This is a genomic window from Pseudomonas sp. N2-3-1-14, assembly GCF_041228395.1.
Lineage (GTDB): Bacteria > Pseudomonadota > Gammaproteobacteria > Pseudomonadales > Pseudomonadaceae > Aquipseudomonas.
Genome location: NZ_CP166199.1, coordinates 5,335,001 through 5,392,671 on the forward strand (window position 1 = coordinate 5,335,001; position 57,671 = coordinate 5,392,671).

General features: G+C 59.1%; 50 protein-coding genes and 2 tRNA genes (1 of these 52 cut by a window edge). 19 read left to right on the top strand and 33 right to left on the bottom strand.

The annotated features are described in order from the left end of the window. Positions 1-30: 30 nt before the first annotated feature. The 9 genes from msrQ to mrcB all read right to left on the bottom strand — a co-directional run bounded on the left by msrQ (position 31) and on the right by mrcB (position 9,848). A complete protein-coding gene (gene msrQ, locus AB5I78_RS24720; RefSeq protein ID WP_369302509.1) occupies positions 31-651 on the bottom strand; it encodes a protein-methionine-sulfoxide reductase heme-binding subunit MsrQ in 621 nt (206 codons plus the stop codon). Further along, positions 651-1,664 (bottom strand): protein-methionine-sulfoxide reductase catalytic subunit MsrP, encoded by a 1,014-nt coding sequence (gene msrP / locus AB5I78_RS24725; RefSeq protein ID WP_262208909.1) that lies wholly within the window; start codon positions 1,662-1,664, stop codon positions 651-653. Before msrP ends, msrQ begins: the two co-directional genes overlap by 1 nt. Before the next feature lie 63 nt (positions 1,665-1,727). Next, positions 1,728-2,585 (bottom strand): CDP-diacylglycerol--serine O-phosphatidyltransferase, encoded by an 858-nt coding sequence (gene pssA / locus AB5I78_RS24730; protein WP_145162066.1) that lies wholly within the window; start codon positions 2,583-2,585, stop codon positions 1,728-1,730. Between the two features lie 144 nt (positions 2,586-2,729). Next, a complete protein-coding gene (gene ilvC / locus AB5I78_RS24735; RefSeq protein ID WP_003194132.1) occupies positions 2,730-3,746 on the bottom strand; it encodes a ketol-acid reductoisomerase in 1,017 nt (338 codons plus the stop codon). A gap of 47 nt (positions 3,747-3,793) precedes the next feature. Further along, entirely contained in the window at positions 3,794-4,285 is a 492-nt protein-coding gene (gene ilvN / locus AB5I78_RS24740) for an acetolactate synthase small subunit (RefSeq protein ID WP_003176102.1), read from the bottom strand. A gap of 2 nt (positions 4,286-4,287) precedes the next feature. Further along, positions 4,288-6,012, bottom strand: coding sequence for an acetolactate synthase 3 large subunit (locus AB5I78_RS24745; RefSeq protein WP_106579404.1), 1,725 nt, complete (start codon positions 6,010-6,012; stop codon positions 4,288-4,290). A gap of 431 nt (positions 6,013-6,443) precedes the next feature. Continuing rightward, positions 6,444-6,773, bottom strand: a complete 330-nt coding sequence (locus AB5I78_RS24750) for a YqcC family protein (protein WP_369302508.1) — start codon at positions 6,771-6,773, stop codon at positions 6,444-6,446. Continuing rightward, positions 6,773-7,507: a M48 family metallopeptidase gene (locus AB5I78_RS24755; protein ID WP_145162072.1), complete on the bottom strand. Its 735-nt coding sequence runs from the start codon at positions 7,505-7,507 to the stop codon at positions 6,773-6,775. Before AB5I78_RS24755 ends, AB5I78_RS24750 begins: the two co-directional genes overlap by 1 nt. 16 nt (positions 7,508-7,523) lie before the next feature. Continuing rightward, entirely contained in the window at positions 7,524-9,848 is a 2,325-nt protein-coding gene (gene mrcB, locus AB5I78_RS24760) for a penicillin-binding protein 1B (protein ID WP_145162075.1), read from the bottom strand. Between the two features lie 118 nt (positions 9,849-9,966). Between mrcB and AB5I78_RS24765 the strand changes: the two genes are divergently transcribed. The 3 genes from AB5I78_RS24765 to AB5I78_RS24775 all read left to right on the top strand — a co-directional run bounded on the left by AB5I78_RS24765 (position 9,967) and on the right by AB5I78_RS24775 (position 12,437). Continuing rightward, positions 9,967-11,523: a bifunctional aminoglycoside phosphotransferase/ATP-binding protein gene (locus AB5I78_RS24765; RefSeq protein WP_145162078.1), complete on the top strand. Its 1,557-nt coding sequence runs from the start codon at positions 9,967-9,969 to the stop codon at positions 11,521-11,523. Positions 11,524-11,616: 93 nt separating this feature from the next. Next, complete coding sequence (locus tag AB5I78_RS24770; protein WP_106579232.1) at positions 11,617-11,961, top strand: pentapeptide repeat-containing protein; 345 nt, start codon at positions 11,617-11,619, stop codon at positions 11,959-11,961. Positions 11,962-12,164: 203 nt separating this feature from the next. Further along, positions 12,165-12,437: a TfoX/Sxy family protein gene (locus tag AB5I78_RS24775; RefSeq protein ID WP_010562703.1), complete on the top strand. Its 273-nt coding sequence runs from the start codon at positions 12,165-12,167 to the stop codon at positions 12,435-12,437. A 255-nt stretch (positions 12,438-12,692) separates the two neighbouring features. Here the strand turns inward: AB5I78_RS24775 and AB5I78_RS24780 are convergent, their stop codons facing one another. From AB5I78_RS24780 to AB5I78_RS24790, 3 genes are read right to left on the bottom strand one after another with little or no spacing between them, the layout of a single operon-like run. After that, complete coding sequence (locus AB5I78_RS24780) at positions 12,693-13,460, bottom strand: heme ABC transporter ATP-binding protein (protein ID WP_369302507.1); 768 nt, start codon at positions 13,458-13,460, stop codon at positions 12,693-12,695. Continuing rightward, positions 13,460-14,497, bottom strand: a complete 1,038-nt coding sequence (locus tag AB5I78_RS24785) for a FecCD family ABC transporter permease (RefSeq protein ID WP_369302506.1) — start codon at positions 14,495-14,497, stop codon at positions 13,460-13,462. The genes AB5I78_RS24780 and AB5I78_RS24785 overlap by 1 nt, the downstream gene beginning before the upstream one ends. After that, a complete protein-coding gene (locus AB5I78_RS24790; RefSeq protein ID WP_369302505.1) occupies positions 14,494-15,372 on the bottom strand; it encodes a hemin ABC transporter substrate-binding protein in 879 nt (292 codons plus the stop codon). The genes AB5I78_RS24785 and AB5I78_RS24790 overlap by 4 nt, the downstream gene beginning before the upstream one ends. Positions 15,373-15,455: 83 nt before the next feature. Here AB5I78_RS24790 and AB5I78_RS24795 point away from each other — a divergent pair, with 83 nt between their 5' ends. Beyond that, entirely contained in the window at positions 15,456-15,773 is a 318-nt protein-coding gene (locus AB5I78_RS24795) for a Rieske 2Fe-2S domain-containing protein (RefSeq protein WP_145162090.1), read from the top strand. Here the strand turns inward: AB5I78_RS24795 and sfsA are convergent. Next, positions 15,770-16,483, bottom strand: coding sequence for a DNA/RNA nuclease SfsA (gene sfsA, locus AB5I78_RS24800; protein ID WP_369302504.1), 714 nt, complete (start codon positions 16,481-16,483; stop codon positions 15,770-15,772). The genes AB5I78_RS24795 and sfsA overlap by 4 nt on opposite strands. Further along, positions 16,483-17,655 carry a pyridoxal phosphate-dependent aminotransferase gene (locus tag AB5I78_RS24805; RefSeq protein ID WP_369302503.1) on the bottom strand — a complete coding sequence of 391 codons (1,173 nt, stop codon included), beginning with the start codon at positions 17,653-17,655 and terminating at the stop codon, positions 16,483-16,485. Before AB5I78_RS24805 ends, sfsA begins: the two co-directional genes overlap by 1 nt. A gap of 320 nt (positions 17,656-17,975) precedes the next feature. On the opposite strand from AB5I78_RS24805, the gene dksA reads away from it, so the two are divergent. The 14 genes from dksA (at position 17,976) to AB5I78_RS24875 (ending at position 37,505) form a co-directional block, all read left to right on the top strand. Beyond that, positions 17,976-18,416: an RNA polymerase-binding protein DksA gene (dksA, locus tag AB5I78_RS24810; RefSeq protein WP_034100675.1), complete on the top strand. Its 441-nt coding sequence runs from the start codon at positions 17,976-17,978 to the stop codon at positions 18,414-18,416. 83 nt (positions 18,417-18,499) lie between these two features. Next, complete coding sequence (gluQRS, locus tag AB5I78_RS24815) at positions 18,500-19,387, top strand: tRNA glutamyl-Q(34) synthetase GluQRS (RefSeq protein WP_145162096.1); 888 nt, start codon at positions 18,500-18,502, stop codon at positions 19,385-19,387. Between the two features lie 62 nt (positions 19,388-19,449). Next, positions 19,450-19,626: a hypothetical protein gene (locus AB5I78_RS24820; protein ID WP_003176118.1), complete on the top strand. Its 177-nt coding sequence runs from the start codon at positions 19,450-19,452 to the stop codon at positions 19,624-19,626. After that, positions 19,610-22,564: a sensor histidine kinase gene (locus AB5I78_RS24825; protein WP_162530298.1), complete on the top strand. Its 2,955-nt coding sequence runs from the start codon at positions 19,610-19,612 to the stop codon at positions 22,562-22,564. Before AB5I78_RS24820 ends, AB5I78_RS24825 begins: the two co-directional genes overlap by 17 nt. Before the next feature lie 22 nt (positions 22,565-22,586). Continuing rightward, the gene (locus AB5I78_RS24830; RefSeq protein ID WP_145162098.1) at positions 22,587-24,026 is read left to right on the top strand and encodes a sigma-54 dependent transcriptional regulator; all 1,440 of its coding nucleotides are present in this window, start codon (positions 22,587-22,589) and stop codon (positions 24,024-24,026) included. A gap of 708 nt (positions 24,027-24,734) precedes the next feature. Next, positions 24,735-26,138 (top strand): polynucleotide adenylyltransferase PcnB, encoded by a 1,404-nt coding sequence (locus AB5I78_RS24835; protein WP_145162099.1) that lies wholly within the window; start codon positions 24,735-24,737, stop codon positions 26,136-26,138. A gap of 2 nt (positions 26,139-26,140) precedes the next feature. Then, on the top strand, positions 26,141-26,626 hold the full coding sequence (folK, locus tag AB5I78_RS24840; protein WP_262208926.1) for a 2-amino-4-hydroxy-6-hydroxymethyldihydropteridine diphosphokinase: 486 nt from the start codon (positions 26,141-26,143) through the stop codon (positions 26,624-26,626). A gap of 307 nt (positions 26,627-26,933) precedes the next feature. Further along, on the top strand, positions 26,934-27,734 hold the full coding sequence (panB, locus tag AB5I78_RS24845) for a 3-methyl-2-oxobutanoate hydroxymethyltransferase (RefSeq protein WP_369302502.1): 801 nt from the start codon (positions 26,934-26,936) through the stop codon (positions 27,732-27,734). After that, positions 27,731-28,582: a pantoate--beta-alanine ligase gene (gene panC, locus AB5I78_RS24850; RefSeq protein ID WP_242200423.1), complete on the top strand. Its 852-nt coding sequence runs from the start codon at positions 27,731-27,733 to the stop codon at positions 28,580-28,582. Before panB ends, panC begins: the two co-directional genes overlap by 4 nt. 237 nt (positions 28,583-28,819) lie before the next feature. After that, a complete protein-coding gene (pgi, locus tag AB5I78_RS24855; protein ID WP_369302501.1) occupies positions 28,820-30,484 on the top strand; it encodes a glucose-6-phosphate isomerase in 1,665 nt (554 codons plus the stop codon). Between the two features lie 105 nt (positions 30,485-30,589). Next, the gene (gene acs, locus AB5I78_RS24860) at positions 30,590-32,527 is read left to right on the top strand and encodes an acetate--CoA ligase (protein ID WP_369302500.1); all 1,938 of its coding nucleotides are present in this window, start codon (positions 30,590-30,592) and stop codon (positions 32,525-32,527) included. Between the two features lie 16 nt (positions 32,528-32,543). After that, positions 32,544-33,413: an oxygenase MpaB family protein gene (locus AB5I78_RS24865; protein ID WP_369302499.1), complete on the top strand. Its 870-nt coding sequence runs from the start codon at positions 32,544-32,546 to the stop codon at positions 33,411-33,413. Positions 33,414-33,467: 54 nt separating this feature from the next. Then, entirely contained in the window at positions 33,468-34,484 is a 1,017-nt protein-coding gene (locus AB5I78_RS24870) for a class I SAM-dependent rRNA methyltransferase (protein ID WP_369302498.1), read from the top strand. 87 nt (positions 34,485-34,571) lie between these two features. After that, positions 34,572-37,505, top strand: coding sequence for a DUF748 domain-containing protein (locus AB5I78_RS24875; protein ID WP_369302497.1), 2,934 nt, complete (start codon positions 34,572-34,574; stop codon positions 37,503-37,505). A gap of 288 nt (positions 37,506-37,793) precedes the next feature. Here the strand turns inward: AB5I78_RS24875 and AB5I78_RS24880 are convergent, their stop codons facing one another. The 16 genes from AB5I78_RS24880 to rlmE form a co-directional block, all read right to left on the bottom strand. Further along, positions 37,794-38,414 carry a BON domain-containing protein gene (locus tag AB5I78_RS24880; RefSeq protein WP_119741050.1) on the bottom strand — a complete coding sequence of 207 codons (621 nt, stop codon included), beginning with the start codon at positions 38,412-38,414 and terminating at the stop codon, positions 37,794-37,796. 294 nt (positions 38,415-38,708) lie between these two features. Further along, entirely contained in the window at positions 38,709-40,814 is a 2,106-nt protein-coding gene (gene pnp / locus AB5I78_RS24885; protein WP_119741048.1) for a polyribonucleotide nucleotidyltransferase, read from the bottom strand. A gap of 194 nt (positions 40,815-41,008) precedes the next feature. Continuing rightward, on the bottom strand, positions 41,009-41,278 hold the full coding sequence (gene rpsO / locus AB5I78_RS24890; protein WP_003176135.1) for a 30S ribosomal protein S15: 270 nt from the start codon (positions 41,276-41,278) through the stop codon (positions 41,009-41,011). A gap of 115 nt (positions 41,279-41,393) precedes the next feature. After that, complete coding sequence (gene truB, locus AB5I78_RS24895; RefSeq protein ID WP_106579253.1) at positions 41,394-42,311, bottom strand: tRNA pseudouridine(55) synthase TruB; 918 nt, start codon at positions 42,309-42,311, stop codon at positions 41,394-41,396. A 3-nt stretch (positions 42,312-42,314) separates the two neighbouring features. Then, on the bottom strand, positions 42,315-42,710 hold the full coding sequence (gene rbfA / locus AB5I78_RS24900; protein ID WP_057725021.1) for a 30S ribosome-binding factor RbfA: 396 nt from the start codon (positions 42,708-42,710) through the stop codon (positions 42,315-42,317). A gap of 159 nt (positions 42,711-42,869) precedes the next feature. Next, positions 42,870-45,395: a translation initiation factor IF-2 gene (gene infB, locus AB5I78_RS24905; protein ID WP_145162144.1), complete on the bottom strand. Its 2,526-nt coding sequence runs from the start codon at positions 45,393-45,395 to the stop codon at positions 42,870-42,872. Between the two features lie 27 nt (positions 45,396-45,422). After that, complete coding sequence (nusA, locus tag AB5I78_RS24910; RefSeq protein WP_008057419.1) at positions 45,423-46,904, bottom strand: transcription termination factor NusA; 1,482 nt, start codon at positions 46,902-46,904, stop codon at positions 45,423-45,425. Positions 46,905-46,951: 47 nt separating this feature from the next. Further along, positions 46,952-47,410 carry a ribosome maturation factor RimP gene (gene rimP / locus AB5I78_RS24915; RefSeq protein WP_003235029.1) on the bottom strand — a complete coding sequence of 153 codons (459 nt, stop codon included), beginning with the start codon at positions 47,408-47,410 and terminating at the stop codon, positions 46,952-46,954. 140 nt (positions 47,411-47,550) lie between these two features. Continuing rightward, positions 47,551-47,627 (bottom strand) — tRNA-Met (locus AB5I78_RS24920). A 96-nt stretch (positions 47,628-47,723) separates the two neighbouring features. Then, positions 47,724-47,809 (bottom strand) — tRNA-Leu (locus AB5I78_RS24925). 22 nt (positions 47,810-47,831) lie between these two features. Continuing rightward, positions 47,832-48,215 carry a preprotein translocase subunit SecG gene (gene secG, locus AB5I78_RS24930; RefSeq protein ID WP_010206600.1) on the bottom strand — a complete coding sequence of 128 codons (384 nt, stop codon included), beginning with the start codon at positions 48,213-48,215 and terminating at the stop codon, positions 47,832-47,834. A gap of 4 nt (positions 48,216-48,219) precedes the next feature. Continuing rightward, on the bottom strand, positions 48,220-48,975 hold the full coding sequence (gene tpiA / locus AB5I78_RS24935; protein ID WP_003194193.1) for a triose-phosphate isomerase: 756 nt from the start codon (positions 48,973-48,975) through the stop codon (positions 48,220-48,222). 66 nt (positions 48,976-49,041) lie between these two features. Next, positions 49,042-50,379 carry a phosphoglucosamine mutase gene (gene glmM / locus AB5I78_RS24940; RefSeq protein WP_145162150.1) on the bottom strand — a complete coding sequence of 446 codons (1,338 nt, stop codon included), beginning with the start codon at positions 50,377-50,379 and terminating at the stop codon, positions 49,042-49,044. Positions 50,380-50,395: 16 nt separating this feature from the next. Next, positions 50,396-51,247, bottom strand: a complete 852-nt coding sequence (folP, locus tag AB5I78_RS24945) for a dihydropteroate synthase (protein ID WP_369302496.1) — start codon at positions 51,245-51,247, stop codon at positions 50,396-50,398. A gap of 8 nt (positions 51,248-51,255) precedes the next feature. Further along, entirely contained in the window at positions 51,256-53,166 is a 1,911-nt protein-coding gene (gene ftsH / locus AB5I78_RS24950; protein WP_106579257.1) for an ATP-dependent zinc metalloprotease FtsH, read from the bottom strand. 200 nt (positions 53,167-53,366) lie between these two features. Continuing rightward, on the bottom strand, positions 53,367-54,017 hold the full coding sequence (gene rlmE, locus AB5I78_RS24955) for a 23S rRNA (uridine(2552)-2'-O)-methyltransferase RlmE (protein WP_065892263.1): 651 nt from the start codon (positions 54,015-54,017) through the stop codon (positions 53,367-53,369). Between the two features lie 106 nt (positions 54,018-54,123). Here rlmE and AB5I78_RS24960 point away from each other — a divergent pair, with 106 nt between their 5' ends. Further along, on the top strand, positions 54,124-54,432 hold the full coding sequence (locus AB5I78_RS24960) for a YhbY family RNA-binding protein (RefSeq protein ID WP_106579258.1): 309 nt from the start codon (positions 54,124-54,126) through the stop codon (positions 54,430-54,432). Positions 54,433-54,440: 8 nt separating this feature from the next. Here the strand turns inward: AB5I78_RS24960 and AB5I78_RS24965 are convergent, their stop codons facing one another. The 3 genes in view from AB5I78_RS24965 to carB are tightly spaced (at most 28 nt apart) and all read right to left on the bottom strand, a layout consistent with a single transcriptional unit that may run on beyond the window. Then, entirely contained in the window at positions 54,441-54,845 is a 405-nt protein-coding gene (locus AB5I78_RS24965) for an MFS transporter (protein ID WP_106579259.1), read from the bottom strand. 28 nt (positions 54,846-54,873) lie between these two features. Continuing rightward, on the bottom strand, positions 54,874-55,350 hold the full coding sequence (gene greA, locus AB5I78_RS24970) for a transcription elongation factor GreA (protein ID WP_083356716.1): 477 nt from the start codon (positions 55,348-55,350) through the stop codon (positions 54,874-54,876). Continuing rightward, positions 55,347-57,671, bottom strand: partial view of a carbamoyl-phosphate synthase large subunit gene (gene carB / locus AB5I78_RS24975; protein ID WP_145162157.1) — the 3' portion only. It continues 897 nt past the right edge of the window; the window shows 2,325 of its 3,222 coding nt (coding positions 898-3,222); its start codon lies off the right edge, out of view; it ends in the stop codon at positions 55,347-55,349. The genes greA and carB overlap by 4 nt, the downstream gene beginning before the upstream one ends.

Below are 57,671 nucleotides of genomic sequence, written 5' to 3' on the forward strand. Positions count from 1 at the left end.
AGACTTCCAGAATCTGCCGTCAAGCACTAATTACGCTTTTGGTGCAGAAACTGGTTTTTTCGCGATAAGGCGGGGAATCCGGCGCATGACAGGCGGAATACGCAGGGCCAAAAGCAGCGCACCTATAGATGCATATACTGCCCACTCCTTCAGATCGGCCCGCACAATCCACAACATATGCAGCAAACCAAGCACAAGGATCACATACACCAAGCGATGCAGCTTCTTCCAACGACTGCCAAGTCGACGCTGGCTATAGCGATTGGAGGTCACTGCCAGCACCAATAAGCAGAGGAAACCCAACGCGCCCACAATAATGTAGGGCCGCTTACGCAGCTCCACCCCGAATTGCGACCAATCGAGTCCCAGGATAAAGACGCAGTAAGCCGCCAGGTGCAAAACCACATACGCAAAACACCAGAGACCCAGCTGTCGGCGGACAGCAATCCACCCCGCCCACCCGCTGAGCTTCTGCAATGGCGTCATGCCCAGCGTGATCAGCAACAGAATCAAGGTCCCAAGCCCCAACCGATCCATCAGCACTTTGCCTGGATCAGGCCCGAGCACAGAACTCCATGCCTCGTACAACCAGAAAAATGGCCATATCGCCGCGGCTATAAAGACGCCTATGCGCCAGATCGGATAACGCATCAGTAATTCTTCCGCAGATCGAGGTCCGTATAAAGAGAAGCGACCTCATCCGAGTAGCCATTGAACATTTGCGTCTCACGCACGTTCGGGCTGAACAAGCCGCTGGGCAGGCGACGTTCTCGCGCCTGAGTCCAACGAGGATGGTCGACCGTAGGATTCACGTTCGCGTAGAACCCATACTCATCGGCCGCGATGCTCTGCCAGGTCGTCTTGGGTTGTTCGCTTACAAGACTGATCCGCACAATCGACTTCACACTCTTGAAGCCATACTTCCACGGCACCACCAGACGCAGTGGCGCGCCGTTCTGGTTAGGCAGTTCACGCCCGTACATGCCAACGGCAAGGATGGCCAATGGGTTCATGGCCTCGTCCAGGCGCAACCCTTCTACATATGGCCAGTCGATCAAGCCGAAGCTTGAGCGCTGCCCCGGCATGCTTTTGGGGTCCTGGAGCGTTTCAAAACGGATGTACTTGGCTTTGGAGGTCGGCTCCACCTGCTTGAGCAAGGCGGAAAGGGGGAAACCCATCCACGGAATCACCATCGACCACGCCTCGACGCAGCGCAAACGGTAGATGCGCTCTTCCAACTGATAAGGCTTCATAAAGTCTTCCAAGGCATAACGCCCCGGCTTGCCGACCTCTCCATCAATCACCACACTCCAGGGCTCGGTCTTGAGTGAACCCGCGTTCTTCGCCGGGTCCCCCTTGTCAGTACCGAATTCATAGAAGTTGTTGTAGTGGGTTGCGTCCTTGAACGGCGTGATGGCTTCGTCCTTTACCGTAACAGCCTGCCACTGGGTGCCTGGCAGCTTCTGGGCAAACCAACTCGGGGCATTGCCCGGCTCGACGTCGGCGTAACGCGCTGCATCGTCAGCACTGGCCCAGCGCGGCAAAGTACTGGCAGCGACGCCAGCAAGCGCACCACCGAGCAAGCTGCGGCGAGATAAATAGAAGGATTCAGGCGTGACATCCGATTCGTGACAATCGGACGCTTTGGGGATCTTGATTAACATGGCAACTCCGCAGCATTGGAGGACTGATGCACCAATAGACTGCGGAGTATGGCGGACATTACATTAAGACAATGTTTTGTCGCGGCGCAGATGCAGCAAGTACTGAATCGGCCCCGAAGCGGCGTAGACCAGGAACGCCAGCAGCAGGATACGCGGCGGGTCGCTGAACACTACAGCGAACACCAACACCACCACCAGGATCGCCACGAAAGGCACGCGCCCCTTGAGGTCGAACTCCTTGAAGCTGTTGTACTTGATATTGCTGACCATCAGCATGCCGGCCGCAGCCACCATCAAGGCCACCAGGAACGACATTTTCGAGCCCTGGATTCCATAGTCACTGAATGCCCAGACAATACCCGCCACCACGCCCGCCGCCGCCGGGCTGGCAAGGCCGATGAAGTAACGCTTGTCAGCGGTACCCACCTGGGTATTGAAGCGCGCCAGACGCAAAGCGGCGCCGGCGACATAGATGAAGGCGACCATCCAGCCGACCTTGCCCATATCCCCCAGCGCCCAGGCAAACGCCAGCAGCGCCGGTGCGACCCCGAAAGCGACCATGTCCGACAGCGAGTCGTACTCGGCGCCAAAGGCACTTTGCGTGTTGGTCATGCGCGCCACACGGCCATCAAGGCCATCAAGCACCATGGCCACGAAGATTGCGATGGCGGCAAAACCGAAATACTTGCTGGCACTCACCGCATCACCCGCCGCCAGCGCACTTTGGGCGCTCATGGAGTTGATGATGGAATAGAAGCCGGCAAACAGGTTCGCGGTGGTGAACAGGTTAGGCAGAAGATAGATGCCACGATGCCGGACCTTGCGACCTTCCGCGTCATGCCCTTCTTCGACATGCTCATCGATCGGCAGCAGGCTTTCGGCGTCAGAGGCCTGGTGTGGCTCTTCGGGACGTTCGCTCATGGATTTTACCTTGCAACGGTGTGAAAAAATTCGACAGAAACTTGCGGCGAGTGTTCGCCCGCAAACGATGCAGCTTTATACCAGAACCAGCCCCTCAAACGAAAAAACGCGGCCTAAGCCGCGTTTTCTGTTGATGCGTACGACTTAGTTTTTGGCTTTGTCGACGATCTTGTTGGCACCGATCCACGGCATCATGGAGCGCAGTTGCTCGCCGATGACTTCGATACCGTGAGCGGCATTGTTACGACGCTTGGCGGTCATCGAAGGGTAGCCGGTTGCGCCTTCGCTGATGAACATTTTGGCGTATTCGCCGTCCTGAATACGTTTCAGAGCGTTGCGCATGGCCTGACGGGACTCGGCGTTGATCACTTCCGGGCCAGTCACGTACTCGCCGTATTCGGCGTTGTTGGAGATCGAGTAGTTCATGTTGGCGATACCGCCTTCGTACATGAGGTCAACGATCAGCTTCAGTTCGTGCAGGCATTCGAAGTAGGCCATCTCTGGCGCGTAGCCAGCTTCAACCAATGTTTCGAAACCAGCTTTGACCAGCTCAACGGTACCGCCGCACAGAACGGCTTGCTCGCCGAACAGGTCGGTTTCAGTCTCGTCCTTGAAGGTGGTTTCGATGATGCCGGTACGACCGCCACCCACGCCAGCTGCGTAGGACAGTGCAACGTTTTTGGCGTTGCCCGAGGCGTCCTGGTAGATCGCGATCAGGTCAGGGATACCGCCGCCTTTGACGAACTCGGAACGCACGGTGTGGCCCGGGGCTTTCGGCGCGATCATGATCACGTCAAGGTCAGCACGTGGAACAACCTGGTTGTAGTGAATCGCGAAACCGTGGGAGAAGGCCAGGGTGGCGCCCTTCTTGATGTTCGGCTCGATTTCATTCTTGTACAGCGAGGACTGGAACTCGTCCGGGGTCAGAATCATGACCAGGTCAGCAGCAGCAACGGCGGAAGCAACGTCGGTCACTTTCAGGCCATGGGCTTCAGCCTTGGCAACAGTGGCCGAACCTTTGCGCAGGCCGACAGTGACGTCAACGCCGGAATCTTTCAGGTTGCACGCTTGGGCGTGGCCCTGGGAACCGTAGCCGATGATGGCGACTTTCTTGCCCTGGATGATCGACAGGTCACAATCTTTATCGTAATAAACTTTCATGAGGTTCCTCTATATATCCAGGCCGTAAGGCCATTCGCTAATTTGGGTTAGATGCTGAGTACTTTGTCGCCACGGGCAATCCCGGTGACACCACTGCGTACGGTTTCCAGAATCGAGGCCGTCCCGATCGACTGGATGAAACTGTCCAGCTTGTCGCTTGTACCGGTCAGTTGAACGGTATAAACGCTGGCGCTCACATCGACGATCTGCCCGCGATAAATGTCAGTAGTCCGTTTAATCTCGGCACGCTGGGCACCCGTAGCCTTGACCTTAACCAACATCAGCTCACGCTCAATGTGGGCACTTTCCGAAAGATCGACCAGCTTGACCACTTCGATCAACTTGTTGAGGTTCTTGGTGATCTGTTCGATCACCTCATCGTGGCCCACGGTGGTCAACGTCAGACGCGACAGGGTCGGGTCTTCGGTCGGCGCCACGGTCAGGCTTTCGATGTTGTAGTTGCGTTGCGAAAACAGGCCGACAACACGAGACAGAGCGCCGGGTTCGTTCTCCAGAAGCAGGGAGATAATGTGCCGCATGATTAAGTACGCTCCGTCTTGTTCAGCCACATGTCGCGCATAGAGCCGTCTTTGATCTGCATCGGGTAGACGTGCTCGCTGGTATCCACTTGAATATCGAGGAACACCAGGCGGTCCTTCATGGCGAACGCCTCTTCCATCTTCGGCTTCAGATCTTTCAAATCGGTGATGCGAATGCCGACGTGGCCATAGGCTTCGACCAATTTTACGAAATCTGGCAGCGATTCCATGTAGGAATGGGAGTGACGGCTGCCGTAGCTCATGTCCTGCCACTGACGAACCATGCCCAGTACGCCGTTGTTCAGGCAGACGATCTTCACCGGAAGGCCGTACTGCAAGCACGTCGACAACTCCTGAATGTTCATCTGGATGCTGCCCTCACCGGTGACGCACGCGACGTCGGTGTCGGGGAAGCTCAGCTTCACACCCATGGCCGCAGGGAAACCAAAGCCCATCGTGCCCAGGCCACCGGAGTTGATCCAGCGGTTAGGCTTGTCGAACTTGTAGTACTGCGCGGCGAACATTTGGTGCTGGCCCACATCGGAGGTTACAAAGGCATCGCCCTTGGTCACTTCGCACAGGGTTTCGATCACGGTTTGTGGCTTGATGACGCTGCCGTCGCCTTTGTCGTAAGGGAACAGGCCGCGGTCACCGCGCCATTCGTCGATCTGCTTCCACCAGCTGGCAACGGATTCCTTGTTCGGCGTTTCGCCGATGTCCTTGAGCGCGGCAACCATCTCGGTCAACACACTTTCTACCGGACCCACGATCGGCACATCGGCCTTGATGGTCTTGGAGATGGACGCCGGGTCGATGTCGATGTGGATGATCTTGGCATTCGGGCAGAACTTGCTCGCGCCGTTGATCACACGGTCATCAAAACGCGCGCCCACTGCCAGGATCACGTCAGCGTGGTGCATGGCGAGGTTGGCGGTGTAGCTGCCGTGCATGCCGAGCATGCCGACGAACTGACGGTCCGTGCCCGGGAATGCGCCGAGGCCCATCAACGTGTTGGTGACTGGCAAATTAAGCAGCTTGGCCAGCTCGGTCAGTGGAGCAGAACCGCCACCCAGGATCACGCCACCGCCCGAGTACAGCACCGGGCGCTTGGCCGCCAGAAGCATTTCTGCCGCCTTGCGGATTTGCCCCGAGTGCCCACGAACAGCCGGGCTGTAAGAGCGCAGCTTGGCTTTCTTCGGGAAGATGTATTCGAACTTTTCAGCCGGGTTGGTCATGTCTTTCGGGATATCGACCACAACAGGGCCCGGGCGACCGGACTGTGCGAGGTAGAACGCCTTTTTCATGACTTCCGGGATTTCCGAGGCATGCTTGATCATGAAGCTGTGTTTCACGATCGGCCGGGAGATACCGATCATGTCGGTTTCCTGGAATGCATCGGTACCCACCATGGTGCTTGCGACCTGGCCGGAAATGATCACCATCGGAATAGAGTCCATATACGCAGTCGCGATGCCGGTAATGGCATTCGTTGCGCCTGGGCCGGACGTCACCAGTACCACACCGGCTTTACCGGTGGCACGGGCGTAACCGTCAGCCATATGGGTCGCGGCCTGTTCGTGGCGAACCAGGATGTGGGTAACAGCCGGTTCCTTGAACAGTGCGTCGTAAACATGCAGCAGAGCACCACCTGGGTACCCGTAGATATAGTCGACGCCTTCGTCACGCAAAAAGCGGACGAGCATCTCACCGCCAGATAAAAGCTCCACGTTGTTCACCTCTAAAACGCCAGAATACCGTCCGTTAAAAACCGACGGGTCTTAATAGGTTTACTTCTCAACAGAGCATGAGCGACGGTGGTCGCCGACTACGTCAGCACTGACTGAGCAAGTATTGGGATCGTCCCAAGTGTTGCGGGCTTTTCCCACCCAGCGCGAGGTAACGCGTTGCGGGTGTTACAGGTCGGCGCGGATATGCGCCTCATGATCTGCTGAGCGGGTCTGCTTCTGGCAGTCCCGATACAGCGGACTTTGGATTCTTCTGTTTCAGCCCCTTCAAGTCAAGCAATAATTGCGCTTTTTTCCAACTAAGCGCATGAGAACGTAGATTAAAGGGGTTTGAGGAGGGATAAAACTCGCCTGAATGTCGTCAAGCGGTAGAAATGTGCGCAAGACTGCCGGAAAACCCGGCAGTCAGGCAATTAACGAGCGTCGACGATCAATTGGTCGAACTTTTTCAGCGCGTTACGCAAACCGAGGCTCTCACGCGGGCGATCGGCGTAAACCATCTCCGCCATCTCCAGAATCCCCGACGCATTAGGCAACGGCAGATCCTGCTCGAGGATCTGCTTCATGCGCACCAGGAAGATCCATTGCAGCCACTGATGAAAATCCAGGGTATCAACCGAAAAAGGCTCGACACTGCTGAGCGCCTCTGCGCTGGGGGACGCCTCGTCCCACCAGCCCTGCACGCGCAATTCGCGCTCGATCAGCAATAACTGTTCGGCAATCGCGGGAAAACGTGCATCCATCAGAGGCTGACCTTGGCTTTCTGGCGAGCCTGCGCAGCACCGGCGGCATCGCCTTGTGCAGCACGCGCGTCACCAATCAGGGCCCACAGGTTGGCTTGCAGATCGGGACGACCATTGGCCAGGCTTAGGCCGCGACGGGCGAACTGTTCGGCTTGCGGCGCATCACCTTGAGCCATACGCACCTGGGCCAGGCGATACAACACTTGCGGCTCGCGAGGTGCCACGCGCTGGGCACGCTCAAGGCTGGACGAAGCGCCGTTCAAATCACCACCGGCCTGCTGTTGCTGGGCGGTGGTCAACAGCGACAGCACTGGTCCGTCCAGTTGCTCATCAGCCGACAGGCCGCCAGCGTTCGACGACGACGGGATACCGCTCGGCGTCGACGGCATGTTGTAGGTGCCCTGGTTAACCGGCGCCGTCTGGATCGGCGTGGAATCAACCGGCCCCGACGTGCTTGGGCCTGGGGTCCACGGCTCGGCGCTGATCGGCGCCGACGTTGCAGCACCACCACCCGGCACCATCACTACCACACCCGAATCCTGCGGCATGGCCTGCGGTGTGGCTTGGGCCGGACGCTTGACCACGGTCTGACGGAAGCCGCCGTTGGCCGAAATGCGATCGTTATTGGAAACGGTGGTACTCGAATCCACCACGGGAATCGAACCGCGCTGCACGCTGGAGCAACCGCTGAGCACTGCCAGAGCTGTAATAGCTGGAATCAACCACTTGTTCACGTGAAACCCTCTTTGCTTAGTTCATCCAGCCCTTGACCCAATCCATCACCGATTCCGCGTCAGCAGGGGCACTGCCACCGCATGCGGCGCCGGGTGGTGGCTCGCTGCCGCGAATATACGGCATCTGCACCGCGCCCGGACAGTTGGCATCGGAGCCCTGCCCCGTGTGCGGATCAATCCAGGCCTGCACGATGTTGTCCGGTTGCGGCATGTTCAGCGGCAACGGGTCGGCCTTGCGCATGAAGCTGGTCCAGACCTGCAGCGCACCGGTAGCACCGGTGAACGGCGTCTTGCCATTGTCGTCACGCCCCAGCCAAACCACGGCCAGCACGTCCTGGCCGAAGCCCGCGAACCAGCTGTCACGCGAATCGTTACTGGTACCGGTCTTGCCCGCCAGCGTCAGGTTCGACGGCAGCACGCTGTAAACCGAGCGCCCGGTACCTTCGCGCATTACGCGCTGCATGGCGTTCTGGATCAGGTAAATGGAGCCTGCATCAAAGCGCTGCTGAATCTGGAACGGATAGCGCTTGAGCGGCTCGCCCTCGGCAGTCAGCACGCTGCGGATACCGCGCATCGGGGTATTGAAGCCGCCGTTGGCGAGGGTCTGGTACATCGTGGCCACTTCCATCGGGGTCATGGCGCCAGCGCCCAACAGCATCGATGGGAACGACGGAAATTCACGATTGATGCCCAGGCGACCCAGGGTTTTCAACACATTCGGCACCCCGACTTCCAGCCCGAGGCGTGAGGTGGAGATGTTGTAGGAATGCGCCAGCCCCTGATACAGGAACACCGTGCCGTGAGAGCGGCGATCGAAGTTCTGCGGCGTCCACACTTGGCCATCGGCACCTTTGACCGACAACGGGTCATCCGACAGCCAACTGGTCAGGGTGTATTTGCTCGGTTTTTCCAGGGCCGTCAGGTAGACCGCAGGCTTGACCAGCGAGCCGATCGGCCGCACGGCATCCAGCGCACGGTTGAAACCGGCAAAGCTGGCCTGGCGACTGCCGATCATGGCCTGGACTTCACCGGTTTCCGGATTGGTCACCACCATGGCCGCCTCGACTTCATCGGCGCCCTTGCGGCCGGTCAAGCGTTTGAAGGTGTCATTGACCGACGCTTCGGCTTTCATCTGCAAAATCGGGTCGAAACTGGTGAAGATCCGCAGGCCCTCTTCAGTCAAGTCTTCGTCGCGGTAATCTTCGCGCAACTGACGTTTGACCAGGTCGATAAAGCCTGGGAAGGAGCTGTCGGCCAGCTTGCCGCGAGTGGTTACACCCAGTGGCATTTTCTTTGCGGCCGCGACTTGTTCAGCGGTAGCCACGCCCTGCTGCTCGAGTACGTCCAGCACCAGGTTACGACGTTCAAGCGCGCGCTCCGGGTTGCGACGCGGGTTGTAATAGGACGGTCCCTTGACCATGCCCACCAGCAACGCGACCTGATGCAGCTTCAACTCGGACAACGGCTGACCGAAGAAGAACTGGCTGGCCAAGCCAAAGCCGTGAACGGCGCGCTGGCCATCCTGGCCGACGAATACTTCGTTGAGGTAAGCCTCGAGGATTTCCTGCTTGCTGTAATGCAGCTCCAGCAGCATCGCCATCATGGCTTCGGTGAGCTTGCGGGTCAGGCTGCGCTCGTTGGTCAGGTAGAAGTTCTTGACCAATTGTTGCGTCAGCGTACTGCCACCCTGCGTCATCTTGCCGCCAGAGGTGTTGACCCAGATGGCGCGGGCAATCGACTTGGGCGAGACGCCCCAGTGGCTGTAGAAGTCGCGGTCTTCGACGGCAACCAGTGTTTCAAGCAGATACGGCGGCACCTGATCGAGCTTGATCAGGATGCGATCTTCCAGGTTCTTGGGGTAAATGCCGCCGATCAGCAGCGGCTCCAGGCGCACCACAGGCAACTTCGAACCATTGAGCGACGACAGCTCGGCGACGTAATCGCCAGAGAAGCGCACGCGTACCGGTTGGGCTTTTTCCAGGCCTTCATAAAACTGGAAGCCGCGGGTATTCAAGTCGACGGTGTTGCCGCTGACGGCCGCGGCGCCAGGGCCATTGCTCACGGCTTCGCGGCGGTAACCCAGGGCGTCGAGCTCGGTGAGAAAGTCATCCTTGCTCAGCTTCTGGCCGGTGAACAGTTCCAGCGGGCGTGCGTACACCTTGGCCGGAATGGTCCAGCGCTTGCCGGAGAACTTCTCCTGGACCACGGCATCGAGGTACACCGCGAAGCCGGCGAGCACCACAAGGCCCACCAGGCTGAGCTTGAGCGCCCAGCCCAGCCACGGACGCAGGCCGCGGGAAGGAGGTTTTTTACGGGAACGGGGAGATCGGGTTCGAGTCATGGCGGCGGATTATACGCACTTTATTGATGATCAACATGAGCCGGACAGCGGTTTGCACGACCGGCTGTAACCGCCATAATGCCCGCCATGATTTCCCCCAGACTTTGAAGGATCGCCCGTGAGCCAGTCCCTGATCGCTGCCCTGCAAAACCCGGCTTTGTATCCCCATCCGGTTGAAGCGTTTCAAGTTATCGAGACCCATATTTCCTGGGTCATTCTGACTGGCCCTTTCGCTTATAAACTGAAGAAGCCGATGAACTTCGGCTTTCTGGATTTCACCCAACTGGACGACCGGGGGCACTTCTGCAACGAAGAACTACGCCTCAACCAGCGCCTGACCGAAGATTTGTATCTTGAAGTGTTGCCGATTACCGGCACCGCCGAGGCTCCGCAACTGGGCGGCGATGGCCCGGTAATCGAGTACGCGCTGAAAATGCGCCAGTTCCCGCAAAGCCAACTGCTGAGCACCTTGCAAGCCAACGGCGAACTGACCAGCGCGCACATCGATGAAATGGCCAAGCAGATTGCGCATTTCCACCTCACCGCTCCAAAGGTTCCACAGGCGCACCCGGCCGGCACCCCGGACGAGGTGATGGCGCCGGTGCGCCAAAACTTCGATCAGATCCGTCCTTTCCTCAGCGACAAGGCCGACCTGGCCCAGCTGGAAGCTCTGCAGGCCTGGGCCGAAAGCAGCTTCGAGCGCCTCAAGCCTTTGCTGGCTCAGCGCAAGCTCGAGGGCTTCACGCGTGAATGTCACGGCGATATCCACTTGGGCAATGCGACGATGATCGACGGCCAAGTCGTCATCTTCGACTGCATCGAGTTCAACGAGCCGTTCCGCTTCACCGATGTGTACGCCGACACCGGCTTTCTGGCGATGGACCTGGAAGACCGTGGCCTCAAATCCCTGGCACGTCGCTTTATCAGCCAATACCTGGAACTGACCGGCGATTACCAAGGCCTGGAAGTGCTGAACTTCTATAAAGCTTACCGGGCGCTGGTACGCGCCAAGGTTGCACTGTTCAGCATGCCGAGCGAGGCAAGCCCGGTGCAGCGCGCCACTACCCTGCGCCAGTACCGCAACTACGCCAACCTGGCCGAAAGCTACAGCACTATTCCTTCGCGCTTCCTGGCAATTACCCACGGCGTATCGGCAGTCGGCAAGAGCCACGTTGCCATGCGCCTGGTTGAAGCCTTGGGCGCCGTGCGCCTGCGCTCGGATGTGGAACGCAAACGCCTGTTTGGCGAACAGCACGTGGAAAACACACCACAGGCCGGCATCTATGCCGCCGACGCCAGCGCAGCCACCTATGCTCGCCTGAATGAAATCGCCGATATCGTCTTGCGCGCCGGCTACCCGGTCGTACTGGATGCCACCTTCCTCAAACGTGAACAGCGCGACGCCGCCGCGAAGATTGCCGAGGCCACCGGCGCGCCATTCCTGATCCTGGATTGCAACGCACCGCAAGCCGTTATCGCCAGCTGGTTGGCACAACGTCAGGCGGACAAGAACGACCCTTCCGACGCGACGCTGACCATCATTGAAGAGCAGCAGGCCAACCGAGACCCGCTGACGGCTGAAGAATTGTTGCTCAGCAAGCGTGTAGAGACCAATGAAAGCGGAACCCTGGATGCTCTGGTGGCGCATATTCGCCAACGCCTGCCAGGCCTGTAAGAAATATTTCTTGGTCGTGTCACCGATCTACGGTGCACGACCGAGCAATAGTGGCACTATAATGGCGTCATAATTCCAACAGGAGTCGCCGTCATGAGTCAGCCCAAGCTTCTTGATACTCCGCTCTACGCGCTCCTGCACAAGGACGACATTCGAGGCTTCAACCAGGAACGGCCCAAAGACGGCAGCATCGACATGCGTGGCGGTGACTTTCGTGGGCTGGACTTGCGCGACCTGAACGCCACGGGTGTAGATTTCACCGACGCGTATTTCCGCTCTGCCGATCTGCGTGGCCTGGATCTACGCGACTGCTCATTGGAAGGCGCCAGCCTGGCGCATGCACAAATTTCCGGCACCTACTTTCCACCTGAACTGACCGCCGACGAAATCCTCATGTCGGTTAATTTCGGTACTCGCCTGCGCTATCGCACCAAGTGACGCCATATGCCCGCCCCCGGCTACGCATCAAGTGTGCCGGGTGGTTCGCCGTGCCTCTGCTTAAAACCTCCTGAGCATTCTTATAAGCGTTTCAGCCGTTCCTGACCAAAGAACTACGCTTTTCCTACTGAGCGCTACACTCCTTTTCAGGCTTGCCTGGTCACGATACCCACCGAACCATTCGGCCGTCGCAAGGAGGCTTGATGAACGATGAGCTGCAACACCTGAAAAACCTTGGCAAGACGTCGGCGCAGTGGCTGCATGCGGTGGGCATCCACAGCGCGTCCGACTTGCGCCGTCTGGGAGCGGTCGATGCCTACCGGGCAGTGCGAACTCGCGGTTTCCGGGCGTCGAAGGTATTGCTGTACGCCATTGAAGGCGCATTGATGGATGTGCACTGGAACGACATTCCCGCGGAGCGAAAGGAAGCGCTGAACCGCCAGCTGGATGCGATTTCGGCACGTCAGAAGAATTAGCTCAGCGATAAAACTCAACGTTTACAGGCATTACGAACGCCTGTTTGAGAAAATCCACAGGTCGAGCAAAAACAAATGTTGACTCTCAAATGAGAATCGTTATGATTATCACAACTGGTCGCGAGATCAGCCGATAACTGAAAGACCATTGGTTCGGACTCTCAGATTATCTCCTCATCAGGCTAATCACGGTTATTTGACCCGGCTCTTGCCGGGTCTTTTTTTGCCTGTAAAACGCCTATAAAACCGTGAGGCTCAGCGCGCGATAATCAACGGATGCCCACGCTCCGGGTGCGGCTGCACCAACACATCCAGCCCAAACACAGCCTTGAGCGGCTCAGGTCGCAAGACGTGTGCGGGCGTATCCAAGGCATGCGGACGCCCGCCTTCCAGCAGCAGAATGCGATCACAGTAACGCGCAGCCAGATTCAGGTCATGGAGGATCACCAGCACGGCCGCGCCTCGATCGGCAAAACTGCGAATAGCCTGCAAGGTCGTGTGCTGATGCAAAGGGTCGAGCATCGACGTCGGCTCATCCAGCAACAACGTCTGCCCCGCCTCGCCCGGCCATAGTTGCGCCAATACCCGCGCCAGGTGCACACGTTGGCGCTCCCCGCCAGACAACGCCAAGTAGCTGCGGCCGCTCAAATGGCTGATGTCCGCCGCCTGCAACGCCGCACGGATGATCTCGTCGTCACGCACGCGCCCGGTCTGATGCGGCAAACGCCCCATGCCGACAACTTCTTCAACGCGAAACGCAAAATCCAGGATCGAGGTTTGCGGCAACACCGCCAAGCGCTGGGCGCGCTGCGGGCCGGTCCAGCTTTTGAGCGCCTGCTCATCCAGCCACACCGCGCCCTGATCAGGGCGCAGCTCACCGCACAGCGCGCTGAGCAAGGTGCTTTTGCCAGCACCATTGGGGCCCAGCACGCCAAGTACCTGGCCCGGTAACAGGTCCAGGCTGACATCGGCCAACACAGTCTTGCGACCACGCCGGATCTGCAGCGCTTCCACTCGCAGCATCAGGCGCGTCCTCGCAACAACAGAAAAAGAAAAAACGGCGCACCGATAAACGCCGTAACAATGCCGATCGGCAACTCCGCGGGCGCCAAGGCCAGGCGCGCCACCAAATCTGCAAACAGCAACAAACTCGCGCCGGCCAGCACCGAGGCTGGCAACAGCACACGATGGTCGGGCCCGGCCAGCAACCGCACCAAGTGCGGGACCACCAGCCCGACAAACCCGATCATCCCCGCCGCCGCTACTGCCGCCCCCACGCCCAAAGCGGTGCAGAACACCAGCTCACGCTTGAGCCCTTCCACATCAATCCCCAGGTGGCTGGCCTCGGACTCACCCAGCAACAAGGCATTCAGCGCCTTGGCGCGGCGCGGCAACCAAAGCGCGACACCCGCGCTCACCAGCAGCAACGGCCACAACCGCGAGTAGCTCGCGCCATTGAGGCTGCCCAGGTTCCAGAACGTCAGGGTGCGCAGAGTGGCGTCGTCGGCCAAATAGGTAAACAGCCCGACCGCCGAGCTGGCGAGGGCCGTGAGCGCGATGCCGGCAAGCAGCATCGTCGCAACATTGGTCTGGCCGTTACGGCGCCCCAGGCGATAGACCAGCGCAGTCACTCCCAAACCACCGAGAAACGCACACAGCGACAGCAAGTAAGGCCCGAACGCATCCGGCAGTCCGCCAAAAAACGAACCCCCGACAATCGCAATCGCCGCCCCCAGCGCCGCGCCACTCGACACCCCGACCAGCCCGGGATCCGCCAGCGGATTACGGAACAACCCCTGCATCGCCACGCCCGACAACGCCAGCACGCCGCCGACCGCCAGGCCAAGCAATGTGCGCGGCAGGCGAATCTGCCCCAGGATCAATTCGGCCTGCTCCAGGCCGTCGGCAGCAATCGGCACGCCCATCAAGCGCAACGCGGCCCTGAGTGTGTCCAGCAACGGCAGGCTGACCGGCCCCAAGGCTAATGAGAGCCAGGTCGCCAATACACACAACAGCGCCAGCCCGATAAACAGTGTTTTCGGCTTAACCAGAGGGGTCATGGAGCAGGTTTAGCCTGGGACGGATAGAACCCGGCAGACAGTTGCACCAGGCTTTGCGGCACACGCGGGCCCAGGCCGCCCACCAGCAGGGTGGGGTCCAGCTCAAACACCCGGCCATTTTTGGCCGCCGGCGTTGAGGCCAAAATCGGGTTTTCCTTGAACAGCGCCGCGCGCGCTGCATCGCCGGTCAAGGCACGGTCAGCAAATACCAGCACATCAGGGCTCAGCCCCGCCAACGACTCCACCGAAAAAGGTTTGTAGCCAGTATGGGTGGCCAAGTTGCGTCCGCCCGCCTGCTGCAACAGCCAATCGGCGGCGGTGTCTTTACCTGCGATCAGCGGCTTGCCGCCCGCATGACCGAGCACCAACAGCACACCCGGGGATTTTTGCGTGGCCTGGGCCTGAGTGACCCAGCGCTTCTGCTGCTCGAGTGCTTGTTCATATCCGGTAAATAATTCGTTGGCTTTAGCCTCACTGCCCAGCAACTTGCCAAGGTGCTGCAAGTTGCCTTTCAGGGTTGGCAGGTCCGGCTCGGCCGAAAACATTTCCACCTGCACGCCGGCGCCGCGAATTTGCGCAAGTACCGGCGGCGGCCCCATTTCCTCGGTGCCGACCAGTACTTGCGGGCGAAGGCTGAGAATGCCTTCCGCCGACAACTGGCGCTGGTAACCTATGCTCGGCAAGGCCTTCAGCGATTCCGGGTGCTGGCTGGTAGTATCCACGCCCACCAGTTTCGATTCGCCGCCCAAGGCCGTCACCCATTCCGATAGCGCGCCACCGGCACTCACCCAGCGTTGCGGCAGTTCAGAGGCCTGCGCCCCGTGGTGGACCAGCAGTGAGGCAACAAACGCAATAGCGCTGGTACTCAGACGCATAACAGGGTTTCCTTCCAGGGGCGGGGCGAAGCCGGCATTTGATAATTGTTTGCATTTGAACGTCAAGGCACTTAAGGATTGAAATGAAGTTTCTCTGCACCTCCGACACCCTTGCAGCCAACAGCAGCCTCGGCTTCGAGATCGACGGTTGCAAACTGCTGGCCGTGCGCCGGGACGGCGTTGCCTACTTCTATATCAACCGCTGCCCCCATCGCGGCATCGCGCTGGAATGGCAACCCGATCAGTTCCTCGACACCAGCGCCAGCCTGATCCAGTGCGCCACTCACGGCGCGCTGTTCCTGATCGAAAGCGGCGAATGCATCGCCGGCCCCTGCGCGGGCCAGAGCCTCACCGCCCTGCCCGGCCGCGAAGACGCACAGGGCCTGTGGGTGCAACTCTAGTCGCTGATCAGTACATCCAAGCGACGTTCCACAACAATTTCCTCAGGCGTGACTCGCACACCGTAGGCCAATACTTCCACACCGGCGGCCTTGGCCTCACGCAATGCCGCAGCGTAACCAGCGTCGATTTCAACCGCCGGGCGTACTGCCTCGATTCCCGACAGATTGACGCAATACAACTGCACCGCCCGCACCCCGTCACGCGCCAAGTGCGCCAACTCGCGCAGGTGCTTGGCGCCGCGCTGTGTCACCGCATCGGGGAAGGCTGCCACCGCCGAGCCATCAAAGCCCAGGGTGACGCTTTTGACTTCGACAAACGCCGCACCTTGCGGGTAATCGAGGCGAAAATCGATGCGGCTTTTCTCCTGGCCATAAGGCACTTCGCGCTTCAAGGCAGTAAACCCGTTGAGCTCAGTGATCACCCCCGCGCGCAACGCCTCCTCGATCAGTTGGTTGGCGCGCGCCGTGTTGACGCACGCCAGCCGCCCCTGCGGCGTTTCGGCAATTTCCCAGGTGCCGGGCAACTTGCGCTTGGGGTCCGTGGAGCGACTGAACCAGACCTGGCCGCCCTCCACCATGCAATTGAGCATCGAGCCGGTGTTCGGGCAGTGAATTGTCAGCAACTCGCCGGTAACGGTTTCGATATCGGTGAGAAAACGCTTGTAGCGGCGGATCAGCCGCGCTTCTTCGAGAGGAGGATGAAAACGCATCAGCCTTGCCAGCTCCGCAAACCACGGGCGATTCGCTCTACCGCCTGTTGTAGCCGATCGATATTTTGCGTGTAGGCAAAACGCACATGGTGGCCGGCTTGATAGCGGCCAAAATCCAGCCCGGGCGTAAACGCCACGTGTTCGGTTTCGAGGAAATGCCGGCAGAACGCGAAGGCATCACCGCCGAACGCGCTGATATCGGCATACAAATAGAACGCCCCTTCCGGCTTTACGGCGATCCCGAATCCAAGTTCGCGCAGGGCGGGCAGCAGGAAATCCCGACGACGACCGAATTCAGCGCGGCGCTGCTCCAGAATGCTCAACGTATGCGGGGTAAAACACGCCAGTGCCGCGTATTGGGCCATGCTCGGCGCGCTGATGTAGAGGTTTTGCGCGAGCTTTTCCAATTCACCCACCGCCGCGGGCGGCGCCACCAGCCAACCCAGGCGCCAGCCGGTCATGCCGAAATACTTCGAAAAACTATTCAGGACGAACGCGTCGTCGTCCACTTCCAGCACGCTGGCGGCATCGGTGCCGTACGTGAGGCCATGATAGATCTCGTCCACCACCAAGTGGCCGTCGCGCGCCTTGATTGCACTGGACAACCCTGCCAACTCGTCCCGTGTAAGGATCGTGCCGGTGGGGTTGGCCGGGGAAGCGACCAACGCGCCCACGCTGTACTGGTCCCAATGTTTGGCCACCAACTCGGCGGTCAATTGGTAGCGCACATCCGGGCCAACCGGCACCAGCTGCGCCGCGCCTTCCACCAAGCGCAGAAAATGTCGGTTGCACGGATAGCCCGGGTCGGCGAGCAACCAATGTTTGCCCGGATCGACCAGCAGGCTGCTCGCCAGCAGCAACGCACCGGAACCACCGGGGGTGATCAGAATGCGCTCAGGATCGATGTTCAGCCCGTAGCGCTGCTGGTAGAAACCACTGATGGCCTCGCGCAACTCCGGCAACCCGCGCGCTGCGGTGTAGCGGGTCTTGCCGTTGGCCAGCGCCGCCTGGCCGGCCTGGATGATGGGCTCGGCCGTGGTGAAATCCGGCTCGCCGATTTCCAGGTGGATCACGTCATGGCCGGCTGCCTGCAGCTCATTGGCTCGCGCCAGCAGCGCCATGACATGAAAAGGTTCGATGGCGCGACTGCGCGCACTGTAGGGCTGAGCCATTAGCCTTCCTTAACGGTGAGGACAAAATCAGGATTCTACCGAACCCTCGCGGTAAAACATGCTCTATTGCCTGCTCGGCCGTCCATGACGAACCGAGCAAGCGCTTGCAAAACGACTAAAATCAACATTCGAGACACGCTATACCCAGCCATGGCGGGCTGTTGCAGTTTGCACCCCCGCCAAGTTGGGCCTCGACAACCGGGAGTGGCGCACCCCGAATCTATCTGGTAAGTTCGCCCGCTTGCAGCCGCAGGGCCGGCAGGTGTCGGTGACGTTGCAATCCTGCGCAATGGATTAGAAGAGTGAGAGGCGGTCTATTCATGTCCACCCAAGCAAAGCAACAGCAGCAGAGCCTCAGTGGCTTCACACCTTACGTCGAAACGAAAGGTGAGGAGTACATGGGCAAGCCCATGCGCCAGCACTTCACCAAGATCCTGCAAAAGTGGAAGCAGGACTTGATGCAAGAGGTCGACCGCACCGTTGACCACATGAAGGACGAAGCCGCCAACTTCCCGGACCCGGCAGACCGTGCCAGCCAGGAAGAGGAATTCGCCCTCGAACTGCGCGCCCGTGATCGTGAACGCAAGCTGATCAAGAAAATCGACAAAACGCTGCAACTGATCGAAGACGAGGAATATGGCTGGTGCGAATCCTGCGGCGTCGAGATTGGTATTCGCCGCCTGGAAGCCCGCCCAACCGCGGACCTGTGCGTAGACTGCAAAACCTTGGCTGAAATCAAGGAAAAACAGGTCGGCAAGTAATCCTGCCGGGCTGAACGAATGGGGCGTGCAAACGCCCCATTTTTGTTTCTGGCGTTTACCGATTTTCCAGTAGTATCCGGCCCATGACAGCCTCTACCTATATCGGGCGTTTCGCCCCCACGCCCAGCGGCCATTTGCATTTCGGCTCGCTGGTTGCCGCCCTCGCTTCCTACCTCGATGCCCGCGCCAATCACGGCCGCTGGCTGATGCGCATGGAAGACCTCGACCCACCGCGTGAAGAACCCGGCGCCCAGACGGCGATCCTGCACGCTCTGGAAAGCTACGGCTTCGAGTGGGATGGCGAACTCGTCCGACAAAGCGAGCGGCATGATGCCTACGCCAAGGTCCTCGACGGCCTGTTCAACCACGGCCTGGCCTACGCCTGCACATGCTCGCGCAAACAGCTGGAGCCCTACCACGGGATTTACCCGGGTTTATGCCGCAATGCCGGGCACGATCAGCACGACGCGGCCATTCGCCTGCGCGTACCCGAGCTGGAATACCACTTTACCGACCGCGTACAGGGCGAATTCCGACAGCACCTGGGCCGCGACGCAGGCGATTTCGTCATCCGTCGCCGCGACGGCTTGTATGCCTATCAATTGGCCGTCGTGCTCGACGACGCCTGGCAAGGCGTGACCGACATCGTGCGCGGCGCCGACCTGCTCGATTCCACGCCACGCCAGCTCTACCTGCAAGAACTGCTGGGCCTGCGCCAGCCGCGCTACCTGCACGTGCCGTTGATCGTGCAGCCGGACGGTAACAAGTTGGGCAAAACCTACCGTTCCCCGCCGTTGACACCGGACCAGGCCACGCCTTTGCTGTTAAGGGCATTGCGCGCCCTCGGCCAGCCCGCCGGCGCTGAACTGCTGCACGCCAGCCCACGGGAACTGCTCGATTGGGGCATTGCGCACTGGGATGCAACCCTGATCCCGCGCACACTCACGCTGGCCGAAGCGCAATTGCGCTGAAGGCGCTTGCAGCTTGCCAGCCATCCGTTACCATCGCCGCAGTTTTTTAATCAGAGGCCAACATGTACATCTATCGATTGGTCCTGCTGCTGGTCGTCGGGATCTACCTGTTTTCCCCCGCCATCATGGATTGGTGGATCGACGCCACGGGCGCCTGGTATCGCCCTTATCTGCTGTGGCTGATCCTGATCGTCGTGACCTTCATCCTGCAGAGCCAAAAAGATGCCGATGAGCTTTAGCCTCACCCAGATGCTGCTGATCAGCGCCGCCTACCTGGCCGCGCTGTTCGCCGTGGCCTGGATCAGTGAGCGCGGAATGATTCCGCGGGCGATCATTCGCCATCCGTTGACCTACACCTTGTCCCTGGGCGTTTACGCCAGCGCCTGGGCGTTTTATGGCACCGTGGGCCTGGCCTATCAGTACGGCTACGGCTTTCTGTCCAGTTACCTTGGGGTGTCCGGCGCATTCCTGCTGGCGCCAGTGTTGCTGTACCCGATCCTGAAAATCACCCGTACCTACCAGCTGTCATCCCTGGCGGACCTGTTTGCCTTCCGCTTTCGCAGCACCTGGGCCGGCGCGCTGACCACGATTTTCATGCTGCTCGGCGTGTTGCCGTTGCTCGCCCTGCAGATCCAGGCCGTGGCAGATTCCATCAGCATCCTGACCCGTGAGCCGGTGCAGCATCGCGTCGCGCTGGCTTTTTGCGCGTTGATCACGCTGTTCACGATTTTTTTCGGTTCGCGCCATATCGCCACCCGTGAAAAACACGAGGGCCTGGTGTTTGCGATTGCCTTTGAGTCGGTAATCAAGCTGATCGCCATCGGCGGCGTCGGCCTGTATGCGCTGTATGGCGTGTTCGACGGCCCGCAACAGCTGGAACTGTGGCTGCTGCAAAACCAGACCGCCCTCGCTGCCCTGCACACGCCGTTGCAGGAAGGCCCATGGCGCACGCTGTTGCTGGTGTTCTTCGCTTCGGCGATTGTGATGCCGCACATGTACCACATGACCTTCACCGAGAACCTCAATCCGCGCTCATTAGTGAGTGCAAGCTGGGGCTTGCCGCTGTTCCTGCTGCTGATGAGCCTGGCGGTGCCGCTGATCCTGTGGGCCGGCCTCAAGCTGGGCGCAACCACCAACCCGGAATACTTCACCCTCGGCGTCGGCATTGCCGCCAACAGCAAATCCCTGGCGTTGCTGGCGTACGTCGGCGGTTTGTCGGCGGCCAGCGGCTTGATCATCGTGACCACGCTTGCGTTGTCGGGCATGGCGCTCAACCACTTGGTGTTGCCGCTGTATCAGCCGCCTGCCGAAGGCAACATCTACCGCTGGCTGAAGTGGACGCGCCGCGCGCTGATCGTCGCGATCATCATGGCCGGTTATGGCTTCTACCTGTTGCTGGGCGCCGGGCAAGACCTTGCCAACCTCGGCATTGTCGCGTTCGTTGCCACCTTGCAGTTCCTGCCGGGCGTATTGTCGGTGCTGTACTGGCCGACCGCTAATCGCCGCGGGTTTATCGCCGGCCTGCTGGCGGGGATTCTGGTGTGGATCGTTACTATGCTGCTGCCGCTGGTCGGCAACCTGCAGGGTTTCTACATTCCGTTGCTGAACATGATTTACGTGCTGGACGACACCAGTTGGCACATGGCCGCCATCGCTTCACTGGCTGCCAACGTCTTGATGTTCACCTTGATCTCGCTGTTCACCAACGCCAGCCCCGAAGAAACCAGCGCCGCCGAAGCCTGCGCGGTGGACAACGTACGCCGCCCGCAACGCCGCGAGCTGCATGCCGCCTCGCCTCAGGAGTTCGCCACGCAACTGGCCAAGCCGCTGGGAGCGAAAGCCGCGCAAAAGGAAGTCGAACAGGCACTGCGCGACCTCTACCTGCCGTTCGACGAGCGCCGCCCGTATGCGCTGCGACGCTTGCGTGACCGTATCGAGGCCAACTTGTCCGGGCTGATGGGGCCAAGCGTGTCCCAGGACATGGTCGAAACGTTCTTGCCCTACAAGGCTGGCGGCGAAAACTACGTCACCGAAGACATCCATTTCATCGAGAGCCGGCTGGAGGATTACCACTCGCGCCTCACCGGCCTTGCCGCCGAACTCGATGCGCTGCGCCGCTACCACCGCCAGACCCTGCAGGAACTGCCGATGGGCGTGTGCTCCCTGGCCAAGGATCAAGAGATCCTGATGTGGAACAAGGCCATGGAAGAACTCACCGGCATCGCCGCGCAACGGGTAGTGGGTTCGCGCCTGAACACCTTGGGCGATCCGTGGAAAGAACTGCTGCAGGGCTTTATCAACCTGCCCGACGAGCATTTGCACAAGCAGCACTTGGCACTCGACGGCCAGACGCGGTGGCTCAACCTGCACAAAGCGGCGATCGACGAACCGCTGGCACCCGGCAACAGCGGCCTGGTGCTGCTGGTGGAAGACTTGACCGACACGCAAATGCTCGAAGACAAGCTGGTGCACTCCGAGCGCCTGGCCAGCATTGGTCGTTTGGCGGCAGGCGTGGCCCACGAGATTGGCAACCCGATCACCGGTATCGCCTGCCTGGCGCAGAACCTGCGGGAAGAGCGCGAAGAGGACGGCGAAATCACCGAAATCAGCGGGCAGATCCTTGAGCAGACCAAGCGCGTTTCACGCATCGTGCAGTCGTTGATGAGCTTCGCCCATGCCGGCGCTCATCAGAATCAGGACGAGGCCGTGTGCCTGGCCGAGGTCGCGCAGGATGCCATTGGGCTGCTGGCCTTGAACCGGCGCAATTTCGAAGTACAGTTCTTCAATCTGTGCGACCCGGACCACTGGGTCGACGGCGATTCCCAACGCTTGGCGCAGGTGTTGATCAACTTGCTGTCCAACGCCCGTGACGCGTCCCCGCCGCACAGCGCGGTACGCGTCAAGAGCGAGGCTTTCGAGCACACGGTCGATCTGATCGTGGAGGATGAAGGCAGCGGTATTCCACAGAACATCATGGACCGATTGTTCGAACCTTTCTTTACCACCAAGGACCCGGGTGAAGGTACCGGTCTGGGCCTTGCACTGGTCTATTCCATCGTTGAAGAGCATTATGGACAAATCACCATCGACAGCCCGGCTGACACCGAAAGCCAACGCGGCACCCGTATTCGGGTGACCTTGCCGCGTCATGTCGAAGCGACGTCCGCTGTGAACTGAGACCGTCGAGAGAATTGAATCAATGCCGCACATTTTGATCGTCGAAGACGAAACAATTATCCGCTCTGCCTTGCGTCGCCTGCTTGAACGTAATCAGTATCAGGTCAGCGAAGCCGGCTCGGTGCAGGAAGCCCAAGAGCGATTCAGCATTCCCACGTTCGACCTGATTGTCAGCGACCTGCGTTTGCCGGGCGCGCCAGGCACCGAGCTGATCAAGCTTGGCCAGGGCACGCCGGTGCTGATCATGACCAGTTACGCCAGCCTGCGTTCGGCGGTGGACTCGATGAAGATGGGCGCGGTGGATTACATCGCCAAGCCTTTCGACCACGACGAAATGCTGCAGGCCGTGGCCCGCATTCTGCGCGACCGTCAGTCGGCCAGCAGCGCGCCCGCCGAACAGCGCCCCGCCGGCAAGACCGCGAGCGGTGCGGACAAGCCCGGCGTCAACAACAGCAATGGCGAAATCGGCATTATCGGCTCCTGCCCACCGATGCAGGACCTGTACAGCAAGATTCGCAAAGTCGCGCCCACCGACTCCAATGTATTGATTCAGGGCGAGTCGGGCACCGGTAAAGAACTGGTCGCACGCGCGCTGCACAACCTGTCCAAGCGCGCCAAGGCGCCGATGATTTCGGTGAACTGTGCGGCGATCCCTGAATCGCTGATTGAGTCCGAACTGTTCGGCCACGAAAAAGGCGCGTTTACCGGCGCCAGCGCCGGGCGTGCGGGCCTGGTCGAAGCGGCGGACGGCGGCACTTTGTTCCTCGACGAAATCGGCGAACTGCCGCTGGAAGCCCAGGCGCGCTTGCTGCGCGTGTTGCAGGAAGGCGAAATTCGCCGCGTAGGTTCGGTGCAATCGCAAAAGGTCGATGTTCGCCTGATCGCCGCGACCCACCGCGACCTCAAGAGCCTGGCCAAGATCGGCCAGTTCCGTGAAGACTTGTATTACCGCCTGCACGTGATCGCCCTCAAGCTGCCGGCCCTGCGTGAGCGTGGTGCCGACGTCAACGAAATCGCCAGCGCCTTCCTGCTGCGCCAGAGCGCGCGGATCAACCGTACCGACCTCAAGTTTGCCCCGGACGCCGAACAGGCGATTCGTCACTATTCGTGGCCGGGTAACGTGCGAGAGCTGGAGAACGCGGTCGAGCGCGCGGTGATTCTGTCGGAGAGCCCGGAGATTTCCGCCGAGCTGCTGGGCATCGACATCGAGTTGAGTGACCTGGAAGACGACGACTTCATCGGCCTGGCCCCACAACAGGGCGGTGGTAGCAATACCAGCCACGAGCCGACGGAAGATTTGTCACTGGAAGATTACTTCCAGCATTTCGTTCTTGAGCACCAGGACCACATGACCGAGACCGAGCTGGCGCGCAAGCTGGGCGTGAGCCGCAAGTGCCTGTGGGAACGGCGCCAGCGCCTGGGCATTCCGCGTCGCAAGACCGGCGTGGCCAGCGAGAGTTGAGGGTGCGCCCCCACAAGTAACACCCTCAGATGTGAAAAAACTGTTACCGCTGAATTTTCACGTAACAAAAGCCGGGGCTTACGGTAACGAAGCCCCGGCTTTTTTTCGCCCCCGAAAACGCCGAAAGCGCCTCAAACCCCCGGTTTTGCTGGGCGGCACAAAAGTTGGCACGCACCCTGCTATATGCTTAGTACAAAAACAATAACAAGCTCAGTACCCGACAATAAAAATAAGACGTATCGACTCACGCACAATAAAAACAACACGGCGGAGGCGCAGCTAACTGATTCTTTTGGAGAGGCGTTGCATTTGGGGCTTGCCCCGCAACCAGGCCGAGAACAACAAAAACTGCCCTAAGGCAGAGCCTGAACTGGTTGGATCGTAGATCAGCAACACAGCGACCAAAGCAATCCGTTTGCTCTTGACTCCCGATTGGGAGTGTCATGAAGGTGAAGCTTCATGGCGAGGGCGATCAACAAAAACAAGAAGCCCGAAATCAATAATAAAAATAGAGCACGCAACTACTTCTGGGGGAGCTTCGGCTCCCCTTGTAGTTTCCGGCGTTTGGCCGGTTCCCCTGTCTTTTAAGCTTATGGCGCAAGGCCTGCAGCTTGTTCCTACACCATCCCTCGACTAAATGCTAGAATCCCCGCCCATCATGCGGTCATTCTTCGTTATGGCCGAACATTCCTTCAAACAGTGCATCCCATGCTGAAGAAGTTGTTCCAGTCATTCCGTTCTCCCTTGCGTCGTACGCAACACATTCGCAGCACGCCTGAAGTGCTTAACAGCAATCAGCATTCATTGCAGCGTGCTCAATTCAGCCGCTATGCGGTGAACATCGTCGAACGTTTGCAGAACGCCGGCTACCAGGCTTATCTGGTGGGCGGCTGTGTACGTGACATGATGCTCAATATCACGCCCAAGGATTTCGACGTCGCCACCAGCGCCACGCCCGAGCAAGTGCGTGCCGAATTTCGCAACGCGCGAATCATCGGTCGCCGGTTCAAGTTGGTGCATATCCACTTCGGCCGCGAAATCATCGAGGTCGCCACGTTCCGCGCCGGCCACCCGCAAAACGATGAAGAGGAAGACACCAACCAGTCATCCCGCAACGAGAGCGGCCGCATCCTGCGCGACAACGTCTATGGCACCCTGGAAGAAGACGCGCAACGCCGCGACTTCACCATCAACGCCTTGTATTACGACCCGGTCAGCGAGCGCATCCTCGATTACGCCAATGGCGTACACGACATTCGCAACAACCTGATCCGTTTGATCGGCGACCCGACGCAGCGCTACCAGGAAGACCCGGTGCGCATGCTGCGAGCGGTGCGTTTTGCCGCCAAGCTGAATTTCGGTATCGAGAAACACACGGCCGCGCCGATTCGCGACCTGGCGCCCATGCTGCGGGAAATTCCTTCGGCACGCCTGTTCGAAGAAGTGCTCAAGCTGTTCCTCTCGGGGTACGCCGCCGACACTTTCGAAATGCTCGTCGACCTGCAGTTGTTCGACCCACTGTTCCCGGCCAGCGCCGAGGCTCTGGAATACAACCCGACGTACACCCACACGCTGATCAGCGAAGCCTTGATCAATACCGACCTGCGCATCAAACAGAACAAACCGGTGACCCCGGCGTTCCTGTTTGCCGCCCTGTTGTGGCCGGCCCTGCCCAAACGCGTACTGCGCCTGCAGGACCGTGGCATGCCGCCGATTCCTGCCATGCAGGAAGCGGCGCACGAGCTGATCGCCGAGCAATGCCAACGCATCGCCATTCCGAAACGTTTCACCCTGCCGATCCGCGAGATCTGGGACATGCAGGAGCGCCTGCCACGGCGCAGCGGCAAACGCGCCGACCTGCTGCTGGACAACCCGCGCTTCCGTGCTGGCTACGACTTCCTGCTGCTGCGCGAAAGCGCCGGCGAGCAAACCGACGGCCTGGGCGAGTGGTGGACCGACTACCAGGACGCCAACGACAGCCAGCGCCGCGACATGATTCGTGACCTTGGCAGCAAAGGTGATGGCGCCAGCGATGGGCCGAAGAAGCGTCGTCGCAGCTCCAGCAAGCGCAAACGCACGTCTGCCGATGCCTCGGGCGCTGCAGGCGAATAAACGTGGAACGTATCTACATCGGTATGGGCAGCAACCTCGCTGCCCCGGACCAGCAATTGCGCAGCGCCATTGCGGCGTTGGCGTTATTGCCAGGCACCGCCCTCGTTGGTGTGTCCGACTTCTATCAGAGTGACTCCCTGCTCCCCGGTCAGCCGCGCTATACCAATGCGGTCGCGGCCTTGGACAGCAGCCTTGCGCCACTGGCGCTGCTCGATGCACTGCAAGCCATCGAAAACGGCCAGGGCCGCGAACGTCTCGAGCGTTGGGGCCCGCGTACGCTGGATCTGGATATCCTGCTGTTTGGCGATCGCCTGATCGACGAGCCGCGCCTCAAAGTGCCTCACTACCAGATGCACCTGCGCGCGTTCGTGCTGTACCCGCTGGCCGAACTGGCTCCCGCCGAGCTGCAACTGCCCGACGGCCGAACGCTCGCAGAGCTGTTGAAGGCCTGCCCGTTTGTCGGCCTGGAACGGCTTTCTACCGTCTGATGCAGCCCCTGTGGGAAAACGAGCTTGCTCGCTCCCACATTGATCTCGCAGGCCATCAAAAGCGGTCTTCTACGTGCTGAATCGCGTCAGTAACAGCGGTAACACCGCCATCGTAACAATGCGGTAACACATCCAATTGACTTCCCGAGTCCTCATCACGACTATAGGCGTCCCGCTGCCGCCAACCCGGCGCTGAAGGGCGCAATCCAGGCCTTATAAGCACTGCTCTCAAGACGGTGCGCCTGTATAAACGAAGACTCACGCGCGTTACTCGCTGTTTCCAAGCGCCTGAACGAGGACCCTTTTCATGCCAGACATTACCCTGACCACCTTGCAGAGCCTCAAGCTCAAAGGTGAAAAAATCACCATGCTGACGTGCTACGACGCCACCTTCGCCCAGGCCAGTTGCCAGGCCGGTGTCGAAGTGCTGTTGATAGGCGACTCGCTGGGCATGGTTCTTCAAGGGAATGACAGCACCCTGCCCGTCACCACCGATGAACTCGCCTACCACACGGCCAGCGTCAAGCGCGGTAACGATGGCGCTTTCATCATCGCCGACCTGCCGTTCATGGGTTACGCCACGCTGGAACAGACCTTTCAGAACGCCGGCAAACTGATGCAGGCCGGCGCGCACATGATCAAGGTCGAAGGCGCCGTATGGCTGGCCGAGTCGATCCGCCTGCTGGCCGAGCGCGGTGTGCCGGTGTGCGTGCACATGGGCCTGACGCCACAGTCAGTGAACATCCTCGGCGGTTACAAGGTACAAGGCCGCAATGAAGCCCAGGCGCGTCAGATGCGCGCGGATGCCATCGCCCTGGAACAAGCCGGTGCCGCGATGATCCTGCTCGAATGCGTACCGAGCGAATTGGCGGCAGAGATCACCCAGGCAGTCAAAGTGCCGGTAATCGGCATTGGCGCGGGCTCTGCCACAGACGGCCAGGTTCTGGTCTTGCATGACATGCTCGGCCTGTCGCTGACCGGGCGTGCACCCAAGTTCGTGAAAAACTTCATGGCAGGTAAAGACAGCATTCAGGCCGCGTTGAGCGCTTACGTCGACGAAGTCAAAGCCGTTACTTTCCCAGGCGCCGAACACGGATTCTCTGCATGAACACCGTTAAAACCGTACGAGAACTGCGCGCTGCAGTCGCCCACGCGCGCAGCGCCGGCAAGCGCATTGGCTTTGTGCCCACCATGGGCAACCTGCACAGCGGCCACGCCACCCTCGTGACCAAGGCCGCCCAGCAATCGGATTTCGTGGTGGCGAGTATCTTCGTCAACCCGTTGCAGTTCGGTGCTGGCGAAGACCTGGACAAATACCCGCGCACCCTGGCTGCCGATCAGGAAAAACTGCTGCAAGCCGGTTGCAACCTGCTGTTCGCGCCCACCGTCGAAGAAATGTACCCCGGCGGCATGACCGGCCAGACCCGCGTCAGTGTCCCGCAGCTGTCCGAAGGCCTCTGCGGCGCCAGCCGCCCCGGGCACTTCGAAGGTGTCGCGACGGTGGTCAGCAAGCTGTTCAACATGGTCCAGCCGGATATGGCCGTATTTGGCCAGAAGGACTATCAGCAACTGGCAGTGATTCGCGCCATGGTGCATGACCTGAACATGCCCATCCAGATCATCGGCGAGCCCACCGTGCGTGCCGCTGACGGTCTCGCGCTGTCCTCGCGCAACGGCTACCTCAGCGAAGAGCAACGCGCCATCGCGCCGGTGCTGTACCGCAGCCTCAGCCAGATTGCCGCCGCCATCAAAGGCGGCGACCACGATTTCGCCAAGCTGCGTGCCGAGCAGATCCAGCAGATCGAAGCGGCCGGATTGCGCATGGATTACCTGGAAGTGCGCCAAGGTGTGCACCTGCGTCCCGCCACGCCTGAGGATCGCGATGTAGTGATCCTGGTGGCCGCGTACTTGGGCGCCACACGCCTGATCGACAACCTGCACCTGACCCTGGCCTGACCCCGCTTTTTCTCCCTCAAAAAAGCGCGCTTGTTGCCCTCCCCGCTGTGCCGGTATAAAAAAGTACCGGCTACAGCGCAGACAAAGCCAAGACATATCGACACGCTAGGTTTAATGTAAACGCCCTGTGCCATTGTTGGCGCTGACCGGAACCCAACGCCTGATGAAAGACTGGACGTTCCGGATTTAGAAGTGTCCTAAAGGCAAGTCCCCGTAATAAAAAGGAAACCCGCAGCGATGGCGTATTACCGCACTCCTCATGACGTTACCGCTCTGCCCGCTTGGCAAGCGCTCGATAAACATCGCCAAGCCATGCAGGATTTCAGCATGCGCGACGCATTCAATGCCGATCCCCAGCGCTTTTCCCAATTCACCTTGAGCAGCTGCGGGCTTTTCCTCGATTACTCGAAAAACCTCATCACTGCCCAGACGCGCGCCTTGCTTGTCGACCTGGCCAATGAAGTCGGGCTTAAAGACGCGATCAACGCGCTCTACGCTGGCGAGCCGGTCAACTCCTCCGAAGGCCGTCCGGCCCTGCACACCGCACTGCGTCGCCCGGTTGGCGACAAGTTGTCGGTCAACGGCGTGAACATCATGCCGGACGTGCACAAGGTGCTGAACCAGATCACCGACCTGGTCGGCCGCATCCATGATGGCCTGTGGCGCGGTTACACCGAGAAGCCGATCACCGACGTGGTGAACATCGGCATCGGCGGCTCGTTCCTCGGCCCGGAGCTGGTCTCCGAAGCGCTGTTGTCCTACGCCCACAAAGGCGTGCGCTGCCACTACCTGGCGAACATTGACGGCAGCGAGTTCCACGAGCTGACCCAGAAGCTGCGCGCCGAGACCACGCTGTTTATCGTCTCGTCAAAATCCTTCAACACCCTGGAAACCCTGAAAAACGCCCAGGCCGCCCGCGCCTGGTACCTGGCCCAGGGTGGCTCGGAAGCCGAGCTGTATCGCCACTTCATCGCCGTCTCAAGCAACAACGCAGCGGCCGTGGCCTTCGGTATCCGCGAAGAAAACATCTTCCCGATGTGGGACTGGGTGGGCGGGCGTTACTCGCTGTGGTCGGCCATCGGCTTGCCGATTGCCCTGGCGATCGGCATGTCCAACTTCAAGGAACTGCTGTCCGGCGCCTACACCATGGACCAGCATTTCCAGAACGCCCCATTCGAAGCCAACATGCCCGTGCTGCTGGGCCTGCTGGGCGTGTGGTACGGCAACTTCTGGGGTGCGCAGAGCCACGCGATCCTGCCGTACGACCACTACCTGCGCAACATCACCAAACACTTGCAACAGTTGGACATGGAATCCAACGGCAAGAGTGTGCGCCAGGATGGTACGCCAGTGTCCACCGATACCGGCCCGGTCATCTGGGGCGGCGTAGGGTGCAACGGCCAGCACGCCTACCACCAGTTGTTGCACCAGGGGACCCAACTGATTCCGGCCGACTTCATCGTGCCGATTGTCAGCTTCAACCCGGTGTCCGACCACCATCAGTGGCTGTACGCCAACTGCCTGTCGCAAAGCCAGGCACTGATGCTAGGCAAGACCCGCAGCGAAGCCGAAGCCGAACTGCGTGAAAAAGGCGTGCCGGAAGCCGAAGTGCAGAAGCTGGCCCCGCACAAAGTGATCCCGGGCAACCGTCCGAGCAACACCATTGTGGTTGAACGCATCAGCCCGCGCCGCCTGGGCGCACTGGTGGCTATGTATGAACACAAAGTGTTTGTACAAAGCGTGGTCTGGGGTATCAACGCCTTCGACCAATGGGGCGTGGAGTTGGGCAAAGAGCTGGGCAAAGGCGTGTATAACCGTCTGACCGGCGCCGAAGAAACCTCGGCCGAGGATGCTTCGACCCAAGGCCTGATCAACTACTTCCGCGGTCGTCACCGCGGCTGAAGCCGGTACACCAAGGCCAACGTCCGTTTGGACGTTGGCCTTGAACCCTCCCCCCACTGCGTGCATCTTTATGACTTGTCGCCAAAACAAGAATAAGGACCGCTCATGTTCGATATCAGCACATTCCCCAACGCCGATGCCGTCCGCCAGGCCGCGCAGCTCAGTCAAGCCGACTACCAGCGCCTCTATCGCCAATCCATCGAGCAACCCGACACTTTTTGGGCAGAACAGGCCAACAGCTTTCTCGACTGGATCAAACCCTGGCACACCGTCCAGCATTCAGACATTCACACCGGCGGCGCCCAATGGTTTGCCGGCGGCCAACTGAACGTCAGCTACAACTGCATCGACCGTCACCTGGCGCAACGCGCCGACCAGCCTGCCTTCATCTGGGAAGGCGATGATCCGACACGGTCTGCAAAAATCACCTACCGCCAGCTCCATCAAAACGTCAGCCGCCTGGCCAATGTGTTGAAAAGCCGTGGCGTGAAAAAAGGCGACCGCGTGTGCATCTACATGCCAATGATCCCGGAAGCCGCCTACGCAATGCTGGCCTGCACACGCATTGGCGCGGTGCACTCGGTGGTTTTTGGCGGGTTCTCACCGGACGCCCTGCGTGACCGTATTCTCGACGCCGACTGCCGCACCGTGATCACCGCCGATGAAGGCGTGCGCGGTGGTAAACCGGTGGCGCTGAAAAAGAATGTCGACAAGGCCCTGGCCAGTTGCCCGAACGTCAGCACAGTGCTGGTGGTGGAGCGTACCGGCGCTGACCTTGCCTGGCTCGAAGGCCGCGACCTCAAGTACCAGCAAGCGCTGGATGCCGCCAGCGACGATTGCCCGCCCGAGCCCATGGACGCCGAAGACCCGCTGTTCATCCTCTACACCTCCGGCAGCACCGGCAAACCCAAAGGCGTGCTGCACACCACTGGCGGCTACCTGCTGCAAGCGGCGATGACCTTCAAGTACGTGCTCGATTACCGCGACGGCGAAGTGTTCTGGTGCACCGCCGACGTCGGTTGGGTGACAGGCCACAGCTACATCGTGTACGGCCCGCTGGCCAATGGCGCCACTTCGCTGATGTTCGAAGGCGTGCCGAGCTACCCGGACAGCTCGCGCTTCTGGCAGGTGATCGACAAACATCAGGTGAACATCTTCTACACCGCGCCCACCGCCCTGCGCGCCCTGATGCGTGAGGGTCAAGGGCCACTGGAGAATACCTCCCGCGCCAGCCTGCGCCTGCTGGGCAGTGTCGGCGAGCCGATCAACCCCGAAGCCTGGGACTGGTACTTCAACGCCGTCGGTGAACAACGCTGCCCGATTGTCGATACGTGGTGGCAGACCGAAACCGGCGGCATCATGCTCAGCCCCCTGGTCAGCGCCCAGCGGATCAAGCCCGGCTGCGCAACCCAGCCGATGTTTGGCGTGCAGCCGGTGCTGTTGGATGAGCAAGGCAAGCCAATCAGCGGCGCCGGCAGTGGCGTGCTGGCGATCAAGGCCAGTTGGCCTGGGCAGATTCGCAGCGTCTACGGCGACCCGCAGCGCATGATCGACACCTATTTCAAACCCTACCCGGGCTACTACTTCACGGGCGACGGCGCACGCCGCGATGAAGACGGCGACTACTGGATCACCGGGCGCATCGACGATGTGATCAACGTGTCCGGCCACCGCATCGGCACTGCCGAGGTGGAAAGCGCGCTGGTGCTGCATGACCAAGTGGCCGAAGCCGCCGTGGTGGGCTATCCCCACGACGTCAAAGGCCAGGGAATTTATGCCTTCGTCACGCCCATGAATGGCGTTGAACCCAGCGATGCGTTGAAGAAAAACCTGCTTGAGCTGGTCAGCAAGGAAATCGGCAGCTTTGCCAAGCCGGAACTGATCCAATGGGCGCCGGCCTTGCCGAAAACCCGCTCCGGCAAGATCATGCGGCGGATTCTGCGCAAAATCGCCTGCAATGAACTGGACAGCCTGGGTGACACCTCGACCCTGGCCGACCCCAGCGTTGTGGATGGCCTGATCGACAAACGCCTGAACCGCTAGGAACCCTCGAGTCGCCATGGAATTTATCCGCAGCCGTATTGAAACCCAGCTGATGAGCCTCACCGGCCTGTCGCTGGGCCAGCTGGACCTGGAAAACCCCAAGGGCGATCCAGGCCTGTTCGGGCCGGACTCGATCAGTTGGCAAGTCCATGGCGATTTCAGCAGCATGTTGATTGGTGGGATCAGCGCCTTGATGCTGCAAGCCTTGCACCCGTTGGCCCTGGCGGGTGTGTGGGACCACTCGAATTTTCGCCAGGACATGCTCGGGCGTTTGCGGCGCACCTCGCAGTTCATTTCCGGGACCACGTTCGGCTCGCGCAAAGACGCCGAATGGCTGATCGAAAAAGTGCGCACCATTCACCTGCAAGTGACGGGGCATGCCCCGGACGGGCGACCTTACGCGGCCAGCGATCCGGCGTTGCTGACGTGGGTGCATGTGGCGGAGGTCAGCAACTTCCTCGCGGCCCACCTGCGTTACTGCAACCCGCGCCTTTCGGGTCGGGATCAAGACCGCTACTACAGTGAAATTGCGTTGGTGGCCGAACGCTTGGGCGCGCGGCATGTTCCGCGTTCACGGCAGGAAATTTCGGATTACCTGGCGCGCATTCGTCCGCAACTGCTGTGCGACGAGCGCAGCCGCGAAGTGTTGCGTCTGCTGCTCAATGCACCGTCACCCAGCATGCTGGCCAAACCTTTTGGTGCGCTGATGATGCAGGCCGGGATCGACTTGCTGCCCGACTGGGCGAGCAGCCTGCTCGAGCAACACCAAAGCCCGCTGCAACGGCAAATGATCCGCGCCGGGGTCAAGCGCAGTGCGCCGTTGCTGCGCTGGGCGATGCGCAATGGCTCGGTGCAGCGTGCCCATCGGCGGATGGGGTTGATGTAGGCCGGCGCCTATAGCTGTTAAACTCCGCGCCCCATTTACAGCAAGGCGCGCTCCATGACTCCCTTGAATCAGGCGCTGCGCGCCGCCCTCGATTACCGCCAAGACCTGATCCACGAGTTGCATGCCCAAGGCACTGACTGCTACCGCTTGTTTCATGGCAGCCAGGAAGGCGCCGGCGGCCTGACTATCGATCGTTACGGCCCACAGTTGCTGGTGCAGAGTTTCCACCAATCCCTGGAAACAGCCGATCTTTTGGACCTGCACCAGTTGATCAACCAGTTCATGGGCCTGGAATTGCTGCTGGTCTACAACGACCGCTCCCGTGGCAACTCGCGGATCGACCGTGAAGACACGGTGTATCGCGCCGAGCCTGCCGCGCTGGTAGACCTGGTGGGCCATGAATGGGGCCTCAATTATCGTGTGCGTGGGCGCCATGCCGGGCAAGACCCGCTGCTGTTCCTGGACCTGCGCAACACCCGCGGCTGGGTCAAGGCGCACAGCGCCGGCAAGAGCGTGCTCAACCTGTTCGCCTACACCTGCGGCGTCGGCCTGAGCGCGGCGGCCGGTGGCGCGCGTGAGGTGTGCAACCTGGACTTCGCCGAGGGCAACCTGGCGGTCGGTCGCGAAAACGGTCTGCTCAACCCACAATTGCCAACCATGCAATTCGTGCAGTCCGACTACTTCCCGGCGATTCGCCAACTGGCGGGCTTGCCGATCACTCAACGTCGCGGGCAGAAACTGCCGAGCTATCCACGCTTGGACCAGCGCCAATATGACCTGGTATTGCTCGACCCACCGGCATGGGCCAAGAGCGCCTTTGGCACCGTTGACCTGTTGCGTGACTACCAAAGCCTGCTCAAGCCTGCGCTGCTCGCGACGGCCGACAATGGCGTGCTGATCTGCTGCAACAATTTGGCGAAAGTCAGCATGGATGACTGGCGCGAACAGGTGCTGCGTTGCGCTGAGAAAGCCGGTCGCCCGGTACGCGACTGGCAAATCATGACACCGGGTGCCGACTTCCCTTCCCAGGACCTGCAGCCACCGTTGAAAACCCTCATCCTGCAGTTGTAGTACTTTTCCCAAGCGGCCCGGTGCTTCGGAACCGAAATCCCGTGCCATACTCCAAGGCACTCCTGTTCGACATAGATGGCGTCACTCATGCCCAAAGGATTGATCCGCGCCGCTGGCGCCTTGTTGACCGCCCTGGCTTTGTACAGCTTGCTGGGTTTTCTGATTTTGCCGGGCATCGCCCTTCGTATTGCCAATCAACAGCTGGCCCATTACGCCACGGTGCCGGCACGCATCGAGCGTATCGAACTCAATCCGTTCAGCCTGGAAGTGACAGCCTGGGGCTTGAAAATCGGCGAACCGGGCAAAGAGCAAGTGGGTTTCGAGCGTCTCTACGCCAACCTGCAGATCGACAGCCTCTGGACTCGCGCCCTGCACCTGGCCGATGTGCAACTCGACCAACCCAAGACCGAGCTGCTGTTCGACAAATCCGGCCAACTGAACCTGGCGCAGTTGTTCAAGCTGCCGCCGAGCGAGCCGACCCCGGCCGATCCCGACGCCAAGCCATTCCCGCTGCGCATCGACAGCATCAAGCTGGCGGGCGGCTATGTGCATTTTCGAGACCTGCGTCCCAGCGAACCGATCGAATTCCTCTACGACAAACTCGACTTTGAACTGAAAAACCTCAGCACCTTGCCGGAAGACAACGCCGACATGACGCTGGTGGCCGCCGGCCCTGAGGGTGGGCAAATCGACTGGAAAGGCAATTTCAGCCTGGTGCCGATCACCTCCAAGGGCACGCTGAAAGTCACCGACGGCAAGATGAAGGCCTGGTGGCCGTATGTTCGTGATGCCGTGCCGCTCGTGCTGGAAGACGGTGTGCTGAATTTCAGCACCGACTACACATTCAGCCTGGCCAAAGAAACCGAACTGAACCTGACCAACACCGCCGCCAGCATTGCGCCGTTTGCTATCAAGGCGCCCGATGGCCGCCCATTGGTACGCCTGGAACGCTTGGACGTCAGTGACACCACGGTGGACCTGGCCAAGCAGCACGTGGTGGTCGGCAAGATTCGCAGCAACAAGCTGGAAACCTGGGCCGCCCGCGAAGCCGATGGGCAACTGGACTGGCAAAAACTGTTCGCCAGCCAACCGAGCAAACCGGCCAAGGCGCCCGAGCCCGCCAATGCGCCGGCAACGGCCGACTCGCCAAAGGCTGAACCGGCCGCGCCTGGCAAGCCCTGGCAAGTACTGCTCAAGGATGTGCAGCTGCGTAACTATCAGGTGCACCTGGCCGACCGTCAGGCCAAACCTGCGGTAGCGCTGGAACTGGGCCCCTTGAACGTCGATGTGCAGAACTTCGACAGCCTCAACCAAAGCCCGTTTACCTTGAAGGTCGACTCCGGCCTGGGTAAACAAGGCAAGATCCAGGCAACCGGCGAGGTCAATCTCAACCCGGTCAGCGCCAAACTCAAAGTGAATACCCAGGACATCGACCTGCGGGTTGCTCAGTCCTATATCAGCCCGTTCATTCGGCTCGAACTGCGCAGCGGCATGTTGGGCAGCAACCTGGATGTGAACCTCAAGAGCACCAAGCCGTTGGCGCTTCAGGTCACCGGCCGCGCTCAGGTCGACCAATTGCACACCCTGGACACGCTCAAGACCCGCGACTTCCTCAAATGGCAGCGCCTGGTGCTCGAAGGTGTCAATTATCAACACGGCGACAGCCTGTCGATCGACAAGGTCAACCTGCTGCAACCGTATGCGCGCTTCATGATCAATGATGACCGCACCACCAACATCGATGACCTGTTGATCCCGCAGCCGGCCGACAGTGGCGCCAAATCGGCAGCCAAGCCGGCGGCCAGCAAAGACAAGCCGCTGGGCATCCACATAGGGCAGATCGCGATCAATGACGGCTCGGCCAACTTTGCCGACTTCAGCCTCACGCCCAACTTTGCCACGGCCATTCAACAGCTCAACGGGCAGATCGGCACCATTGACAGTCGCCAAGCCAAACCGGCCAGCGTCGACATCAAGGGCAAGGTGGATCGCTATGCGCCAGTGACCATCAAAGGCAGCGTGAACCCGTTTGATCCGATGGCGGCGCTGGATATCGCCACCAGCTTCAAACGCGTCGAGTTGACCACGTTGACGCCGTATTCCGGCAAGTTCGCCGGTTTCCGCATCCGCAAGGGCCGGCTCAACCTGGACCTGCATTATGTGATCACCAAAGGCCAGTTGAAGGCTGAAAACAAGGTAGTGGTTGAGCAACTGCAACTGGGTGAGAAAGTCGACAGCGCCGACGCCGTGGATTTGCCGATTCGCCTGGCCATCGCCCTGCTCAAGGACTCCGACGGCAAGATCTCCATCGAACTGCCGGTCACCGGCGACCTGAACAACCCGCAATTCAGCGTGATGCCGATTGTCTGGCAAACCCTGCGTAACCTGGTGGTGCGCGCGGCGACGGCGCCGTTCAAGTTCATCGGTGGGCTGGTCACGGGTGGCGGCTCGGAAGACTTGGGCAATGTGTCGTTCGCCCCAGGCTCCAGCGAATTGAACAAAGACGCTCAAGGCGCGCTGAATACCCTGGCCAAAGCACTGAAAGAGCGCCCTACCCTGCGCCTTGAAATCGAAGGCACGGCGGCTGCCAGCAGTGACGGTCCCTTGCTCGCTGCCGAGCGACTGGAACGTGAATATCAATACAACTACTACAAGATACTGCAGCGCCGTGGCGATAAGGTTCCGGCCCAGGCTTCGCTGCTGGTCGTCCCCGAGAAGGAAAAAGCGCCGTTGCTGGAAGGCATCTACCGCACCCGTCTGAAACAGCAACCGCCGGCCGAGTGGAAAGACCTGAGCAGCGATGAACGCACCGCGAAGCTGCGTGACGGGCTGATCAAGTTCTGGGGCGCCAGTGATGTACTGCTGCGTCAACTGGGGCAAGACCGAGCCAGTGCCATCAAGGACTACCTGGTGGACAAGGGCCAGCTGGAAGATGACCGGGTGTACTTCATCGATGCCAACCTGGGGCAGGCGGAGAAGGATGGCCGGGTGGTAACCCCAATGCATCTGGATGCTGAGTAACACCTGAGACACCCATCCAAATGTGGGAGCTGGCTTGCCTGCGATGCAGACACCTCGGTCATTCAGTTGAATCGAGGTGATGCTATCGCAGGCAAGCCAGCTCCCACATTTGTTTGTGCTCGGCCTGGGGTTTTGTTTGCGCCCAGAATAGAACAGGCCCCGACACAAGTGCCGGGGCCTGTAATGACCACATCCGTGTGGTCGGTCGCATGAACTCCAGAGGTGCCTTGGGTGGATATCTAACTCACCCTAAGCCGCCGCTATTCAGTTCAGACGAACAGTTAAGCGTTACTCTGCTTTCAGGCCATCGGCCGATACAGCTTTAACGCCTTTGATTTTCTTGGCGATATTCACCGCGGTGGTTTTCTGTGCTTCAGTCACAGCGACCGAAGAGGACAGAGAAACTACGCCTTTGTTGGTTTCGACTTTGATGTCGGTGCCAGGAATGCCTTTCTCGGTTACCAGGTCAGCTTTCACTTTGGTGGTGATCCAGGTATCGGAAGTGGCGCCCTTGGCGTCAGCTGCTGCGCCTTTGGTTTTGTCGACGTTGTCGGCTTTAGTTGCGCCGCCTGCCAGCAGGCCGTCAGCAGAAACAGCGGTCACACCTTTGATACGCTTGGTGATTGCTACTGCAGTGGCTTTCTGCGAATCAGAGATCGCTACGGTCGACGACAGGGAAACCACACCTTTGTTGGTTTCAACCTTGATGTCTGAACCAGGAATGCCTTTCTCGGTCAGCAGGTCAGCTTTGACTTTGGTGGTGATCCAAGTATCCGAGGTGGATTCTTTGGCTTTGGTCACTTCGCCAGCAGCCATGGTCATTGGAGCTTGGGAAGTCTGAGCAAAGGCCACGTTAGCACCCATGGCCAGGGTCAGAGCGGTAGCAGTAGCGAGAGCGAACTTCTTCATACGAGTAACTCCTGTTTTATTGAAAGTCTGCAGTGGGTAAACCTTGATGCTGCAGCGTTACCAGGATTATTGCAGGCAGTGTGCCAAGTTAGATTTTCGAATTAAATCCCTATAAAACAATCACTTATAAAAATTACCAATTTTCGGAATCGTGCAACTTGCATGAAGAAGGCTGTCCTTGCATGCAAGTTGCGGCTTTTGGGATTTACTAAGCATCTGATTTATCGGCATTTTCCTAAGCGCATAAAAAAAGGACTCCGAAGAGTCCTTTTTTTCAGCGTGAGGCCGGGGTAATTAAACGCCCGAAGCCTTGGCTGCTGCTACATCCTTGATGGACAGCTTGATACGGCCGCGGTTGTCCACGTCCAGTACCAGCACTTCCACTTCCTGACCTTCTTTCAGAATGTCGGTCACTTTCTCAACACGAGCGTCGCTCAGCATGGAGATGTGCACCAGACCGTCTTTGCCCGGCAGGATGTTGACGAATGCGCCGAAGTCGACGATGCGCTCAACTTTACCGACGTAGATCTTGCCGATCTCGGCTTCTGCGGTGATACCCAGAACGCGCTGACGTGCAGCTTCTGCAGCTTCTTTGGTTTCGCCGAAGATCTTGATCGAGCCATCGTCTTCGATGTCGATCGAAGCCTTGGTCTCTTCACAGATCGCACGAATGGTCGCGCCGCCTTTACCGATAACATCACGGATTTTATCGGTGTCGATTTTCATCGCGATCATGGTCGGAGCATTTTCCGACAGCTCGGTACGCGACTGACCAATGATCTGGTTCATCTGGCCGAGGATGTTCAGGCGCGCTTCCAGGGCTTGGCCCAGAGCGATTTCCATGATCTCTTCGGTGATGCCCTTGATCTTGATGTCCATCTGCAGCGCGGTAACACCTTTAGCGGTACCGGCTACTTTGAAGTCCATGTCGCCCAGGTGGTCTTCATCGCCCAGGATGTCGGTCAGGATGGCGAACTTCTCGCCTTCTTTAACCAGGCCCATGGCGATACCGGCAACCGGTGCCTTCATCGGCACACCAGCGTCCATCAGCGCCAGGGAAGCGCCGCAGACCGAAGCCATGGAGCTGGAACCGTTGGACTCGGTGATTTCCGACACAACACGAATGGTGTACGGGAACACGTCGGCGGCAGGCAGCATGGCTGCAATCGAACGACGGGCCAGACGGCCGTGACCGATTTCGCGACGACCAGCGCCACCCATGCGACCACACTCACCTACCGAGAACGGAGGGAAGTTGTAGTGCAGCATGAACGGGTCTTTTTTCTCGCCTTCCAGGGTGTCCAGCAGCTGTGCGTCACGGGCAGTACCCAGTGTTGCAACAACCAGAGCCTGGGTTTCGCCACGGGTGAACAGAGCCGAACCGTGAGTCTTCGGCAGAACGCCGACTTCGATGTTCAGCGGACGTACGGTGCGCGTGTCGCGACCATCGATACGTGGCTTGCCGTTAACGATGTTTTCGCGAACGGTGCGGTATTCGATTTCACCGAAGGCAGCTTTGACGTCGCTGGAAGAAGGCTGGCCTTCTTCACCGGACAGCTTGGCCACAACCTGCTCCTTCAGCTCGCCCAGGCGAGCGTAGCGGTCGGCCTTGACGGTGATGGTGTAGGCGTCGGAGATGGCAGCGCCGAACTCGGAGCGGATCGCACCCAGCAGTTCAGTCGCTTCAGCCTGTGGAGCCCAGGTCCAAGTCGGCTTGGCAGCTTCGGCAGCCAGTTCTTTAACAGCGTTGATCACAACCTGGAACTCGTCGTGAGCAAACAGTACCGCGCCCAGCATCTGGTCTTCGGTCAGCTCTTTGGCTTCCGATTCAACCATCAACACGGCTTCCGACGTACCGGCAACGACCATGTCCAGGCTCGATGCTTTCTGTTGTTCGTAAGTCGGGTTCAGCAGGTAGCCGGTGCTTTCGTGGAAAGCAACGCGAGCTGCGCCGATCGGGCCATCGAAAGGAATACCGGAGATGGCCAGGGCAGCCGAAGTACCGATCATCGCAGCGATGTCCGGATCGGTCTTCTTGCTGGTGGAAACGACGGTGCAGACAACCTGCACTTCGTTCATGAAGCCTTCTGGGAACAGCGGACGGATCGGACGGTCGATCAGTCGGGAAGTCAGGGTTTCTTTTTCGGAAGGACGGCCTTCGCGCTTGAAGAAACCGCCAGGGATCTTACCGGCAGCGTAAGTCTTTTCCTGGTAGTGAACGGAAAGAGGGAAGAAGCCTTTGCTTGGGTCAGCGGTCTTGGCGCCAACAACGGTCACCAATACGGTGACGTCGTCGTCAACGGTGACCAGCACTGCGCCGGAGGCTTGACGGGCGATACGGCCTGTCTCGAGGGTAACGGTCGACTGACCGAACTGGAATTTTTTGATAACCGGGTTCACGGTGTCCTACCTTCTTTGTGGCTCTTGGGGAACTTGTCTTCTTGCGAAATTCTTGGGCAATGCCGGGAATCGGCCCGACGCTCGTCCAGGGTAAAACGTGTATCCAGATAAAACTTGAGGCTGGGAGCCTGCCATGGGCCAGCGGGAATCCCACTGACACACGGCAGACAACCAACCTCTAGCGCAATCGCTGATTAGCGACGCAGACCCAGGCGACCGATCAGAGCCTGATAACGACCCAGATCCTTGCCTTTCAGGTAGTCCAGCAGCTTACGGCGCTGGTTTACCATGCGGATCAGACCACGACGGGAGTGGTGATCTTTACCGTTGGCCTTGAAGTGACCTTGCAGCTTGTTGATGTTGTGGGTCAGCAGTGCAACTTGCACTTCTGGCGAACCAGTGTCACCAACAGCTTGCTGATAGTCAGCTACGATTTGTGCTTTTTCTTGAACGTCGAGAGCCATGAGGCAATCCTTTTTTCAGGAAACCACCCAAAGGGTGATCTCAACAGGCCAGGGACAAATCCCTGTATCTAAAAATGAGTGTTGACCGTGCCTGTTAACAGCCACACTCGTTCGGTCATTCTGACCGAATCAGTCGACGCGGCGCGATGCGCCCGTCTTCGCTCACTTCACCGATACCGATGAAGCGACCGTTATGATCCTGTACCCGCACCATACCGAACTTCGGAGCGTCCGGGGCACGTACCGGCTGGCCGTTGAGCCAGTAGAACGCGCTGTGCTCCGAGAAGTGCAGCAATGGCCAATCCAGCAAACCGCTGTCCGATGGCATCAGGAAGCGATCAACTGCTTCATTGCCGCCTTCGGCGTGTACCGCTTCCAACTCTTCCAGCGTGACCGTCTGGGCCAGGCTGAAAGGACCGGCCTGGGTGCGTCGCAGTTCTGCAACGTACGCGCCGCAACCGAGCTTTTCACCAATATCTTCCACCAGGGTACGGATATAGGTGCCTTTGCTGCAGTCCACGGCCAAGCGGGCAGTGTCGCCTTCATGGGCGAGCAATTCCAAGCGCGCAATAGTAACAGAACGCGGTTCGCGCTCCACTACTTCGCCCGCACGTGCCAGCTTGTACAGAGGCTGGCCATCACGCTTGAGGGCCGAGTACATCGGCGGTATCTGACTGATTTGCCCACGAAAACCGGGTAAAGCAGCTTCAATATCAGCACGACCAACGGTCACGTCGCGAACCTGCAGAACATCACCTTCAGCATCGGCCGTGGTGGTGGTCTTGCCCAGTTGCATCAGGGTTTCGTAACCCTTGTCGGAATCGAGCAGGTATTGCGAGAACTTGGTCGCCTCACCAAAGCACAACGGCAGCACGCCGGTGGCCAGGGGGTCGAGACTGCCGGTATGCCCGGCCTTCTCGGCATTGAGCAGCCAGCGAACCTTCTGCAAGGCAGCATTGGAGGTAAAGCCAATGGGCTTGTCGAGCAGAATAATGCCGCTGACGTTGCGACGGATACGTTTGACCTGAGCCACCGCTTACTCCTTGGCGTCTTCAGGTGTGGACGGGTGCTGGCTGTCTTCAGCCACGGCGCGCTCGATCAGCGCCGACAGGTGCGCACCACGCACGACGCTTTCGTCGTAGTGGAAGTGCAACTGAGGCACGCTGCGCAGCTTCATTTCGCGGGCCAACTGCATGCGCAGGAAACCTGCAGCCGCGTTGAGCACCTTGATGCTTTGCGCGATTTCTTCGCTGCTGTCCTGGCCCATCACGGTGATGAAGATCTTCGCGTGACCTACGTCGCGGCTCACTTCAACGGCGGTGATGGTGACCAGGCCAACGCGTGGGTCTTTGACTTCGCGACGGATCAGTTGGGCCAGCTCGCGCTGCATCTGATCGCCGATACGTTGGGTACGGCTGTATTCTTTTGCCATGTCTTGTTACCTGTTACTGCCACACGGTGAAACCCGTGGGGTCTGAAAGCGGCAAACGCCCGGCCTGACAAAAGCCAGACCGGGCGTTGCGTTTAGAGTCCGTACGCTGCGCGGGGCATCTGCATGCCCACGCGTCGCGTGGCTCCGGAAGTGCGCGAGTTAGAGGCTGCGAGCAACCTGAACCTTCTCGTAGACTTCGATCTTGTCGCCAGCTTTGACGTCGTTGTAGCTCTTGACGCCGATACCGCATTCCATGCCGGCACGCACTTCGGAAGCGTCATCCTTGAAGCGGCGCAGGGATTCCAGCTCGCCTTCGAAGATAACGATGTCTTCACGCAGTACACGGATTGGACGGTTACGGTGCACAACACCTTCGATAACCATGCAACCGGCGATCGCGCCGAATTTCGGCGAGCGGAACACGTCACGCACCTCGGCAACACCCAGGATATTCTCCCGAACGTCGCTGCCAAGCATACCGGTAAGGGCTTTCTTGACGTCTTCGATGATGTCGTAGATGACGTTGTAGTAACGCATGTCCAGGCCTTCCTGCTCGACGATCTTGCGAGCGCCAGCATCGGCACGCACGTTGAAGCCGAACAGTACAGCGTTGGAAGCCAGTGCCAGGTTGGCGTCGGACTCGGTGATACCACCGACACCGCCACCGACAACGCGCACTTGCACTTCGTCGTTACCCAGGCCGTTCAAGGCGCCGTTCAACGCTTCGAGGGAACCACGGACGTCAGATTTGAGGACGATGTTAAGCGTCTTCTTCTCTGCCTGGCCCATGTTTTCGAAGATGTTTTCCAGCTTGCCAGCGTGAGCACGGGCCAGTTTGACTTCGCGGAACTTGCCTTGACGGAACAGAGCCACTTCACGGGCTTTCTTCTCGTCGGCTACTACGCTCATCTCGTCGCCAGCGTCCGGGGTACCGTCCAGGCCGAGAATCTCGACAGGGATGGAAGGACCGGCTTCCTTGATTGGCTTGCCGTTCTCGTCGAGCATGGCACGTACACGGCCGTAGTTCGAACCAACCAGTACCATGTCGCCTTGGCGCAGCGTACCGTCTTGAACCAGAACGGTTGCAACCGGGCCACGACCTTTGTCGAGACGCGATTCAACCACAACACCGCGACCCGGGGCCGATGGCGTTGCTTTCAGTTCGAGTACTTCAGCTTGCAGCAGGACCGCTTCGAGCAGTTCGTCTACACCGGTACCGACTTTTGCCGAGACCGAAACGAACGGCGTATCACCGCCCCACTCTTCGGACGTCACGCCGTGAACCGACAGTTCGCTACGGATGCGATCGAGATCGGCGCCCGGCTTGTCGATTTTGTTCACGGCAACAACCAGTGGAACACCAGCGGCCTTGGCGTGCTGGACAGCTTCAATGGTCTGCGGCATCACGCCGTCGTCCGCTGCAACCACCAGAATCACGATGTCAGTCGCCTTGGCACCACGGGCACGCATTGCGGTAAACGCGGCGTGACCAGGGGTGTCGAGGAAAGTGACCATGCCGCGTTCGGTTTCAACGTGGTATGCACCGATGTGCTGGGTGATACCGCCGGCTTCGCCAGCAGCTACCTTGGCACGACGGATGTAGTCGAGCAGCGAGGTCTTACCGTGGTCAACGTGGCCCATTACGGTCACAACCGGCGCACGGGAGAACGACTCACCTTCAAACTTCAGGGACTCGGCCAGGGAATCTTCCAGGGCGGTGTCGCTGACCAGGGTCACTTTGTGGCCCAGCTCTTCAGCAACCAGCTGGGCAGTTTCCTGGTCCAGTACCTGGTTGATGGTCGCCGGCGTACCCAGTTTGAACATGAACTTGATGATTTCAGCAGCCTTGACCGACATCTGATTGGCGAGATCGCCAACTGTGATGGTCTCGCCGATCTGCACATCACGCACGACAGGGCCGGTTGGGCTCTGGAAACCGTGGGCGTTGCGCTTTTTCAGCTTGGCCTTGCCGCGACCACCACGACGGAAGCCATCGCTTTCTTCGTCGGTAGTACGTGGGGCAACGCGTGGAGCAGGCGCTTTCTCTTTGACCGAGGCACGATGTGGGGCGTTTTTACGCTCGCCATCGCCACCACCACCGCGACGATTGTTATCGTCGGCACGTGGCTTGTCCGGACGACGAGGCTCGTCGCGCTTGCGAGCGTCTGCTGCAGGAGCAGGTGCAGCGGCAACCGGAGCAGCCTCACGCACAGCTTCAACAGGCGCTGCAGGAGCGGCGACCGCGTCAGTACCAGCAGGTTGCGCAGCAGCAGGCTGGCGGCGCGCTTCTTCTTCGGCGCGACGCTTGGCTTCTTCTTCAGCCTTCTGACGAGCAGCATTTTCTACTGCGCGACGTTCATCCAGTTCGCGTTTGCGCTCGGCTTCGATTTCTTCCGGGCTGCGCTGTACGAAGACTTTCTTCTTGCGTACTTCAACGCTGATGCTCTTGCTACCAGCAACACGCAGGGTGCTGGTGGTTTTGCGCTGCAATGTAATCTTGCGCGGTTCTTCCACTTTCGCCTTGTGGCTGCTCTTCAAGTGAGTCAGCAAAGACTGCTTCTCACTGTCGCTCACACCTTCATCGGCGGCGGTGTGCGGCAGACCTGCCTCACGCATCTGCTGCAACAGGCGCTCTACCGGTGTTTTGACCTCATCGGCCAGTTGTTTCACCGTGACTTGCGTCATGCACTTCTCTCCTCAGGCCGCGCCTAGTTACTCGAACCAATGGGCTCGGGCGGCCATGATCAACTTGCCGGCACGATCATCGTCAATGCCGTCGATGTCGAGCAGATCGTCAATAGACTGCTCGGCCAGGTCTTCGCGGGTAATTACGCCGCGCACCGCCAGTTCCATCGCCAAATCCTTGTCCATACCCTCAAGCGAGAGCAGGTCTTCGGCCGGATGGGCGTCTGCCAGCTTTTCCTCAGTAGCGATGGCTTTAGTCAACAAACGATCCTTGGCCCGAGCGCGAAGCTCGTTGACGGTGTCTTCGTCAAAGCCGTCGATGTTGAGCATTTCTTCCAACGGTACGTAGGCAATCTCTTCCAGGCTGGTGAAGCCTTCATCTACCAGCACCTGCGCCAGGTCTTCGTCGACTTCCAGCTCGTCGATGAAGTTGCGCAGGATGTCACCGGTTTCAGCTTGCTGCTTAGCCTGGATGTCCGATTCGGTCATCACGTTCAGGGTCCAGCCGGTCAGTTGGCTGGCCAGACGCACGTTCTGACCACCACGACCAATGGCCTGAGCCAGATTATCTGCGCCAACGGCGATGTCCATTGCATGGGCATCTTCGTCAACGATAATTGCCGCCACTTCAGCCGGCGACATGGCGTTAATTACGAACTGCGCCGGGTTATCGTCCCACAGGACAATGTCCACACGCTCGCCGCCCAACTCGCCCGACACTGCCTGGACGCGCGAACCGCGCATACCAATGCAAGCGCCCTGCGGGTCGATGCGTTTGTCCTTGGAGCGGACCGCGATCTTGGCGCGCGAACCCGGGTCGCGGGACGCAGCCATGACTTCGATCAGGCCTTCGGCAATTTCCGGCACTTCGATACGGAACAGCTCGATCAGCATTTCCGGCGCGGTACGCGACAGGATCAACTGAGGGCCGCGGTTCTCGGTGCGGATTTCCTTGAGCAGCGCACGCAGACGCACGCCGACACGGAAGGTTTCGCGAGAGATGATGTCTTCGCGGGCCAGCAACGCTTCAGCGTTGTTGCCCAGGTCAACGATCACGTTGTCGCGGGTAACTTTTTTCACGGTACCGGAGATGATTTCACCCAGGCGCTCGCGATAAGCATCAACGACTTGAGCGCGCTCAGCTTCGCGAACCTTCTGCACGATGACCTGCTTGGCGGTCTGTGCAGCAATACGGCCGAATTCGATCGACTCGATCTTTTCTTCGACGACATCACCGACCTTGGCGCCAGGGTGCGTTTCGGCAACCTTGCTTGGCCAGGTTTCGATGGCCGGATCATCAAGATCGGCTTCTTCGACGACCGTCCAGCGACGGAAAGTCTCATAGGCACCGGTGTGGCGGTTGATTTCCACACGCAGATCAACTTCGTCTTCAAAACGCTTTTTGGTAGCAGTGGCCAGGGCCAGCTCCAGCGCTTCAAAAATCACGTTTGCCGGTACGCCCTTTTCATTGGATACCGACTCAACAACCAGCAGTACTTCTTTGCTCATCGTACGCCTCGCCTTTCGCAAGCCATTGGATCCGCGGGATCCGCGTCTCAGTCAAAACTGGGAATAATGTTGGCCTTGTCGATCATATCGATCGGCAACAGGAATTCATGGTCTTCTACCTGCACCACGACATCCTGTTCTTCTACACCGCGCAGAAGGCCCTGAAAGTTGCGTCGCCCTTCAAAGGGAGAGCGCAGCTTGATCTTCACTTGTTCACCGGCAAATTTTGCAAACTGATCAATAGTGAACAGTGGGCGTTCCATGCCTGGCGAGGAAACTTCGAGGGTGTATTCAACGGAAATCGGATCTTCAACATCCAGGACACCGCTGATCTGACGGCTGACAATGGCACAATCGTCCACCAGCACGCCGCCCTCTTTATCGATATAAACGCGCAACATTGAGTGGCGACCTTGAGCCGAAAACTCAATACCCCAGCATTCATAGCCTAGGGCCACGACCACCGGGGCCAACAAGGCCTGCAACTCTTCTAGCTTGCTCGACACCTGAACCCCCTCGTGCATGTATGTGCATGCTGTGCAAAATAAAAAAATGGGCGAAACGCCCATCCTTGAAACGCCGTCGAACAGCGGCGTTGAAAGTGTCCAGCTAACAAAAAGCCCCTTAAAAGGGGCTCCGCTAAAACTGGTTGCGGGGGCCGGATTTGAACCGACGACCTTCGGGTTATGAGCCCGACGAGCTACCAGACTGCTCCACCCCGCGACAAAGCTGGGGCGGAAGTATACGACCGATCCCTTACAGGGTCAATGTAACCTTCCACCTACAAGAAAGCCCGCAACAGCGGGCTCTCCTGATAATTGGTACCGAGAAGGGGACTCGAACCCCTACACCCTATGGGCACAACCACCTCAAGGTTGCGTGTCTACCAATTCCACCACCTCGGCAATACAGCGTTTACAACCCTTCTTACTTCTGCTCTTGAGCTGGAGGTACGTCAGTCGCTGGAGTAGCCGACTTTTGCTCTTGAAGCACCGGGACATCATCAGAAGCCGGTTTTGCTTTTGGTACTTCCAACACTGCTGGGTTTGGGAGACCTACTTGAGTCAGCACATGAGCTTTCTCTTTAGCAAAGTAACCTAACCCCAAGCTGGTTATGAAGAAACCGGCGGCAAGTATAGCAGTAAACTTACTAAGAAAGGTAGAGGAACCTTGGCTTCCGAACACAGTATTTGAAGCACCTGCACCGAAAGACGCACCAGCATCCGCACCTTTACCCTGTTGCAACAAAACCAGGGCAACTACGCCCAGGGCAGCCAACAGATGAAAAACGACTACGACTGTTTCCAGCATTTTTTCAGTTTCCCGCGGCGCGACAGATCGCACCGAACTCATCTGCATTCAGGGAAGCTCCACCAATGAGCCCCCCATCGATATCCGGCATGCCGAACAGTTCGACCGCATTGGCCGCCTTCACGCTGCCGCCGTATAGAAGCCGCACACCTTGCGCGACTTCAGAATTCTCTGCCGCCAACTGAGCGCGGATGGCTGCGTGCACATCCTGCGCCTGTTGCGGCGTAGCAGTCAGTCCGGTGCCAATGGCCCAGACCGGCTCGTAAGCAATGACTGCCTTTGCAAATGCACCAACACCCAGCTCCTCGATGATGCTGCCCAGCTGACGCGAGACAACTTCAAGAGTCTTGCCCGATTCACGTTGCTCCAGGGTCTCCCCTATGCACAACACTGGAATCAAGCCACAAGCCTGTGCCGCTGCGAACTTGCGGTTGAGTGTCCCATCACGCTCGCCCATCATCTGACGGCGCTCGGAGTGCCCGACAAGCACATAGGAACAACCCGCATCTACCAGCTGACTCGGCGAAATCTCGCCGGTCAACGCACCTTGCATGGGCTCCACCGCAGAATTCTGCGCGCCGACCTGAATCGACTTACCTTTCAAGCCATCAACAACCTGGTTGATATGCAAGCAAGGCGGGAAAACCGCAACATCAACACCGCTAGGCAAGGCCAAGTGACGAAGGCCATTGATCAGCTCAGCGACACTGGCGCGGGTACCGTGCATCTTCCAGTTACCAGCTACCATAGTGCGACGCATGCTGTACCTCGTCGGTCAAAGTGGGCGCAGATGTTACCCAACCACATCATCACTGGCAAGCCGAATTCAGGCGCAAATTTCAGTTACCAGTTTTGCCAGGTCTTCGGCATGGCCGCGAACCTGTGTTTCGTCTTCGCCTTCGACCATGACGCGCACCAGAGGCTCTGTGCCGGACTTGCGCAACAGCACCCGTCCACGCCCCGCCATTGCCAGGGTTACGCGCTCGCACGCGTCTTTGACAGCAGGGTGCTCGATCGGGTTTTCGCCACCGGCAAAACGCACATTGAGCAGAACTTGCGGGCACTTACGCAGCGCCTGTCGCGCCTGAGCCAAGCTCTCTTCACGGCGACGCAACGACAACAACACTTGCAGAGCAGCAATGATGGCATCGCCCGTGGTGGTGTGCTGGAAGCAGACAACATGCCCGGAGTTTTCACCCCCCACCTGCCAGTTACGCTCCAGCAGCTCGGCGATCACATATCGGTCACCGACGTTAGCGCGTACGAACGGAATACCCAGTTCCGCCAGAGCGAGCTCAAGCCCAAGATTGCTCATCAATGTGCCGACGACACCACCTTGCAGCTTGTTACGCTCATGCAGGTCGCGAGCAATGATAAACAGCAGGTCATCGCCATCAACCACGGTACCGGTGTGATCCACCATCAACACACGGTCGCCATCGCCATCAAAGGCGATGCCCAGGTCGGCATGCTCAGCCAGAACGGCCGCCTGCAACTGCCCCATGTGGGTGGAACCGCAATTTTCATTGATGTTCAAGCCGTTCGGTTGCGCCGAAAGCACCGTCACGTCCGCACCCAGCTCTTTGAATACACTCGGAGCCACCTTATAGGTCGCACCATGGGCGCAGTCGACAACGATCTTCAGCCCGGCAAAATTGGTACTGCTCGGAACGCTGCTTTTGCAAAATTCGATATAACGGCCTGATGCGTCGTTGATACGCGACACCTTGCCCAGCTTGCTGGACTCAACCACCGTCATCGGTGCATCCAGCAGCTCTTCAATCATCAACTCGATCTCGTCCGGCAACTTGGTGCCCTGGCCCGAGAAGAACTTGATGCCGTTGTCATCGTGGGGATTGTGCGACGCACTGATCACGATCCCGGCTTCAGCGTGAAAGGTACGCGTCAGGTAAGCGATTGCAGGCGTAGGCATTGGCCCCAACAGCATCACATCAGCACCGGCGGCGGACAAACCTGCCTCCAGCGCCGATTCGAACATATAACCCGAAATACGGGTGTCCTTGCCCACCAGAATGCGGCAAGCGCCCATGCTGCGGAACGCCATGCCTGCCGCCCAGCCCAGCTTGAGCATGAAATCAGGAGTAATCGGAAATTCGCCGACCCGACCGCGAATACCGTCGGTGCCAAAATATTTTTTAGTCATAAGTGCTCCGTCATTCTTATTCGGCTGATTCTACAGCGGCAATCATACGCACCACATCGACTGTCTCGGCGACATCATGCACGCGCAAAATTCGCGCACCTTTGGTCATGGCAAGCGCAGCAAGCGCCAGTCCGCCGTACAGCCGCTCGCCCACCGGGCGATTCAAGGCCAGCCCTATCATGCTCTTGCGCGAAACACCGACCAACAAGGGCCGACCAAGGGCATGCAGGGCTTCCATATGCTTAAAGAGACTCAAATTGTGCTGGAGTGTCTTGGCAAACCCAAAACCGGGATCAAGGATGATCTTTTCGGCAGCGATTCCCGCTGTGGCGCACTGAGCGATTCGTTCAGCGAGAAACCCACTCACTTCACCTACCAGGTCGTCGTAGTGCGGGCTGTCTTGCATGTTGCCGGGCTCTCCCAGCATATGCATCAGGCACACCGGCAGGCCGGTTGCGGCCGCTGCATCCAGGGCACCGTCTCGCTGCAGGGAGCGCACATCGTTGATCAGGCCCGCACCCAGGCGCGCCGTTTCACGCATTACCGCCGGCGTAGATGTATCAACCGAGATGATCACATCAAGCTCGCGGGCGATACGCTCAACTATCGGCGCGACGCGCTCCAGCTCCTCCAGGGGAGAAACAACACGTGCTCCCGGACGAGTCGATTCGCCACCAACATCAATCAACGTTGCCCCCGCCAGCACCATAGCCTCGGCGTGACGCAACGCGGCGTCCTGCTGACTGAAACGGCCGCCGTCGGAAAAGGAATCAGGGGTTACATTAAGAATGCCCATGACGTGTGTATGGGCCAAATCAAGAACCCGGTTACCGCAAGGCAACCGGGTGGAGGACGACGCAGGAGTCATTTCAAACCTTAGTGGTCAGCCGCAGGGCCACCGATCGGGGTTTCAGGGCGTTCGTTCTGAACCACTGGCGGGGTGCCAGAGGTGCCTGAACCGCCTTCCCAGTCGCGAGGCTCACGAGGCGTACGACCGGCCATGATGTCGTCGATCTGGTCGGCGTCAATGGTCTCGTACTTCATCAGCGCATCAGCCATGGCATCCAGCTTGTCGCGGTTGTCAGTCAGGATCTGCTTGGCAGTGCCGTAGCACTGGTCAATGATGCTGCGCACCTCGGAGTCGATCAGCTTGGCCGTCTCACCGGAGAAGCTGGCGCTTTGACCGCCGCCGCCACGCCCCAGGAACACTTCGCCATCTTCCTCGGCATACATCAATGGACCGAGTTTTTCTGACAAGCCCCACTTGGTCACCATGTTTCGTGCAATCTGGCTGGCACGCATGATGTCGTTGGAGGCACCGGTGGTCACACCGTCAAAGCCCAAGGTCATTTCTTCAGCAATCCGGCCACCATAAAGCGAGCAGATCTGGCTGATCAGCGCTCGCTTGGAAAGGCTGTAACGATCCTCTTCCGGCAGGAACATAGTGACACCCAGCGCGCGACCACGAGGGATGATCGACACTTTGTAGACCGGGTCATGCTCAGGCACAACACGACCCACAATGGCGTGACCGGCTTCGTGATAAGCGGTGTTCTGCTTCTCTTTTTCGGACATGACCATGGATTTGCGCTCGGCGCCCATCATGATCTTGTCTTTTGCCAGCTCGAACTCTTTCATTTCAACGATGCGTTTACCGGTACGGGCCGCGAACAACGAAGCCTCGTTCACCAGGTTGGCAAGGTCTGCACCCGAGAAACCTGGCGTACCACGAGCAATCACGGCAGGCGCCACATCGTCGCCCATCGGTACTTTGCGCATGTGCACTTTCAGAATCTGTTCGCGACCGCGGATATCCGGCAAGCCAACCACGACCTGACGGTCAAAACGACCTGGACGCAGCAGCGCAGGGTCCAATACGTCAGGACGGTTAGTTGCAGCAATGACGATGATGCCGTCATTCATTTCGAAGCCGTCCATCTCCACCAGCAACTGGTTGAGGGTCTGCTCACGCTCATCGTGACCGCCGCCCATGCCAGCACCACGATGGCGACCAACAGCGTCGATTTCATCGATGAAGATGATGCACGGTGCGTGCTTCTTGGCCTGTTCGAACATATCGCGAACACGGCTGGCACCCACACCAACAAACATTTCGACGAAGTCAGAACCGGAAATGGTGAAGAACGGCACTTTAGCTTCGCCGGCAATCGCCTTGGCCAGCAAGGTTTTACCGGTACCCGGAGGACCAACCATCAGTACGCCGCGCGGAATACGGCCGCCCAGGCGTTGGAACTTGCCCGGATCGCGCAGAAACTCGACCAGCTCGCCGACTTCTTCCTTGGCTTCGTCGCAACCTGCAACGTCAGCCAGGGTGGTCTTGACCTGATCCTCGGAGAGCAGGCGCGCCTTGCTCTTGCCGAAGCTCATCGGCCCGCCCTTGCCTCCCGCACCGCCTTGCATCTGGCGCATGAAGAACATGAACACGGCGATAATCACCAGAATCGGGAAGCTGGCGACCAGGAGTTGAGTCCAGATGCTCTGCTGCTCAGGCTGCTTGCCTTCAACGACTACGTGGTTATCCACCAGATCGCCGATCAGACCGTTGTCCTGGATAGCCGGACGAATGGTCTTGAAGCTGTCGCCATCGTTGCGTTTGCCGGTGATCACGTAGCCATCAACCGCTACGCGCTCGACCTTGCCATCCTTAACTTGCTGGATGAAGTCGGAATAGTTGAGGGTCTGCGGCTCGTTAGGGCTGGAGAAGTTGTTCATCACCGTCACCAGGACTGCCGCGATGATCAACCACAGGATCAGATTCTTTGCCATATCGTTCAATTAACTACCCTCTGAAGCAAGCTCCGCTACTGGCGCGCGCTTCGCATGATATTCACCGGCCTAACTTACTACATTACCTACAACTCTGGCAGGCGCCGTCTGTAACCCTTTGTGAAACTTTGACTACACAATATTCGTAAAGCTTCGTGACGAAAGCGATATAAAAAAACCTATCGCCTTCCTCGAATTCCTCAAAAACGCTCTTCACTCGCCGCACCTTCAACACCGCGGAAGCCGCGGCACAGCAGGTATTGCTCTCGAGACCTGTCCCGAGAAGAGTCTGGCTTGCGCGTTTGCACCTTGTCGAACAACTTGCGGATGTTCTTGTGGTACTCGTCAAAACCTTCACCTTGGAAGACTTTCACCAAAAAATCACCACCCGGACGCAACACCCGACCCGCCAAATCCAGCGCCAGTTCACACAGGAACATTGCGCGCGGCATATCGACGGCCGGTAGTCCACTCATATTGGGGGCCATGTCGGAAATCACAAGGTCTACCTGCGAATTTCCCACTGCCTCGAGGATCTCTGCGAGCACAGTGTCCTGGGTGAAGTCACCGTGAACAAAGGTCACATCCGGGATGCTGTCCATTTCCAGGATGTCGGAAGCGATCAAGCGGCCCTGCCCACCAATCAGACGACTGGTCACCTGGGACCAACCACCAGGGGCCGCGCCAAGATCAATAACGCTCATGCCGGGGCGAATCAATTTGTCCTTGTCCTGGATCTCAAGGAGCTTGTAGCTGGCCCGCGAACGGTACCCGTCCTTTTGCGCCTTTTTGACGTAAGGATCGTTGAAATGCTCTTGCAGCCACTTAAGGCTAGTTTTGGAACGGGCCACGGGCCACCTCGAAAAATAAAACGGGTCGTGATTAACTGGGCGGTCCCGGACTCGCTCGGGTAAACTGGCCGCCGCTTTTTACAAGATCAGACGCAGGGGTCAGATTATGCCGCTCACTCAAGAGCAGAAGAAACAGTACAAATCCATTGGCCACCATCTGAAACCAGTTCTGATTGTGGCAGACAACGGTTTGACTGAAGGTGTGTTAGCCGAACTTGAACGCGCATTGGGCGATCACGAACTGATCAAGATCAAGGTCAACATCCTTGACCGCGAAGCGCGTTTGGCCGCCGTTGCAGAACTGTGCAAGGTCGGCAAAGCGGATCTGGTTCAGGTCATCGGCAAGATGGCGCTGCTGTATCGCAAGAACTTCAGCGTCAACAAGCAACTGTCGAACGTACACCGCTTCAAGTAACAAAAGGGTCACGGGCGTGCTTCGCGCGCCCCGCCACTCCATCCTGGCGCCGGTTGTAAAACCAGCACCAAGCCGGAGAACCCTAGCACAAGATAGCTGAACAGCTGCCAGCGCAACGCTTCCGGCAGCCACGTATGCACCACGCAAAACATTGCGCATGCGTACAGCGCCATCAACAGCAGTTGGCCGCGAATATCCCGCCACAAACTCCCCAAGCCCTCGGCCTTGATCAGCACCAGCACCTGGAGCGTCACGCACGCCGCCGCAAAACCTACCAGCAGCGCGCTGAGCAATCCGTCGATTTCATCGATCAGCAACGGCGCCAGGCCAATCAGGCCCAGCGTCGGCAGTAAACCAATGTGTAACAACCACACGCCGCCCACCCAAAGCATCTGGGCAAGCTGCCAAAGCATGGCGCCCGCACGAAGCGGGCGCCGTCTTTCAGATGTGACGAACTTCAACAATCTCGTACTCGATCACGCCACCGGGCGTTTTCACCGCCACCACATCACCCTCTTCCTTGGCAATCAAGGCGCGAGCAAGAGGCGAACCAACCGAGATCTTGCCGAGTTTGAAGTCAGCTTCGTCCTCGCCGACGATGTGGTAAACAACGCGCTCATCCGTCTCGACGTTGGCGATTTCCACGGTGGTACCGAAAATCACTTTGCCGGTATGCGGGATGGTCGTGACGTCGATGATCACCGCGTTCTGCATACGGCCTTCAATGTCACGGATCCGCGCTTCGACCATACCCTGCTGCTCGCGAGCAGCATGGTATTCAGCGTTTTCCTTCAAGTCACCCAGCTCGCGGGCCGTACCGATGTCCTGGCTCAGCTTCGGACGGACGACCTTGGTCAGATGGGCGTGTTCCTCTTCCAGGGCCTTGGCGCCCTGGACGGTCATTGGGTATTTGGTCATGCCTTCAATCCTGCGTGTAGATCCTGCAAGCGACGCACGGTCTTTTCCGGACCGAACTTGAGCGCTTCGCAGATGGCTTCGCCAGCAGCAATGGTGGTGGTGCAGTAGATCTTGTGCTGCAAGGCATTACGACGAATGGAGTAGGAGTCCGCGATCGACTGGCGACCTTCAGTGGTGTTGATGATCAGGGTGACTTCGTCATTCTTGATCATGTCGACCACGTGCGGACGGCCTTCCGTCACCTTGTTCACGCGACGCACTTTCAGGCCGGCAGCTTCGATCAGCTTGGCGGTCCCGGCGGTGGCCACGACTTCAAAGCCCAAGTTGATCAGATCACGGGCCACGCCTGCAACCAGCGGCTTGTCATCATCCCGCACACTGATGAACGCGGTACCGCCGGTCGGCAGCACTTCGCTTGCACCCATCTGGGCTTTGGCGAACGCTTCACCGAAGGTGTCGCCCACGCCCATCACTTCACCGGTGGACTTCATCTCTGGGCCCAGGATCGGGTCCACACCAGGGAATTTGGCGAAGGGGAACACCGCCTCTTTCACGCTGTAGAAGTTAGGAATGATTTCCTTGGTGAAGCCGATTTCCTTCAAGGTCTTACCGGCCATCACACGGGCAGCAATCATCGCCAGAGAAACGCCGATGCACTTGGAAACAAATGGCACGGTACGCGAAGCACGCGGGTTGACTTCGATGACGTAGATGTCTTCGCCTTGCAGCGCCAACTGAACGTTCATCAGGCCGACCACGCCCAACTCCAGGGCCATTTTCTTGACCTGCTCGCGCATCTCGTCCTGGATGTGCGCCGGCAGCGAGTATGGCGGCAACGAGCATGCGGAGTCACCGGAGTGAACGCCCGCCTGTTCGATGTGCTGCATGATCGCGCCGATCACTACGTCGGTGCCGTCGCAGACAGCATCCACATCCATCTCGATGGCGCAGTTGAGGAAGTGGTCCAGCAGCACCGGGCTGTCGTTGGACACTTTCACCGCATCACGCAGGTAACGCTTGAGCTCTTCTTCTTCGTAGACGATTTCCATCGCACGGCCGCCCAATACGTAGGACGGACGCACCACCAGCGGGTAACCGATCTTGCTGGCTGCGCGGATGGCTTCGTCTTCGCTGCGCACGGTGGCGTTAGGCGGCTGACGCAGACTCAAGCGCTCAACCATCTGCTGGAAGCGCTCACGGTCTTCGGCACGGTCGATAGCGTCCGGGCTGGTGCCAATGATCGGCACGCCGGCTGCTTCCAGGGCGCGAGCCAGTTTCAGCGGAGTTTGGCCACCGTACTGGACGATCACGCCTTTTGGCTTCTCGACGCGGCAGATTTCCAGCACGTCTTCCAGGGTGACCGGCTCGAAGTACAGACGGTCGGAAGTGTCGTAGTCAGTGGAAACGGTTTCCGGGTTGCAGTTGACCATGATGGTCTCGTACCCGTCTTCGCGCAGGGCGAGAGCGGCGTGTACGCAGCAGTAGTCGAACTCGATGCCCTGGCCGATACGGTTTGGACCGCCGCCCAGAATAATGATCTTGTCGCGGCCCGACGGTGCGGCTTCGCACTCCTCCTCATAGGTGGAGTACAGGTATGCAGTGTCGGTGGCGAACTCGGCAGCGCAGGTGTCAACGCGCTTGTAGACCGGGAAGATATCCAACTTGTGGCGATGCGTGCGCAGGTTCTTCTCGGTCACACCCAGCAGCTTGGCCAGACGTTGGTCGGAGAAACCTTTGCGCTTGAGGCGGAACATCAGGTCGCGGTCGATGGAGGACAGACCGAGGGTCTTGACCTTCTCTTCTTCCTTGATCAGATCTTCGATCTGCACCAGGAACCACGGGTCGATCATGTTCATGCCGAAGATTTGTTCGACAGTCATGCCGGCGCGGAAAGCATCGGCCACGTACCAGATGCGCTCAGCGCCCGGCACGGTCAGCTCGCGCTTGAGCACGCTCATGCTTTCCGGGTTGCTCAGGTCGAGCTTCTCGTCCAGACCGCAAACACCCACTTCCAGGCCACGCAGGGCTTTCTGCAGGGACTCCTGGAAGGTCCGGCCGATGGCCATGACTTCACCCACAGATTTCATCTGGGTGGTCAGGCGAGCGTCAGCCTTGGCGAACTTCTCGAAGGCAAAACGTGGCAGCTTGGTCACGACGTAGTCGATGGACGGCTCGAAGGATGCCGGCGTAGCGCCACCAGTGATTTCGTTTTGCAACTCGTCCAGGGTGTAACCGATCGCCAGCTTGGCAGCGATACGCGCAATCGGGAAGCCGGTGGCTTTCGATGCCAGCGCCGAAGAACGCGATACACGCGGGTTCAT

Bases quoted from the DNA above. Each gene is read 5' to 3' on its own strand.
- msrQ (WP_369302509.1), bottom strand. From the start codon at position 651: ATGCGTTATCCGATCTGGCGCATAGGCGTCTTTATAGCCGCGGCGATA.
- msrP (WP_262208909.1), bottom strand. From the start codon at position 1,664: ATGTTAATCAAGATCCCCAAAGCGTCCGATTGTCACGAATCGGATGTC.
- pssA (WP_145162066.1), bottom strand. From the start codon at position 2,585: ATGAGCGAACGTCCCGAAGAGCCACACCAGGCCTCTGACGCCGAAAGC.
- ilvC (WP_003194132.1), bottom strand. From the start codon at position 3,746: ATGAAAGTTTATTACGATAAAGATTGTGACCTGTCGATCATCCAGGGC.
- ilvN (WP_003176102.1), bottom strand. From the start codon at position 4,285: ATGCGGCACATTATCTCCCTGCTTCTGGAGAACGAACCCGGCGCTCTG.
- AB5I78_RS24750 (WP_369302508.1), bottom strand. From the start codon at position 6,773: ATGGATGCACGTTTTCCCGCGATTGCCGAACAGTTATTGCTGATCGAG.
- mrcB (WP_145162075.1), bottom strand. From the start codon at position 9,848: ATGACTCGAACCCGATCTCCCCGTTCCCGTAAAAAACCTCCTTCCCGC.
- AB5I78_RS24770 (WP_106579232.1), top strand. From the start codon at position 11,617: ATGAGTCAGCCCAAGCTTCTTGATACTCCGCTCTACGCGCTCCTGCAC.
- AB5I78_RS24775 (WP_010562703.1), top strand. From the start codon at position 12,165: ATGAACGATGAGCTGCAACACCTGAAAAACCTTGGCAAGACGTCGGCG.
- AB5I78_RS24780 (WP_369302507.1), bottom strand. From the start codon at position 13,460: ATGCTGCGAGTGGAAGCGCTGCAGATCCGGCGTGGTCGCAAGACTGTG.
- AB5I78_RS24785 (WP_369302506.1), bottom strand. From the start codon at position 14,497: ATGACCCCTCTGGTTAAGCCGAAAACACTGTTTATCGGGCTGGCGCTG.
- AB5I78_RS24790 (WP_369302505.1), bottom strand. From the start codon at position 15,372: ATGCGTCTGAGTACCAGCGCTATTGCGTTTGTTGCCTCACTGCTGGTC.
- AB5I78_RS24795 (WP_145162090.1), top strand. From the start codon at position 15,456: ATGAAGTTTCTCTGCACCTCCGACACCCTTGCAGCCAACAGCAGCCTC.
- sfsA (WP_369302504.1), bottom strand. From the start codon at position 16,483: ATGCGTTTTCATCCTCCTCTCGAAGAAGCGCGGCTGATCCGCCGCTAC.
- AB5I78_RS24805 (WP_369302503.1), bottom strand. From the start codon at position 17,655: ATGGCTCAGCCCTACAGTGCGCGCAGTCGCGCCATCGAACCTTTTCAT.
- dksA (WP_034100675.1), top strand. From the start codon at position 17,976: ATGTCCACCCAAGCAAAGCAACAGCAGCAGAGCCTCAGTGGCTTCACA.
- gluQRS (WP_145162096.1), top strand. From the start codon at position 18,500: ATGACAGCCTCTACCTATATCGGGCGTTTCGCCCCCACGCCCAGCGGC.
- AB5I78_RS24820 (WP_003176118.1), top strand. From the start codon at position 19,450: ATGTACATCTATCGATTGGTCCTGCTGCTGGTCGTCGGGATCTACCTG.
- AB5I78_RS24825 (WP_162530298.1), top strand. From the start codon at position 19,610: ATGCCGATGAGCTTTAGCCTCACCCAGATGCTGCTGATCAGCGCCGCC.
- AB5I78_RS24830 (WP_145162098.1), top strand. From the start codon at position 22,587: ATGCCGCACATTTTGATCGTCGAAGACGAAACAATTATCCGCTCTGCC.
- AB5I78_RS24835 (WP_145162099.1), top strand. From the start codon at position 24,735: ATGCTGAAGAAGTTGTTCCAGTCATTCCGTTCTCCCTTGCGTCGTACG.
- panB (WP_369302502.1), top strand. From the start codon at position 26,934: ATGCCAGACATTACCCTGACCACCTTGCAGAGCCTCAAGCTCAAAGGT.
- panC (WP_242200423.1), top strand. From the start codon at position 27,731: ATGAACACCGTTAAAACCGTACGAGAACTGCGCGCTGCAGTCGCCCAC.
- pgi (WP_369302501.1), top strand. From the start codon at position 28,820: ATGGCGTATTACCGCACTCCTCATGACGTTACCGCTCTGCCCGCTTGG.
- acs (WP_369302500.1), top strand. From the start codon at position 30,590: ATGTTCGATATCAGCACATTCCCCAACGCCGATGCCGTCCGCCAGGCC.
- AB5I78_RS24865 (WP_369302499.1), top strand. From the start codon at position 32,544: ATGGAATTTATCCGCAGCCGTATTGAAACCCAGCTGATGAGCCTCACC.
- AB5I78_RS24870 (WP_369302498.1), top strand. From the start codon at position 33,468: ATGACTCCCTTGAATCAGGCGCTGCGCGCCGCCCTCGATTACCGCCAA.
- AB5I78_RS24875 (WP_369302497.1), top strand. From the start codon at position 34,572: ATGCCCAAAGGATTGATCCGCGCCGCTGGCGCCTTGTTGACCGCCCTG.
- AB5I78_RS24880 (WP_119741050.1), bottom strand. From the start codon at position 38,414: ATGAAGAAGTTCGCTCTCGCTACTGCTACCGCTCTGACCCTGGCCATG.
- rpsO (WP_003176135.1), bottom strand. From the start codon at position 41,278: ATGGCTCTCGACGTTCAAGAAAAAGCACAAATCGTAGCTGACTATCAG.
- rbfA (WP_057725021.1), bottom strand. From the start codon at position 42,710: ATGGCAAAAGAATACAGCCGTACCCAACGTATCGGCGATCAGATGCAG.
- infB (WP_145162144.1), bottom strand. From the start codon at position 45,395: ATGACGCAAGTCACGGTGAAACAACTGGCCGATGAGGTCAAAACACCG.
- nusA (WP_008057419.1), bottom strand. From the start codon at position 46,904: ATGAGCAAAGAAGTACTGCTGGTTGTTGAGTCGGTATCCAATGAAAAG.
- secG (WP_010206600.1), bottom strand. From the start codon at position 48,215: ATGCTGGAAACAGTCGTAGTCGTTTTTCATCTGTTGGCTGCCCTGGGC.
- tpiA (WP_003194193.1), bottom strand. From the start codon at position 48,975: ATGCGTCGCACTATGGTAGCTGGTAACTGGAAGATGCACGGTACCCGC.
- glmM (WP_145162150.1), bottom strand. From the start codon at position 50,379: ATGACTAAAAAATATTTTGGCACCGACGGTATTCGCGGTCGGGTCGGC.
- folP (WP_369302496.1), bottom strand. From the start codon at position 51,247: ATGACTCCTGCGTCGTCCTCCACCCGGTTGCCTTGCGGTAACCGGGTT.
- ftsH (WP_106579257.1), bottom strand. From the start codon at position 53,166: ATGGCAAAGAATCTGATCCTGTGGTTGATCATCGCGGCAGTCCTGGTG.
- AB5I78_RS24960 (WP_106579258.1), top strand. From the start codon at position 54,124: ATGCCGCTCACTCAAGAGCAGAAGAAACAGTACAAATCCATTGGCCAC.
- AB5I78_RS24965 (WP_106579259.1), bottom strand. From the start codon at position 54,845: ATGCTTTGGCAGCTTGCCCAGATGCTTTGGGTGGGCGGCGTGTGGTTG.
- greA (WP_083356716.1), bottom strand. From the start codon at position 55,350: ATGACCAAATACCCAATGACCGTCCAGGGCGCCAAGGCCCTGGAAGAG.